At 44.9% G+C, this 57,671-nt stretch carries 50 protein-coding genes and 1 tRNA gene (1 of these 51 running past the window's edge); 24 read left to right on the plus strand and 27 right to left on the minus strand.

Annotation, left to right across the window (positions count from 1 at the left end):
- Nucleotides 1-164: 164 nt before the first annotated feature.
- The 4 genes from ACT3ID_RS15645 to ACT3ID_RS15660 all read right to left on the minus strand — a co-directional run bounded on the left by ACT3ID_RS15645 (nt 165) and on the right by ACT3ID_RS15660 (nt 4,855).
- On the minus strand, nt 165-2,189 hold the full coding sequence (locus tag ACT3ID_RS15645; protein WP_491542991.1) for a response regulator: 2,025 nt from the start codon (nt 2,187-2,189) through the stop codon (nt 165-167).
- Nucleotides 2,190-3,353, minus strand: coding sequence for an acyl-CoA dehydrogenase family protein (locus tag ACT3ID_RS15650; RefSeq protein ID WP_491542992.1), 1,164 nt, complete (start codon nt 3,351-3,353; stop codon nt 2,190-2,192). It abuts the gene before it with no gap.
- An 887-nt stretch (nt 3,354-4,240) separates the two neighbouring features.
- On the minus strand, nt 4,241-4,474 hold the full coding sequence (locus tag ACT3ID_RS15655; RefSeq protein ID WP_491542993.1) for a hypothetical protein: 234 nt from the start codon (nt 4,472-4,474) through the stop codon (nt 4,241-4,243).
- Nucleotides 4,475-4,636: 162 nt separating this feature from the next.
- Complete coding sequence (locus tag ACT3ID_RS15660; protein WP_491542994.1) at nt 4,637-4,855, minus strand: cold-shock protein; 219 nt, start codon at nt 4,853-4,855, stop codon at nt 4,637-4,639.
- Nucleotides 4,856-5,458: 603 nt separating this feature from the next.
- Here ACT3ID_RS15660 and ACT3ID_RS15665 point away from each other — a divergent pair.
- From ACT3ID_RS15665 to gap, 11 genes are all read left to right on the plus strand, one after another.
- Nucleotides 5,459-9,397, plus strand: coding sequence for a T9SS type A sorting domain-containing protein (locus ACT3ID_RS15665; protein WP_491542995.1), 3,939 nt, complete (start codon nt 5,459-5,461; stop codon nt 9,395-9,397).
- A gap of 8 nt (nt 9,398-9,405) precedes the next feature.
- Nucleotides 9,406-10,122 carry an InlB B-repeat-containing protein gene (locus tag ACT3ID_RS15670; RefSeq protein WP_491542996.1) on the plus strand — a complete coding sequence of 239 codons (717 nt, stop codon included), beginning with the start codon at nt 9,406-9,408 and terminating at the stop codon, nt 10,120-10,122.
- Nucleotides 10,123-10,220: 98 nt separating this feature from the next.
- A complete protein-coding gene (locus ACT3ID_RS15675; RefSeq protein ID WP_491542997.1) occupies nt 10,221-10,736 on the plus strand; it encodes a hypothetical protein in 516 nt (171 codons plus the stop codon).
- 568 nt (nt 10,737-11,304) lie between these two features.
- Nucleotides 11,305-11,892 carry a porin family protein gene (locus ACT3ID_RS15680; protein ID WP_491542998.1) on the plus strand — a complete coding sequence of 196 codons (588 nt, stop codon included), beginning with the start codon at nt 11,305-11,307 and terminating at the stop codon, nt 11,890-11,892.
- Nucleotides 11,893-12,073: 181 nt separating this feature from the next.
- Entirely contained in the window at nt 12,074-14,323 is a 2,250-nt protein-coding gene (locus ACT3ID_RS15685) for a RelA/SpoT family protein (RefSeq protein ID WP_491542999.1), read from the plus strand.
- A gap of 134 nt (nt 14,324-14,457) precedes the next feature.
- Nucleotides 14,458-14,790, plus strand: a complete 333-nt coding sequence (locus tag ACT3ID_RS15690) for an HU family DNA-binding protein (protein WP_491543000.1) — start codon at nt 14,458-14,460, stop codon at nt 14,788-14,790.
- Nucleotides 14,791-14,792: 2 nt separating this feature from the next.
- Nucleotides 14,793-15,248 (plus strand): Holliday junction resolvase RuvX, encoded by a 456-nt coding sequence (gene ruvX / locus ACT3ID_RS15695; RefSeq protein WP_491543001.1) that lies wholly within the window; start codon nt 14,793-14,795, stop codon nt 15,246-15,248.
- Complete coding sequence (gene def / locus ACT3ID_RS15700) at nt 15,220-15,792, plus strand: peptide deformylase (protein ID WP_491543002.1); 573 nt, start codon at nt 15,220-15,222, stop codon at nt 15,790-15,792. The genes ruvX and def overlap by 29 nt, the downstream gene beginning before the upstream one ends.
- 9 nt (nt 15,793-15,801) lie before the next feature.
- A complete protein-coding gene (gene fmt, locus ACT3ID_RS15705) occupies nt 15,802-16,716 on the plus strand; it encodes a methionyl-tRNA formyltransferase (protein ID WP_491543003.1) in 915 nt (304 codons plus the stop codon).
- 66 nt (nt 16,717-16,782) lie between these two features.
- Nucleotides 16,783-17,466: an ankyrin repeat domain-containing protein gene (locus tag ACT3ID_RS15710; protein ID WP_491543004.1), complete on the plus strand. Its 684-nt coding sequence runs from the start codon at nt 16,783-16,785 to the stop codon at nt 17,464-17,466.
- Between the two features lie 107 nt (nt 17,467-17,573).
- Nucleotides 17,574-18,578 (plus strand): type I glyceraldehyde-3-phosphate dehydrogenase, encoded by a 1,005-nt coding sequence (gap, locus tag ACT3ID_RS15715; protein ID WP_491543005.1) that lies wholly within the window; start codon nt 17,574-17,576, stop codon nt 18,576-18,578.
- A 65-nt stretch (nt 18,579-18,643) separates the two neighbouring features.
- On the opposite strand, the gene ACT3ID_RS15720 is transcribed toward gap, so the two are convergent.
- On the minus strand, nt 18,644-19,864 hold the full coding sequence (locus tag ACT3ID_RS15720) for a cation:proton antiporter (RefSeq protein ID WP_491543006.1): 1,221 nt from the start codon (nt 19,862-19,864) through the stop codon (nt 18,644-18,646).
- Between the two features lie 163 nt (nt 19,865-20,027).
- Here ACT3ID_RS15720 and ACT3ID_RS15725 point away from each other — a divergent pair.
- Together ACT3ID_RS15725 and msrB are read left to right on the plus strand one after the other, a co-directional pair.
- Nucleotides 20,028-20,101: transfer RNA gene (locus ACT3ID_RS15725), tRNA-Pro, on the plus strand.
- Nucleotides 20,102-20,154: 53 nt separating this feature from the next.
- On the plus strand, nt 20,155-20,604 hold the full coding sequence (msrB, locus tag ACT3ID_RS15730; RefSeq protein ID WP_491543007.1) for a peptide-methionine (R)-S-oxide reductase MsrB: 450 nt from the start codon (nt 20,155-20,157) through the stop codon (nt 20,602-20,604).
- Between the two features lie 706 nt (nt 20,605-21,310).
- Here the strand turns inward: msrB and moeB are convergent.
- From moeB to ACT3ID_RS15750, 4 genes are all read right to left on the minus strand, one after another.
- Complete coding sequence (gene moeB, locus ACT3ID_RS15735; protein WP_491543008.1) at nt 21,311-22,495, minus strand: molybdopterin-synthase adenylyltransferase MoeB; 1,185 nt, start codon at nt 22,493-22,495, stop codon at nt 21,311-21,313.
- Nucleotides 22,496-22,584: 89 nt separating this feature from the next.
- Nucleotides 22,585-22,863 (minus strand): MoaD/ThiS family protein, encoded by a 279-nt coding sequence (locus tag ACT3ID_RS15740; RefSeq protein WP_491543009.1) that lies wholly within the window; start codon nt 22,861-22,863, stop codon nt 22,585-22,587.
- Nucleotides 22,851-23,318, minus strand: coding sequence for a M67 family metallopeptidase (locus tag ACT3ID_RS15745; protein WP_491543010.1), 468 nt, complete (start codon nt 23,316-23,318; stop codon nt 22,851-22,853). Before ACT3ID_RS15745 ends, ACT3ID_RS15740 begins: the two co-directional genes overlap by 13 nt.
- Before the next feature lie 9 nt (nt 23,319-23,327).
- Nucleotides 23,328-24,275 carry a PLP-dependent cysteine synthase family protein gene (locus tag ACT3ID_RS15750; RefSeq protein ID WP_491543011.1) on the minus strand — a complete coding sequence of 316 codons (948 nt, stop codon included), beginning with the start codon at nt 24,273-24,275 and terminating at the stop codon, nt 23,328-23,330.
- A gap of 741 nt (nt 24,276-25,016) precedes the next feature.
- Here ACT3ID_RS15750 and ACT3ID_RS15755 point away from each other — a divergent pair.
- The 7 genes from ACT3ID_RS15755 (at nt 25,017) to ACT3ID_RS15785 (ending at nt 31,854) form a co-directional block, all read left to right on the plus strand.
- Nucleotides 25,017-25,859: a sulfurtransferase gene (locus ACT3ID_RS15755; protein ID WP_491543012.1), complete on the plus strand. Its 843-nt coding sequence runs from the start codon at nt 25,017-25,019 to the stop codon at nt 25,857-25,859.
- A gap of 26 nt (nt 25,860-25,885) precedes the next feature.
- Nucleotides 25,886-27,568, plus strand: a complete 1,683-nt coding sequence (locus ACT3ID_RS15760; protein WP_491543013.1) for an NADPH-dependent assimilatory sulfite reductase hemoprotein subunit — start codon at nt 25,886-25,888, stop codon at nt 27,566-27,568.
- A 36-nt stretch (nt 27,569-27,604) separates the two neighbouring features.
- Nucleotides 27,605-28,396: a uroporphyrinogen-III C-methyltransferase gene (gene cobA / locus ACT3ID_RS15765; protein WP_491543119.1), complete on the plus strand. Its 792-nt coding sequence runs from the start codon at nt 27,605-27,607 to the stop codon at nt 28,394-28,396.
- A 3-nt stretch (nt 28,397-28,399) separates the two neighbouring features.
- Complete coding sequence (locus tag ACT3ID_RS15770) at nt 28,400-29,179, plus strand: phosphoadenylyl-sulfate reductase (protein WP_491543014.1); 780 nt, start codon at nt 28,400-28,402, stop codon at nt 29,177-29,179.
- On the plus strand, nt 29,176-29,865 hold the full coding sequence (locus ACT3ID_RS15775) for a precorrin-2 dehydrogenase/sirohydrochlorin ferrochelatase family protein (protein ID WP_491543015.1): 690 nt from the start codon (nt 29,176-29,178) through the stop codon (nt 29,863-29,865). The genes ACT3ID_RS15770 and ACT3ID_RS15775 overlap by 4 nt, the downstream gene beginning before the upstream one ends.
- 72 nt (nt 29,866-29,937) lie before the next feature.
- Entirely contained in the window at nt 29,938-30,276 is a 339-nt protein-coding gene (locus ACT3ID_RS15780) for a ferredoxin family protein (RefSeq protein ID WP_491543016.1), read from the plus strand.
- Between the two features lie 273 nt (nt 30,277-30,549).
- Nucleotides 30,550-31,854 (plus strand): hypothetical protein, encoded by a 1,305-nt coding sequence (locus tag ACT3ID_RS15785; RefSeq protein WP_491543017.1) that lies wholly within the window; start codon nt 30,550-30,552, stop codon nt 31,852-31,854.
- A 222-nt stretch (nt 31,855-32,076) separates the two neighbouring features.
- Here the strand turns inward: ACT3ID_RS15785 and leuB are convergent, their stop codons facing one another.
- The 9 genes from leuB to ACT3ID_RS15830 form a co-directional block, all read right to left on the minus strand.
- Complete coding sequence (leuB, locus tag ACT3ID_RS15790; RefSeq protein WP_491543018.1) at nt 32,077-33,186, minus strand: 3-isopropylmalate dehydrogenase; 1,110 nt, start codon at nt 33,184-33,186, stop codon at nt 32,077-32,079.
- The gene (locus ACT3ID_RS15795) at nt 33,173-33,751 is read right to left on the minus strand and encodes a LeuD/DmdB family oxidoreductase small subunit (protein ID WP_491543019.1); all 579 of its coding nucleotides are present in this window, start codon (nt 33,749-33,751) and stop codon (nt 33,173-33,175) included. Before ACT3ID_RS15795 ends, leuB begins: the two co-directional genes overlap by 14 nt.
- 206 nt (nt 33,752-33,957) lie before the next feature.
- Nucleotides 33,958-35,271: a 3-isopropylmalate dehydratase large subunit gene (locus ACT3ID_RS15800; protein ID WP_491543020.1), complete on the minus strand. Its 1,314-nt coding sequence runs from the start codon at nt 35,269-35,271 to the stop codon at nt 33,958-33,960.
- Between the two features lie 155 nt (nt 35,272-35,426).
- Nucleotides 35,427-36,611 carry a 2-isopropylmalate synthase gene (locus tag ACT3ID_RS15805; RefSeq protein ID WP_491543021.1) on the minus strand — a complete coding sequence of 395 codons (1,185 nt, stop codon included), beginning with the start codon at nt 36,609-36,611 and terminating at the stop codon, nt 35,427-35,429.
- Nucleotides 36,612-36,745: 134 nt separating this feature from the next.
- Nucleotides 36,746-38,338 (minus strand): citramalate synthase, encoded by a 1,593-nt coding sequence (cimA, locus tag ACT3ID_RS15810; protein ID WP_491543022.1) that lies wholly within the window; start codon nt 38,336-38,338, stop codon nt 36,746-36,748.
- Entirely contained in the window at nt 38,338-39,363 is a 1,026-nt protein-coding gene (gene ilvC, locus ACT3ID_RS15815; RefSeq protein WP_491543023.1) for a ketol-acid reductoisomerase, read from the minus strand. Before ilvC ends, cimA begins: the two co-directional genes overlap by 1 nt.
- Nucleotides 39,364-39,465: 102 nt before the next feature.
- A complete protein-coding gene (gene ilvN / locus ACT3ID_RS15820) occupies nt 39,466-39,990 on the minus strand; it encodes an acetolactate synthase small subunit (RefSeq protein ID WP_491543024.1) in 525 nt (174 codons plus the stop codon).
- Entirely contained in the window at nt 39,987-41,732 is a 1,746-nt protein-coding gene (ilvB, locus tag ACT3ID_RS15825; protein WP_491543025.1) for a biosynthetic-type acetolactate synthase large subunit, read from the minus strand. The genes ilvN and ilvB overlap by 4 nt, the downstream gene beginning before the upstream one ends.
- 88 nt (nt 41,733-41,820) lie before the next feature.
- A complete protein-coding gene (locus ACT3ID_RS15830; protein ID WP_491543026.1) occupies nt 41,821-42,072 on the minus strand; it encodes a hypothetical protein in 252 nt (83 codons plus the stop codon).
- 202 nt (nt 42,073-42,274) lie between these two features.
- Here ACT3ID_RS15830 and ilvD point away from each other — a divergent pair, with 202 nt between their 5' ends.
- The gene (ilvD, locus tag ACT3ID_RS15835) at nt 42,275-43,954 is read left to right on the plus strand and encodes a dihydroxy-acid dehydratase (RefSeq protein ID WP_491543027.1); all 1,680 of its coding nucleotides are present in this window, start codon (nt 42,275-42,277) and stop codon (nt 43,952-43,954) included.
- A 387-nt stretch (nt 43,955-44,341) separates the two neighbouring features.
- On the opposite strand, the gene ACT3ID_RS15840 is transcribed toward ilvD, so the two are convergent.
- Entirely contained in the window at nt 44,342-45,511 is a 1,170-nt protein-coding gene (locus tag ACT3ID_RS15840) for a trans-sulfuration enzyme family protein (protein WP_491543028.1), read from the minus strand.
- A 3-nt stretch (nt 45,512-45,514) separates the two neighbouring features.
- The gene (locus tag ACT3ID_RS15845) at nt 45,515-45,931 is read right to left on the minus strand and encodes an OsmC family protein (RefSeq protein ID WP_491543029.1); all 417 of its coding nucleotides are present in this window, start codon (nt 45,929-45,931) and stop codon (nt 45,515-45,517) included.
- A 216-nt stretch (nt 45,932-46,147) separates the two neighbouring features.
- Between ACT3ID_RS15845 and ACT3ID_RS15850 the strand changes: the two genes are divergently transcribed.
- Nucleotides 46,148-47,155 carry an acetamidase/formamidase family protein gene (locus tag ACT3ID_RS15850; RefSeq protein WP_491543030.1) on the plus strand — a complete coding sequence of 336 codons (1,008 nt, stop codon included), beginning with the start codon at nt 46,148-46,150 and terminating at the stop codon, nt 47,153-47,155.
- 370 nt (nt 47,156-47,525) lie between these two features.
- Here the strand turns inward: ACT3ID_RS15850 and hisIE are convergent, their stop codons facing one another.
- Nucleotides 47,526-48,140 (minus strand): bifunctional phosphoribosyl-AMP cyclohydrolase/phosphoribosyl-ATP diphosphatase HisIE, encoded by a 615-nt coding sequence (gene hisIE / locus ACT3ID_RS15855; protein ID WP_491543031.1) that lies wholly within the window; start codon nt 48,138-48,140, stop codon nt 47,526-47,528.
- A 72-nt stretch (nt 48,141-48,212) separates the two neighbouring features.
- Nucleotides 48,213-48,974: an imidazole glycerol phosphate synthase subunit HisF gene (hisF, locus tag ACT3ID_RS15860; RefSeq protein WP_491543032.1), complete on the minus strand. Its 762-nt coding sequence runs from the start codon at nt 48,972-48,974 to the stop codon at nt 48,213-48,215.
- 543 nt (nt 48,975-49,517) lie between these two features.
- Between hisF and ACT3ID_RS15865 the strand changes: the two genes are divergently transcribed.
- A complete protein-coding gene (locus ACT3ID_RS15865; protein ID WP_491543033.1) occupies nt 49,518-50,270 on the plus strand; it encodes a TrkA C-terminal domain-containing protein in 753 nt (250 codons plus the stop codon).
- 177 nt (nt 50,271-50,447) lie between these two features.
- Here the strand turns inward: ACT3ID_RS15865 and hisA are convergent, their stop codons facing one another.
- Nucleotides 50,448-51,164: a 1-(5-phosphoribosyl)-5-[(5-phosphoribosylamino)methylideneamino]imidazole-4-carboxamide isomerase gene (gene hisA, locus ACT3ID_RS15870; RefSeq protein WP_491543034.1), complete on the minus strand. Its 717-nt coding sequence runs from the start codon at nt 51,162-51,164 to the stop codon at nt 50,448-50,450.
- A 202-nt stretch (nt 51,165-51,366) separates the two neighbouring features.
- Between hisA and ACT3ID_RS15875 the strand changes: the two genes are divergently transcribed.
- Nucleotides 51,367-52,965, plus strand: a complete 1,599-nt coding sequence (locus ACT3ID_RS15875; RefSeq protein WP_491543035.1) for a calcineurin-like phosphoesterase C-terminal domain-containing protein — start codon at nt 51,367-51,369, stop codon at nt 52,963-52,965.
- 75 nt (nt 52,966-53,040) lie between these two features.
- Here ACT3ID_RS15875 and ACT3ID_RS15880 read toward each other — a convergent pair whose 3' ends face one another.
- The 4 genes from ACT3ID_RS15880 to ACT3ID_RS15895 form a co-directional block, all read right to left on the minus strand.
- Nucleotides 53,041-54,369, minus strand: coding sequence for a hypothetical protein (locus ACT3ID_RS15880; protein ID WP_491543036.1), 1,329 nt, complete (start codon nt 54,367-54,369; stop codon nt 53,041-53,043).
- A gap of 2 nt (nt 54,370-54,371) precedes the next feature.
- On the minus strand, nt 54,372-55,055 hold the full coding sequence (locus tag ACT3ID_RS15885) for an ABC transporter ATP-binding protein (protein WP_491543037.1): 684 nt from the start codon (nt 55,053-55,055) through the stop codon (nt 54,372-54,374).
- A 248-nt stretch (nt 55,056-55,303) separates the two neighbouring features.
- Nucleotides 55,304-56,527, minus strand: a complete 1,224-nt coding sequence (locus ACT3ID_RS15890) for an ABC transporter permease (protein ID WP_491543038.1) — start codon at nt 56,525-56,527, stop codon at nt 55,304-55,306.
- Between the two features lies 1 nt (nt 56,528).
- On the minus strand, nt 56,529-57,671 hold the 3' portion of the coding sequence (locus ACT3ID_RS15895; protein WP_491543039.1) for an ABC transporter permease. Its footprint extends 81 nt past the window's final position; 1,143 of the gene's 1,224 nt are visible here — the last part of the coding sequence; its start codon lies off the right edge, out of view; the stop codon is at nt 56,529-56,531.

Genomic DNA, 57,671 nt, shown 5'->3' on the forward strand with positions numbered 1-57,671 from the left:
TTAATTACTCTAATATGTGCTATATGGAATAGCGGCGAATCTTACGATCCGAATCACACCTCCCGGTTTGACCGGGACAAAAAAGCCGCTTGACACTTGAAAAAGTCATAGCATTCCTTTCCCCCGAATCCTCGGGACAGGCAAAGGCCGGGCATAGGGTAGGCCTATTCGTCCATCGCCTTGGCTTCACTCCGGATAGTAGCAGCCAGCGTTTTAAACGCTTCATTTTTCGACAAATAAGCCGTAGCCCCCGCATCACGCATGCTATCTATCACCTCTTGCTGATCGTGCAATGACAATCCAATAACACGAACCTCAGACATAAAAGATAAAATCTCTTTCGTGGCCTCAATACCATCAATCCCGGGTAAATTAATATCCATAACGATGATGTCCGGGGATGTTTGCTTTGCTAACTCTATAGCTTCCCTGCCATCACCTGCCTCAGCGACAACCTTTAAATCACTTTCTTCATCCAGAATCTTTTTAAGTCCCCGCAGCACCATCTTGTGATCGTCAACGAGCATCACATTGATTCTTTTGTCAGATACCTCCTCTCTTGTATCTGTATCTGCTAAGGCTGCATAGGTACTATCTTTCTCCTCATCATCTTTAAGAGGAGCAACAAGCACAACCCTCGTGCCGCTATCAGGCTCTGATTCGATTTCAACGGTGCCGCCAAGAAGATCCAGCCGTTCGCGAATATTAAAGAGTCCGAATCCGCTGGCTTTATTGGGATCATATATATTTTGTTCAGGGTCAAAGCCTTTGCCCTTATCCTCTATAACAATAGTTATCTGGTGATCGGTGCGTGACATTTCAAGCCATGCTTTTTCGACCTTTGCATGGCGAATGATATTAAAAAGGACCTCTCTTACACACTGGAGCAGGGTAATACGAACCTCTTCACTGGCTCTTTTCGGTTTACCATCGTCCTCTATTATTACATCGAGATTATGTTTTTTCATCTTTCTAGCCACCCACTCAATAGTAGCCGTCACATCTTCTTTATCAAGAGAGGGAGGTGGTTTCAAATCCGTCATCAAATCACGGGCATAGCTTAAAGCATCATTTATTCCCTGTTCAATTTCTTTTACTTCTTCTGAAAGAGATTTTGGTAAATTTCTTTGTTGCAGTGATTCTACTTTCATCTTGTTGACTGCAAGCATCTGCCCCAGATTATCGTGAATTTCAGCAGCTAACTTGTGGCGCACCTTTTCTTCGGCTTTGCTTAACTGAGAGGCCAGCGATCGCAACTGTTCCTGATAGGATAACAGAGAACGGGTGCGCTCTTCGACGCGTTCTTCGAGAGTTTTGTTTATTTCTTGCAGATTCAGTTGGGCTTGTTTCCGTTCTGTTACATCCTTGATTGCCAGAATGAATGCCTTATCTGTCTTCTCGGAAAAGGTAAATGAGGCAGCCGTAAAGCTTAGATATTGTTTGGTGTTATTGAATTCTCTTTTCAATTCCAGGAAATCCGCGGGATCTGTCTTTCTTGTAGCAAGACTCTTCTTCAAAAGACCTTCTAACTTTGCTGCTTCTCCCCCCCTGAAAAATTGTGTTAGCGGCATTCCCAATACTTGAGCTTCGCTTTTTCTAAAGATGGATGCCGCTTCTTTATTCCATCCCAGCAGCTTACCCTCTGTGTCTACGATGGCTATGCCGATGGGGGCGATATCCATCAGCTTATTAATAAATCGTTGACTTAGTGCCGACTTTGTGGAAGAGAGATCAAACGAGATCTTTGGATTCGACTCTGTAACAATATCACGGTATTTGGCAGCTTGCCTGCTGTTGGTTAGGATTTTATTCAGCTCTTCCTTTAACTGTGGCTTGTTTGTTTCATCAAGGCAATAAACATCAACTCCAATAAAAGGAGAAAATTTTATCGCTTTTTTGAGAGAGTCATAATCACCGGATTTGGCAAGAACAATGATAGTGGCATTTTCATTGAAAGCATGCAGCCGCTGAGCACTCTGCACAGGATCCTGAACATCACTGCCGATCACAAAGGCAATAATTCGTCCTTCTTGCTCTTTTTTAGTTAAATTCCTGGAACTTTCTACAGATTTCAGGCGGAGATCTCCTTCTTTGACTGACTCAGACAGCAGGTACTTCAGGTTTTGAGATTTGACCTGAATAAGACAAACAAGCTCTTTTTTTGTAGAAGTTTTCTCTTGCACCATCATTTAGTCCCCCAGAAGTGGAATATCCAGAATTTCTCTTCCGGCCCAGGTTCGTAATAAATCGGTTGGCGGTGCCATCACGTGAGAAGCTCTTGCATCCCTCAAAAGTCTGCCGATTTTGCCCCCCTTTGCATAAGCTTTGCCTCCCATCAAAGTCATAACCTCATTAACCACCTCCACAACACATTCAGAAACATCAGCCTTGGAACTCATAAGAGACAGAAGCGCTTCGGAGGCGCCGGCATCACCTTTGGCAGCTGCGGAATAAGTAAGTTGACGGACACTTTCTACTTTTCCCCAGAGTTCACCCAGCCGATGTTGTACTACTGTTTGATGAGCTAATGATTTCCCACTGTGTGTATGTATTCGTTGTTTCAGGTGATTGGCAGCTTCGTCAAGAGCTGCCTGGGCAATGCCTATATAGGTTCCTGCCATCGCTATTAAAAAATAGGGTACAATCACTTCAAAAACGTACCAGAGCTGGTCCCCCTCTTCTCCCAGCAAATCTTCTTCAGGGATATAAAGATCATTGATTTCCAGCGTTCTGGAGGCATTACCTTTCATTCCGAGACCTTCCCAGTGATCCGTCCATTTAATGTCTTCAGCATCATTAGGAATAACCACACATGAAAATTGACCAACCGGTGTATCGGGATCAGGGGAGACAGCCGAGGCCACATAAGAATCGGCATACCCGCCGTTGGTAACAAATGATTTGGTGCCGTTTAAAATGTATCCGTCATTTTTTTCTGTAAGTTCGGCCTGCGGAATATAAAAATTTGATCCTGTCCCCGGTTCACTCAATGAAAGGGTAGTAAGGTGTTCACCTTTTGTAATGGGAACCAAATATTTTTCCTGCTGTACCGGTGTGGCTTTTGCAGCTAAGACAGCAGAACCTACAAGATGCATCCCGAAACAAAGCGCTGTTGAAGCACATTGTTGGCCAAGGGCTTCACAAACTCTTACAACTTCTTCAAGCCCTTTACCGTGTCCGCCGAATTCCGATGGGACTACCAGTCCGCCCAGTCCTGCTTCTTGTAGTGCTCTGATCGATTTTTCCGGCCATTTTTCTTCTTTGTCAACTTCCTCGGCTCGTGGAGCAAGCTCTTCAAGGGCAATAATTTCTGCTCGTCCTATAAGATCTTCTGAGGCAATTGTACCTTTCATTTTAAAAGACTTTTAGTATTCTGAAATGGAATAATTTCTAACAGGGTAAAAAAGTGATTGTTTCAATCATGTTTTTATTAACGGGATATCAGCTAACGCGAGAGAGTATTATAAATTTTCTAATAGAATTTGTATTCGATATCAGTTTGAGTCACGGACTCCAAACCCCTGTTTTTGTTTAAGATAGTTTTTCCCGACCCTAAATAAAACAGTGAAACAGATGACCTGCAAATATTCCCTTGAAATTTGGAGTTATTCGGAAGCCTTTTGGATTCTACGCATATCCACTAAAGGAGACCTGTCCGACCCCCGGCGTGATCCTTCTATTCCGCTACGCTTCACCAAGCGAGCAGAGGGGGACGAACTCAGCTGTCTTCAGACAGCTTTGGTTTTTCTTCATAGCCTGGTCCTTTCAAGGCCGGACACCTTGGAAGGCTACATCAAAAAGCTTTCTAAGAATGTCATTTCGATCCGACGGTCAATCCCGCTCTCTTCACTCAGGAGACATTGTTTTCGAACAACGTTGGTGTCATGGTGAGCGAAGGGAGTGAAACGACCGCAGTCGAATCCATCCCCCTGAAATAGATCGCAGCGTGTGAGGGATAAGCCTTTTTGATTCTACGCGAGTCGATTAAAGGGGACCTGTAAGACTCCGGCGTGATCCTTCTATTCCGCTATGCTTCACAAGCGGGGGGATATAAACTCAGCTGTCTTCAGACAGCTTCGGTTTTTTCCTTCATAACCCGGTCCTTTCAAGGCCGGGCAGAAATGCTAAGTATCAATAAATATAAAACGTTCTATTAAATGGTCGGGAAAGATTCACGACCTACATAAAATCCTAAAGACGCACCGCGTCTGAGATATTTATATTGGATACTGCTTATTTATTAACATGAGACTTCGGCACTTGCCGATTTTCCATTTGCATTAAGCCATACCTCTGTATCAGTATCAAAAGCAGCAGCAAGATGGTTGGCTCTGAGTATTGTAAAAGGAAGTCGTCCTTCCAAAAGCCCCCTTATCTCGGAAAGTGGCATGCCCGAAATTTCGGAAAACTTTTGAGGAGAAAGATTGTGTTGATGTAGTTTTTTCTTGAGTAGTCTGCGGGGTGTTTGATGCATCTGTCGTTTGTTTTTGCTCTCTGATAACTTTAAGTAGTATTTCTGTAGATAATAGTAAAAGTATTTATCCTTTCTACCGCCTTGGCTGAAAAAGTTCCATCAGACAATAAAAAAGCCCGCTTAAAAAAGCGGGCTTTAATATACCAAAATCTTGGCTAAAAGTTACTTATAATCAAGGCTGCGTACGTCAACAGCACTTAAGCCTTTATCAGTTTCTTCGACGTCGAATTCTACATTCTCTCCGTCTTCCAGACCTTGATTATAGTCTAAATTTTCTACGTTGTTACGGTGGACGAATACATCTTTGCTTCCGTCCTCAGGCTCGATAAATCCGTATCCTTTTTCAACATCGAACCATTTAACTTTACCTTGTTGTGACATGTGTACTAGTATTGTTTTATACACCTCAACTTATCCGTCCATCGCGACGAGTGTGGTTAACTACGCCTTTTTGTAGGACTTCCTTCTTGAGGTGGGAATTAAAATTATATTATAAGATACGACTAACTTAATGGAATGTCCATTACCTTTTTTGTTTTTGTAGTTATTTGCTTTGGCAGATTTTATGCTTTATCAACTAGAAGACTGAACCATAAGGTGAAAGTATAAATTTGAATTAATCATGCTACCGCATCAAATTATCTGAAATTGACAGACTGGCTTTTATTTAATATCTAATAAAAAGATTTTCGAATTTTATTCAGCAAGGGAATGGGATGGATTTTAACTTTCTGAAAAATGAGTAGTCGGTTAAGTTTATAAATAATATTACGATAATTGTTGTGGATGCTGGTGGCTCTTGTACTTCTATAGTGATCGGAGCTTTGAGGGGGTATTTCTCTATCAGTTTAGTTAGATAGGCAAGGCATATCGCCGTCATCCCAGGTGTCACAATAAAAAAGCCGTGTTCTTGCATCAAGTTTATAATAGAAGGGGAACGGCTCATTACAAAATTAGGGGTATCAAGTGATAAATTACTCGGGTATGAAAATACGTATTTGGCTATCGGGTCTGGCGGCAATGTTAATTTTCGTGGCTGTCGGCATGTTTTTTTGGCCCACCGAGCGAAATGGGACGCCCAGTAATGTACTGGAAGAGTTTGAGGCCGACCCTGTTCAAACAAAAATCGAGCGCGGCAAATACTTTTTCCAACTGCTCCGCGATCCTGCGACCAATAGCATTCCCGACAATATTCGATCACGGGAATTGAAGCACGCCGAACAAGTGCGGGGCGGAGGAGGATTGTTACGGAAAGGCCAGGCCGCCCAGCAAGAACCGGATATTTCCTGGCAATCTGCCGGTCCCACAGATCTCGGGGGACGGACCAGAGCGCTGGGTATCGATCAGCGTAATTCTGATATCATCTTAGCTGGTGGCGTTTCTGGTGGTATGTGGAAAAGTACCGACGGCGGAACTACCTGGCAAATGAAAACGGATCCCAATCAGAATATGAGCGTTACCAGCCTGGCACAGGATCCGACCAATCCCGATACTTGGTACTATGCTACAGGTGAATATCCGTTAGGTAATTCTGCATCGGACCGAGGTAATACTGCCGGTTATTATGGAACGGGAATCTACAAATCGACTGATAATGGAGAAACATGGTCTCTGCTATCTTCAACCGAAGATACCGATACAAGCTGGAATAGCCAGTTCGATTATATATCACGTATCATTGTTCATCCACTGAATGGTAATGTATATTTTGCATCGAATGGTGTGGGCATCTATCGGTCTACGGATGGCGGGAATAACTTCGAAAGGATTTTTGGAGGTCCTTTGGGCGGTCATCGTTATGTCGATATAGTTGTTGATAAAAATGGTAATCTGCTTGCAGCACTTTCCGAAAATGATGCTGGAAGTACACCAGATAACACTCCCGGAATTTACCAGTCAACGGATAATGGTGACAGCTGGACTGATGTAACACCTTCTGATTTCCCATCTGTTCATGACCGTACTGTTTTGGCTATTGCTCCCTCGGCCCCCGATACCGCCTATGTATTTTCATATGAAGGCACCGGATCAGGGTCTGATGAGGATGTAAGCTTTTTTATGTTGGATTTCGCCAATGATACCAGTGAAGACCGCTCTGATAATCTTCCGGATTTTGGTGGATCGGTAGGATTTGTAAACACGCAGTCGAATTATAACATGGTTGTATCGGTGAAGCCGGATGATCCCGATTTTGTGATGCTTGGAGGGACTAACCTTTTCCGTTCCCGTGATGGATTTGCGACTGCTCCGGCAGATACTGATAACGACGGGCTGTCGGATGACAGTGAAAAAGATGAATATTGGATTGGCGGATATGCCAAGGCAAATAATGTATCGCAGTATCCTCAGCAGCATCCCGACCAGCACGTTATAGTTTATAATCCTGACAATCCGGATGAGGTGTGGAGCGGGCATGACGGGGGATTAAGTTTGACAAATGATATTACGGCCTCGGCTGTTACCTGGCAGGGTAAAGACGAGGGCTATGTTACGGGGCAGTTTTATACGGTAGCTATTCCTGCTGATAAAGATGATGATCGGTTCTTGGGAGGCACTCAGGATAATGGCACGCCGTTTTTCCGATTTAGCAGCGACAATGGACAGCTAACTGATATGCTGGATGTTTCTTCCGGTGATGGGGCCTATGCTTTTTGGGGAACAGATTATGTTTATGTTTCCACCCAAAATGGAAAGGTAACTCGAATAGGCATTGAATCGGACGGCGATTTAACTTCACCCTATGATGGTTCAACGAATACGGATTGGAGTGATATTTATCCATCCAATGCCCAAAATCAGCTTTTTATTCATCCTTATGCCATTGATCCGAACGATGAAGGAATTATGTATTACCCGGGCGGCAGTACCATGTGGCGCAATACTAAAGTTGATGAGCTGCCCAGTGGCATTTCAGGAGGAGCAACGACAGACTGGGAGAGTCTTGAAGCTTTTTCAGCCTCGGGATATACCGTATCAGCACTTCAGGTAACAAAGTCACAGCCGACAGACAGGCTGTATTATGCGGCTTATAACAGCTCCGGAGTACCCAAAATATATTCTGTAGAAAATGCCTCCTCGAGCTGGGATCCGGTTGAAATTTCTATTTCCGGTGCATCAGCCGGTGCATATGTCCACGATATAGCCATAAATCCTAATAATGGAGATGAAGTGATAGCAGTAATGTCCAATTATAGTATCGTTGGGTTGTACCACTCAACAGACGGCGGGAGTAATTGGACGGCTATCGAAGGAAACCTTGAAGGAGATTCTCAAAATCCGGGTCCTTCGCTCAGAAGTGCCGCTATTCTACCCACCTCTTCAAAACCTATTTATTTTGTCGGTACCAGTACAGGTGTCTATTCCGCTGCTTCGCTTTCGGGAGGTAGTACTTCCTGGACACGAGAGTCTGACGACGGTTCATCTGGAAGCATTGGATATTCGATTGCTGAATATATAACATCACGTCCCTCTGATGGAACTATTGCCGTGGGAAGTCACGGCCGCGGCATTTTTATGGGATCGGTCGGATCTGCAGAAAAGGATCCCAATGATACTACGCCACCTGCGAGTCCGAGTGGACTCATAACGGAGTCTGCTGATAGTGATATACAGATAGCGTGGGATGCTAATACTGAAAGTGATCTTGATAAATATCGTATATATCGCGGGAATGATGTTGACGAGCTGGCTCTCCACGACAGCACCACATCTTCTTCAACAAGTTTTCAGGATACAGATACCGAATTCAAAACGTATTTTTATCGGATTACGGCCGTAGATGTAAATGGAAATGAGAGTGATTCTTCCAATGCAACAGCTGTTGTACGCAATTACCTGACAGTTGATGATCAATGGAGATTAGTTGGGACGCCGCTTACCGAATCTGATGCTGCCGGGGTGCCGGGGAATGCTGACGTATTTAGTTTTAACGGGGCTTACCAGGTGGCCAACAGTTTTGATACAAAGAATGGATTCTGGGTAAAAAAAGCTGAAAAAGATAGTATAAAGTACAATGGCGCTGCTTTTACAGAGGCAAGTATTACTCTTGAATCGGGGTGGAACCTGATAGGAGGTATCGCGGATACGATCTCTGCTACAAATATCAGTGATCCGGATGATGTTCTCAGCAGCTCTCCCATCTATGAGTATAACGGTGGTTCTTACGATGAAGCCGATCAAATCAAGCCGCTGACCGGTTATTGGATTCATGCGGATCAAGCTGGAGATATTAGGTTGGCAGTTAAGGGAGGATCATCTTCGTCATCGAAAGAACGGCTGGCCGAAGCCCGGCAATCTATGGACAAGCTCGAGTTTAGACAAGGCAAGGCTGCACAACTATTTTATGTGACAGGTGGTTCAGCGGAAGGGGATGAGCGCAATATGTTCAGAATGCCTCCCCAGTCGCCGTCTCCGATACTTGATATCAGGAGTACTGACGGTTTTCGACTAGCTTCTGGTGAAAAAACAGAACTTAAATTGACGGCGGAACGCTATCCGGTCAATGTGAAACTGTCAGAGCATGCTACCTCAGACTATGCTCTGAAGGGTGTTTCAAACCAGGATACAGTGGTATATAAACTATCGCCGGGAAAAGAAAAATCAATCCAGCATCCGCATGATAAGTGGTTTATCGTTAGTGCCTCATCGGATCAATTAATAACTGAACATGACCTCCTGCCCAATTATCCCAATCCTTTTAATCCAACTACAAATATCGTTTACAAGATAGCGTCGCAAACACATGTCTCTCTTTCGGTATATGATGTTCTCGGTCGCCGTGTACGCACATTGGTTGATGAGGTTCAGGAACCGGGGCGGTATGCTAAAACGTTTGATGCGCGAAATTTATCCAGTGGCACATATTTTATCAGAATTCAAGCGCAGGATTTCAGTCGTGTCCAACAGATGACTTTAATAAAATAATTTGTTCCATGAAGATTTTGCTTCGACTTATATCTGCTTTATGCATAAGCTTTTTGCTGTTATCGTGTTCGATTCTAGGCGGGGATGATACCCCGGAGTATTTATTTAAGGCAGAGGTTAAGCCGGCTGATGGTGGAACTGTTTCACCGGATTCGATCAGGATTGAAGAAAATGAAGAAGTATCGGCAGAAGCTATACCTGCGGAAGGGTACCTTTTTGAGAATTGGACTGGGGATATATCCTCAGATGAAAAAAAGCTTAGTTTCGAAATTACAGAAGATACTGATGTGACAGCTAATTTTCGGGAGATAAGCTCTCGTTACGAAGTGGAAATGACCGTTGCGGATGATACAGACTCAATGGTTTTAAAATTTGGGCAAAACACTAGCTCGTCGGATGAATTCGATGAAAACAATGATAAAGAATCTCCGCCCCCTCCGCCTGAAGGTTCACTTCATAGTTATTTTAAAAAGTCAGGCAGCGATCTTGTTTATGATTACCGCAGTGATAAGGACCTAAACCCGGTTTGGGATATGCGATATCAGATGGGCAGTGGCAGCACATTAAAGCTCTCATGGAATATTAACATAACTTCAGTAGAAGGGGATTTGACGCTGAGTCATGGAGAAACTTCAACCACCGTAGATATGACTAGCGAATCCAGCGTCGATATATCCGTTTCTGATTCTGGCAGCGTGACTATTGAATATGAAGTTGGAAATTAAAACTTAGCTAATCTCATCTTAATTTATAATTTTAGTTCCCGAAAACAGTTGACAAGGTATAAGAATAATCTGGTTTTTAATTTATAGTAAATGGGAATATGGTGAACCAGAAAAGAGTATCAATATTTGTAGGTCTGTTGTTGATAGCAGCCGGGATTATATATTATTTTTCTGAAGATTCTTCTGAATCTTTGGATGAAGAGGGAAATTATACGGCAGCCCATGTCGACAGCCTTGCTGACGATAACCGACCCTCTATCACAGCCCGCCGTGATACTGTGCTGGAACCTGTTGGAGAAGGCTTGCCGCCCGGAACGGCCTTGATTCGAACCACGGTTCTTTCTGTTGAAGATGATCAGGGAGAAATACAGGAAATTACTGTACAAGTTGAGGAAGTGTTTGGATATGGTTCTGCCACACCGCCCATTACTACAGATACCAAATTCTCATTCGAAGTCTCTCACTACTTGGAGCGAAATCCTGATATTACTGATAAGATAAAAGTTGACGGTCAAATACAAATACTGGTTAGTCATCAAGAGGGGATGCAAACAGCGAATTCTGATAAAAAACAGCGCTGGTCATTTGTAGAGTTCAGATCAGAGAAAGAATGATGTAGCAATGAAAAGCAACTAGTGTTATCTCGATGCCGTTCACCTGAATCCAATCTTTGCCTCTGGGGAAAAGCCATTGGTATAACCTATTAAGATTTTGTCATCGTGAGGGATCCCGTCGGCAGTCGGGAGAGGGAATTTTAGATTGTCATCCCGAATCCCGGTTGTGGGATGAGGGATCTCAAATCTATTAAAGAAACAAGCTTTGTGCCTGATCAAAAGCCCTATCAACGGTTGAGATCCCTCGTCTCTTCGATCCTCGGGATACGACAAATTCATTAGAGCTATTTCCTGTACAGGTTGCTTACCTCTATTTATTTTTCTCTCGTTCCGAAGCTCCTGCTTCGGAACATCCCTGAAGAAGCTCTGCTTCTAACAGATAGTTACATTCCCCATCTCATCCTGTTCTACTCCCACTGTCCGCTGTCACACTGCTCACTGTCAATTAGATCCAGTGAGACTTTTTTTGATATAAATTTTATCTGGGTTATCATTCAGCAGAGACGATTATAATAAAATTTATCACAAAATATTTTTAAAGTATAAGCAGGTAAAAGAGGTGAATAATATGAAGTTAAACAAAATTATACTCGCTATTGCTGCATTTGCAATGTTATTGGCTGCGGCTCCCCAGGAAAGTTTATCTCAAACAAGCATTGGTGCATCATACGAAATACGTGATGAAGATCCCCAAAACGGTTATGGTGTTCGAATTGAACGCCAGCTACTCGGAAAAGCGCCGGTGGTAAATTTGGGTTTGCGGGCACATTTCAGCTATTTTAGTGACGAAAATAATATTAGTTATGATCAAAATGGCACATCATATTCATACTCGCAGGATATCACTACATATGATTATGGGTTGGCTGCTGTTGGCGGCGTTTCTGTAGGAGTCATTGATCCATATATCGGATTAGGACTGGGAGCAAGTACACTGGATATATCCAGAGATGATCTGAATTCTGCTCCTTTTGATGAAGAAGCCGATGACAGCTCTATTTACTGGAATGGCTTTGTCGGGGCAAAGGTAAGTGCCCTGCCTATTCAACCTTTTGTAGAATATCGTTTAGAAGACGTGGCAGATTATGAAGACGAACTCAACGACGTGAGAAACAGCAACGGTCGTTTAATCTTCGGAGTTTCTCTTTCTTTCTAAAAACGTACTAATTTGTACTGGGCGGACGTTAAAAACGTCCGCCTTTTTTATTTGACACATAAAAGGCCCCGGAGTTAAGATTGGTAAATAAACAAACATTCCTTTATTTGAATGATAGGCGGTATTGCGTTTGTTATATTTTAGATAACAACCCGTGGAGTACATAACGCTCTAATAAATCATGGCAGATACAAAAACGACATATAATATAGATTTAGACGATTATGTTTTAGATTCGCCCCAGCAGGAGGATCTGGAGCAGCTGTTAAAGGTATGTCGCGAAAGTCTTGAGGATGTTGATGAAGAGATGATTTCTCGGGCCTTTAAGCTCTGCTATGCATCTCACAAAGGTATTGAGCGGGCTTCGGGCGAACCTTATTACTATCATCCGGTGGCGGTAGCCAAAATTGTAGCATCGGAAATAAATATTGATGATGTTTCTGTAGTAGCATCACTATTACACGATACGGTTGAAGATACCGAAGTAACACTCGATGATATCAAAGACAAGTTTGGAGACACGGTAGCCCATCTGATCGATGGCGTAACTAAGATTTCGGGTGTCTTCAAAAGTCGCAATACCAAGCAGGCCGAGACCTTCATGAAGATGCTGCTGTCGATGGCAGAAGATATCCGGGTGGTGCTCATCAAGTTTGCCGATCGCCTCCACAATATGCGTACGATACAGCATCTTCCGCGCGAAAAACAGATGCAGAAAGCTACCGAAACAATGGAGCTTTATGCGCCGCTGGCGCACCGGTTCGGACTCTTTAACATAAAGAGTGAGCTCGAGGATCTTTGTTTTAAGGTCATTGATCCAAATTCGTATAAGTTTATTGCCCGAAAATTGCGCGAGAAAAAAGAGGCCCGCGAGGCTTTTATTGAAGAATTTATGGAGCCGATCGAGGACGAGCTGGATAAACAGGGCTTCACCTTTGAGATGAAGGGACGTCCCAAGCATATCTATTCTATCTTCCGCAAAATGCAGCGGCAGCAAAAACCCTTCGAAGAAATTTATGATCTGTTTGCAATTCGCATCATTCTTGAAGAACCACATACCAAAGAAGATTGCTGGCGTGTTTACTCAATAATAACCGATTGGTACACACCCATTCCCAAGCGTTTTCGGGATTTTATTTCGGTGCCCAAGGCTAACGGTTATCAGTCGCTGCATACGACAGTGATTACCAAACAGGGCCGCAAGGTAGAGGTACAGATCCGTACGCGGCATATGGATGATATCGCTGAAAAGGGAGTTGCAGCGCACTGGAAGTACAAAGAAGGAAAGAATGGCGGTTCCGAAACCCTTGAGAAATTTGTCCATTGGGTACGTGATATTTTGGACAATCCGCGTCCGGATGCGGCCACAGAATTTGTAAAAGATTTTCAGCTGAATCTGTATCAGGATGAAATTTACGTTTTTACCCCGGACGGCGAATTACGCACCCTACCACAAGGGGCAACACCTATCGACTTTGCCTTTGATATCCACAGCGAAATCGGAGAACGAGCTATTGCAGCCAAAGTCAACGGAAAGATGGCGCCGCTGCGTCAGAAGCTGGATATAGGAGATCAGGTTGAAATTATAACAGGTAATAAAATTAATCTGAATCCCGACTGGATCGATGATGTCGTAACGCACAAGGCAAAATCGAGAATCCGGCAGTATATTAAACAAAAAGAGCGACAAACAGCCGATGAGGGACGCGAAATCTGGGAAAAAAGAGCAAAACGCGGCAATGTTGAGATTTCTGAACAAGATCTGATGCGTGTAGCTCAAAAGCTCAAATTCGACTCTACACAGGATCTGTTCTACGACATTGGAAAGGGCTCATTTGACGTCAACGAACTCTATAACGCGGTTAAGCAATTTACAAGCAAGGGACGTATTGATGATCAGGAAGAGGAGCAACAGGTCGATCCCGTTTCGGAAGAAGAGATCCAGAAAACATATATCAATGCCGCGCGTTCAGTTAGTGATGAAAAGGCGCTGATAATAAATGGCGAAATAACCAATGTAAAATATAGTTATGCTAACTGTTGCAATCCTATACCGGGTGATGACGTGATCGGTTTTATCAGTAGAACGGGAGATGTTAAAATTCACCGTTCTAACTGCAAAAATATCCATCATCTTATCCAAACCGACGGTGAACGAATTGTCGATGTATCTTGGGCAAAAAATATAGATTCCAAATTCCTGGGAGCCGTTAAAATTATTGGTGAAGATCGGGTGGGAATGATTAATGATATTACTGATGTCTTGTCCAAATCCCTTGAAACAAATATGAAAAGCATAAATGTAAATAGTGATAGCGGTATGTTTGAAGGAATACTGACCGTTTATGTTGATGACATTAATCATCTGGATCGGATTATAAAGAAACTCCAAAAAGTAGAGGGGGTAAAGAGCGTCTTTCGTTATGAGTAAGTCCTTGTTTCTAATAAAATTCCAAAGTGATAAGTTTTTAACTCTCATAGAAAAGTAATATCATTTATTACATAAAAATAGGGCTTTAATTTACCCCAGCCCATTTTGAGGGTTAATAAATATCACAACAGACTATGATTACTTATACGAAAAGAGACATTGTCCGCCGTGTTGCGGAAGAGATGGATAAGCCGATGGTGAGAACAGAACCATGGGTGGAAGCCGTACTGGTAGCATTACGAGAGACGATGATGGACGCCGATCCTACGTGTCGGATCGAATTGCGTGATTTTGGTGTTTTTGAGGTGAAGAAAACGAAGGCGAAGCCGAAGGCACGCAATCCCCGTACAAACGAGGAAATTTACGTGCCTCCGCACCGGAAGACACATTTTAAACCAAGTAAGTTACTTAAACAATTTTTAAAACAGCCTCTCGATGAAGAGGAACTAGAAGAAATGGAAGACTAACAGTGGCACAATATGGAAGACTTGTCGGTATCGATGTTGGAACTAAATGGATAGGACTGGCACGTACCGATTTATTACGAACGGTAGCAAATCCCATCGGAACATATCATATCGAAGACGTATTCGATAAGCTTCAAAAACTTGTCGATGAAGAACGGATCGAAAAATTTGTGGTCGGCTGGCCGCTTACCCCCGGTGGTTATGAGGGAAAAGCAATTAAAATGGTAGAAGAATTTATTACCGAGCTTGAAACTTATTTTCCCGATATTGAAATCGCCAAAGTTGATGAACGTTATACTACAAAAGAGGCCATACGCGCTATGGTTGAGGCGGGAGTGCCGAAGATGAAGCGCCGGAAGTCCGAGCGTATAAATCAGGCTGCTGCTGCAATTATCCTACAAAAATACATAGAAAACCTACAGTCGAATAATGTCCGTGTTACCGATCGTTACGTATGACGACGATGTGCTTCGTAAGAAAGCGAAGCCCGTCAAAGAAAATTCCGAAAAAATCCAGACGCTTATCGACGATATGTTCGATACGATGTATAACTCTGATGGAGTGGGTCTCGCCGCTCCTCAGGTGGGGAGATTGCTTCGGATCTTTGTGGCTGATGCTGATCCTATGGCCAAAGAAGAGGAGAACCAATCAAAAGTCGGCGCCAGGGCCTTTATTAATCCGGAAATTACTTTTCAGGGAGATGAAGAAGTCGAAATGGATGAGGGATGCCTGAGCATACCCGGTGTTAATGCCACTGTTACACGTCCACGAACCATTGTTGTCAAATATCTGAGTCGTGATTTTGAAGAGCAGGAACTGGAAGTAGACGGCTGGTGGGCGCGTGTCATTCAGCATGAAAAGGATCACTTAGACGGTATTTTATTTTTAGATCATCTTTCCTTTTTTAAACGAAAGCTGCTTAGTTCGAAGTTAAAAGAGATTGCAGAAGGAGAGGCAGAGATCGACTATCCTGTGGTATCAAAAAAAGCCCATACCAAATAGCGACTGACTATGCGCATTGTTTTTATGGGATCTCCTGACTTTGCAATTCCGAGCCTGGAAAAACTGCACGACTCATCCCACGAAATAGTGTCGGTTGTAAGCAATGTGGATAAACGGCGCGGAAGAGGTTCTTCTCCTTCGCCCACACCGGTAAAAAAGAAAGCTCTGGAACTGGGTCTGCCTGTCATAACAGTTGAGGAACTGGATGATCCTGCGTTCTACAATAAGCTGCAGACTTTGAATGCCGATCTTTTTGTAATTGTGGCTTTTCGTATATTGCCAGCCAATCTTCTCGAACTGCCAAAAAAAGGAGCTATAAATTTACATGCTTCGCTGCTGCCAAAATACCGTGGTGCTGCTCCAATCCATTGGGCCATTATGAATGGTGAAGAGAAAACCGGCTGTACAATTTTCTTTTTAGAGGAAGAAGTGGATACTGGCAAAATTATAAAACAGCAGGAAACGGAAATCGGTCCTGACGAAACGACTGGTGATCTTTACAAGCGACTAAAGAATATGGGTAGTGACTTATTGGTCGAAGCAGTAAATGAAATTGATCAGGATAGTTATAAAGTGCGATCTCAAAATCACGAAAAAGCTACACCGGCTCCTAAATTATTTACTGAAGATTGCAAAGTTGATTTTAATCGCCCGGCTCCCGAAGTACATAATAAGATCCGGGGATTAAGTCCGTTTCCCACCGCATGGGCCAAGCTCGACGGGCTTAAATTTAATATGTATCGCTCTGAAGTTGGACCGGATAAAGAGCTTTCTGTAGGACAAATGGAAATGATTGGGGACGAGTTACATGTTGGCTGTAAATCGGGAACATTAACACTAAAAGAAGTTCAATTACAGGGAAAACGACGCATGAGCGGAAAAGATTTTATGAATGGATACAGCGGAACAGGTATGCTTCATTAAGATTACAAAAGCCGTGCATTAAATCGTATTATAAACAAATTCCTATTGGATTAAAGGAGGCTTTTTATGGAACAATCACCACTATTAAGGGCTGCAAAAGAAGGAGATATAACCAGGCTTAAAAAACTGGTTCAAGAGGGCGAAGAGGTAAATCAAACCACCAAAAATGGAGCTACCCCTCTTATCATTGCTGCGGAAAATGATAATGAGGAGATGGTCACCTTCTTGTTGGATTATGGTGCTGATCCCAATAAAACTACTTCGATGGGGGGTACAGCTTTGAGTCGTGCTGCCGAAAACGGAAATTTGTCTATTATAAAACAATTGCTCGAGCATAATGCCCAAACGGATGATCTATCACTTATTGCAGCTGCCCGCGAAGGGAAGCTGGATGCTGTAAAGCTTCTTGTGGAGCAAGGCGTCAACGTTGATGTTCAACAACGCTGGGGACAAACGCCGTTGATGCTTGCAGCACGCGAAGGACATTCTATGGTCGTAAAGTATTTGTTGGCTAACGGTGCTGATGTTAAAATCCGGGATAAAAATGAAGAGTCAGCGCTAACGATGGCAGAGGATAATGAGAATAATCAAATTGCAGCAATGCTTCGCAGAGCGGGTGCCAAAGCTCCGGCAACCAAGGATCCTGACTTGGATTTGGATGAGGAAAGCGAAGAAGACCTGATTGATCAGCCGGATTTTGAGGAGCTGGATGAGGAGTTTTTAGATGAAGATGAGGGGAATGATGATTAACACGTCTAAGTTATTAAGTGTTTACATAAGTTAGTGTGAACTGTTATTTTAACCTGAAAGTTTTCTCAATAATTAAACTCAAACAGAGCAATCAAGGATAAATATTTATGGCAAAGATTAACGTAGGTATTAACGGTTTTGGACGTATCGGAAGGCTGGTTGCCCGTTCGGTACTAGCATACCACCAGGATGAAATAAATATTGTTGGTGTTAACGACCTGACGGATACAGAGACGCTGGCGTATCTGTTTAAGCGAGATTCTGTACATGGTACTTATAATGGAGAAGTAAGTGCCAGCGAAGATTCTATTACAATTGACGGTATGGAGATTGGTGTTTCATCCGAGCGTGATCCTGCAAACTTAAAATGGGATGAGCGCGGAGCTGATGTTATTGTTGAATCGACAGGATTATTCCGTACCAAAGATGATGCTGCCAAACACCTGGAAGCCGGCGCTGACAAGGTAATCATTTCTGCTCCTGCCAAAGGTGGTAAAGATGTAAAAACTATTGTGTTGGGCGTAAATGGTGACGAAATTGACGGCAGTGCTCAGATCTATTCGAATGCCAGCTGCACGACCAACTGTCTGGCTCCGATGGTGAAAGTACTGGATGATGCTTTCGGTGTTGAAAAAGGCTTTATGACAACAACCCATGCTTATACCGGCAGCCAAAATATTTTAGATGGCCCACATAAAGATCTGCGGCGCGGTAGAACAGCTGCACAAAACCTGGTACCTACTACTACCGGTGCAGCACAGGCCGTTGGATTGGTACTGCCTGAACTCGACGGGAAACTGGACGGCAGCGCGATACGTGTGCCAGTAGCTGATGGATCATTAACAGACCTGACAGCAATTGTAGAGCAGGATGTATCTGTAGATGAAGTTCATGAGGCTTTTCGTAATGCGGCTAATGGTCCTATGAAAGGCGTCTTGCAATATTCAGAAGAGGAGCTGGTATCGACTGATATCCTTGGTAATCCCCACTCTTGTATCTATGACAGTGGTTTTACCAAAACTGATGGTAAACTCGTAAAGATACTTGCCTGGTATGATAACGAAGCAGGCTATTCTGCCCGTACTGCCGATCTGATTACTAAGATCGCGTAGTTAATTTAAACTTTTGCCCGCCGGTTTTAGGCGGGCTTTTTTAAATGTGATCCCCTTACGAATAGTTACCTGTTAAAAAGCGGTCTCAAAAAGTAGAGAAATATCCCGTGCACCAGTACTGAAACAAGCACCAGAAATCCTGTAGTAGCCCAAAGCTGTTCGTTATTTCCGAAATTTGCTTCTTGCAGGCCGAAAGCAAGATAAAAGAATGATCCTACGCCCTTCATCCCCATAAAGGAGACAACCCATTTTTCTTTTCGACTCATATCGGCATTGAAAAGAGCTAAACGCCCAAAAATCGGACGAATTATAAAGATAAAGGCTAGTACCAACAGAACAGCTTGCCAGTATAAAAAGTCGAACATATATGTGACGGAATAGCCTCCCAGGAGAAAGAGTATAATAGCCAGTAAAACTTTTTCTATCTGTTCAATGAAATCGTGCATCTCCTTATGAAAATCATGCTCTCTCTCGAAATGCTGCAGGGTAAGTGCGGCTGCAAAAACTGCAATAAATCCGTAAGCATGAATAGCTTCTGCCAAACTGTAAACTAAAAAAGTGCAGGCGATAGCAAGAAATTCTCTGCGAACTAACGGAAGTCCATATTTTTCGGGTAGCGTAAACAGCAGGTAGGCAAGAACTCTGCCGAGTATAAATCCAAAAACACCACCAACGCTGATTCGATAGAGAACATCAAAAAGTACCCAGTCTGTCATCCATTCGCTTTCAGCAAAACCGTAAGAGGCAACAAGTATGGCTAACCAGGTGAAGGGGAAGGCCATTCCATCATTAAGCCCTGCCTCGGCAGTAAGGGAAAAAGTTACGGGATGCTCTTCGCTTTCGGTTTCTTCAAAACCAACTTGAACTTTATCAGCTATAACGGGATCAGTTGGAGCAAAGACAGCACCCATAAGTAAGGCAGAGGCAGGTAGGAGTCCGGCTAACAACCAACCTGTAAAAGCCACTGTTAGAATACAGCCTATCATTGTAATCAAAATCATAAAGAAAGGGACTTTGTAATTTGAAAGGGTAAAAGGTTTATTAATTTTAAGACCGGTACCCATTAAGCTTAAGATGACGGCTAGTTCGGTAAGATGGAGAATAAGATTATTTTGAGCATTGGGGTCAGGATCGGGCAAATTGAAAGGTAAACTATAAAGTAAAGCGCCCAGCACGACCATAATCATGGGAAAACTGATAACCTTGTCTTCCAGCTCGATGGTAAGCCAGGCTATTAAAAAACCGATAAGTCCCAGGAGGAATAAGATCAGATTATAACTCTCCATGATGCAACTCTTGGTGAATGTTTTATCATTTGGATGATAAGTGAGAGTGGATTTATTTAACTCAATCGTGCTGCTTGCTGTTCCATGATCATAGATTTAGGTATTGAAATGAATCTACTGTTGTAATTAGGTAAGAAAGTTTCGATTTTTGGTACTCGAAATTCGGGACGTAGCGCAGCCAGGTAGCGCACCACGTTCGGGACGTGGGGGTCGCTGGTTCAAATCCAGTCGTCCCGACTTCAGGGTCAGACATTGTCTGACCTTTACTTTTTAAATAAGATCTCAGAACGATGATTGATTGGAAACAGGTAAATAAATATGCTGCAAACGGTAACCCGGAACCTCCGCGGAGGGTGGAGAAATCGGATGAGGAGTGGAAGAAAGAGCTTACTGATGAACAATTTTATGTAACCCGAAAACATGGTACCGAACAGCCCGGGACGGGCGAATATTGCGAATCTCACCAGCCGGGGTTATATGCCTGTGTCTGTTGCGGAACTGAGTTATTTGATTCGAGCGAAAAGTTTGAATCCGGATCAGGATGGCCTAGCTTTACCGAGCCTGTTGAAGATAATGTGATTCGTTATGAGGAAGATAACAGCTTGGGCATGCATCGTGTTGAGGTGTTATGCAATGTATGTGATGCTCATTTGGGTCACGTTTTTCCGGATGGTCCCGAGCCTACGGTACTGCGATATTGCGTAAATTCAGCATCTCTGCAACTGATTGAAGATAGGTGAAAAGAACACGGATTAAGCGAATCAAATCGCGGATTGCCGCGGATAAGCATGATTTTCTTACCACGAAAACACCAAAACACGAAAGTAGTAGCCACGGATTTGCTCTCTGCCATATCTTTCTTCAGTCGCTCAGCGGCTGAAGACTAAAATAACGCTCTGCGTTCTGTCACCTATTTTAATTAGAGAAAATCGTTTTACGGCGTAACATACCTGTCCCGACGCGGAGCCCAACTACGCTAAAACTACGAAGGGCAGACATCGGAACGAGATAATTGATATTTTGTGTAAACTTTCCCGACCATTCTATAAGTAGGGTTGTACCTTTTATCCATCGGATGGCAAATCCAGCCACCCGATGGAGAAGCATGCTTACTGGGGGTTTGTGAGCCGGTAGGTATCCTTTTGTTCGGGGGTACGACCCTCTCACAACCTAACTTTCTTTTGACGTCATTCCGACTAAGCTCCGAAGCATTCGGAGCGCATGGAGGAATCTATCGTGGCAGTGAAAGGATTTTTGCCAATTTAGATTTCTCTCCCGACTGCTGTCGGGAAGGAACGGGATCCAGAGGGGTTGAGCGTGAGGCAGCGAAGATGTAAATCTGACTTCTTCTGTAGTCATTGCGGTCCCGATGAGTAGCAGTTCTGTATTACGAGCTCGGGAATTAATTCCCGCATTAATAAATTGTCTCACTACTCATTCCTATCCTTAATATTGCGGAACCGACTCATCAATCTCCTCCGACCAGGCAAGGATGCCGCCCTTCAGGTTGTACAGATTATCGAATCCATACTTTTCCTGAAGCTCTTTAATAGCATCAGCACTGCGTTTTCCGCTTCGGCAGTGTACCACCACCTTTTTGTTACGGCTTATTTTATCCGCATTATCGGCTACGGTCTTCAGCGGGATGAGCTCTCCACCAATCTCGGCTATCTCCACTTCATGCGGCTCACGCACGTCAATAAGCTGCACATCTTCACCGCGGTCCAGCCACGATTTATACTCCCGAACTGTTACTTCTGGTACATCTGATTCTTCCTGCTCTTCTTCACCATTGACAGAAGGTACGCCGCAGAAAGCTTCATAATCGATAAGTTCAGTAATTTCGGGATTTTCGCCTGTTAATGGATTATCTTTATTCTTTTTCACCTTCACTTTTCGCGTGCTGAAATCCTGGGCATCAAACAGAAACAGTTCACCCGCAAGAGGGTCTCCAATCCCCGTAATGATCTTGATCACTTCACTGGCCTGCAGGCAGCCAATGATTCCCGGAAGAACACCCAAGACCCCGGCTTCGGCACAACTCGGCACCAAACCCGGAGGCGGAGGCTCGGGGAAGAGATCGCGATAGTTAGGTCCGCGCTCTCCTTTTTCATTCACATAGTTGAATACCGAAAGCTGTCCCTCGAACTGAAATATTGAGCCATGCACATTGGGCTTATTCAGCATCACGCAGGCATCATTAATCAAATAGCGCGTGGGAAAGTTATCGGTACCGTCTGCCACCACATCATATTCTTCAAGGATTTCCAGTGCATTATCGCTGGTCAGTCGCGTTTCGTGCACTTGAATATTAATATGTGGATTAATCTCCTGCAGACGTTCTTTTGCCACTTCAACTTTCGGACGTCCCACATCAGATGCGCCGAAAAGAACCTGCCGGTGCAGGTTACTGGCCTCTACTTTGTCGAAATCAACGATGCCGATAGTGCCGACACCGGCAGCAGCCAGGTACTGCAGCATCGGAGCACCGAGTCCGCCAGTACCGACAGCCACTACTTTGGCAGCTTTCAATTTCTTCTGTCCTTCCATACCAAATTCCGGAATCGAAAGATGGCGGCTGTAATGTCCAAGCTCATCCCCGGAAAATTCAATGTCCTTCCAATTAATCATAGTGATCTATTTTATTCTGTTTTTGAATTTTGAACCGCCGAACAAGGAATGATGAATTTCGAAATTCAAAATTCTTGGTTCGATATTCATTATTCACATCCGCCAGCGATTGCAGGCACGATACTTACTTCGGTATCATCACTGAGTTCAATCCCGCCATTCTCATTGGGATCTACTTCTTCATCACCGATATACAGTTTGATATACGAACGGATGTTTCCGTCCTCATCCAGCAGATTTTCCTTTACCTCGGGATATTCATCAATGAATTGATGCAGGGCTCCCGAGAGATTTTCCTCGTCAGTCTCAAACGTTCGGTTTTGATTAGTGTATTTCCTTAGAGGTGTAGGAATAATTAATTTTGCCATGGTTCTGTAGGTTTATCTTTTGATTGCTTAGTTGAAAATTCTTTGATTTCTGTTAGTTCTTCTTCAAAACGACGTTCCTCGTTGAGCCGCCATGAACGGGCATTAACGGCTTCGCCATCATCAACAGAAATGATGATGTATGAAAACCAGGGCAGAGCCACCTCCCGGTCATGTTCTGATGGTTCGGCCGGGTGATCGGGATGCGAATGATATACGCCCAGCAGATCCAGGTCGTGCTCAATAGCATATTTCTCTGCCTTTTGATAATCCAGCGGATCGATTTGAAAACGGTCGCTCTGGTCACCCTCTTTAGCATTTTCTACTGCTTGAGCTATTCGCACCTGTCGCTCATCACCTTCCAGGCCGTAGAAAAATCCACAACACTCATTGGGATAGTCGGCCTCAGCATGTTGCTTCATTTTTACTAGTGCTTCTTTATCGATAGTTAGTTTCATCTCACACTCCTAAATAATTTCATTAATTATTTCTCCGTACTTACTTCCGTCATCGGGAAAAACTGTTACGATAACACCTTCCTCAATTTCCCTGGAAAGTTGCAGGGCTCCGGCCAGGTTGGCAGCGGAAGAGGGACTTATAATCAGGCCCTCTTTACGGGCTGTTTGTTTTACAATTTCATGAGCATCTTCGGTATTGACTGTTCGTATCTCATCCGGGATCGAGTCATCATAGATAGCCGGCTTATGTGCTGTTTCGAGATGTTTCCAACCTTCCAGTCCATGCATGGCGATATCGGGCTGCAAGCCGATAAGCCTGATATCGGGGTTATATTCTTTTAAAAATTTGCCGGTTCCCGTAAAGGTGCCGGTAGTTCCCAGTCCCGCTATAAAGTGGGTTATCTGATGATTTGTTTGATCAAAAATTTCAGGGCCTGTAGTGTCGTAGTGTGCTCTCCAGTTACTGGGATTACTGTACTGGTCGGCATAAAAATATTTGTCAGGATTGTTGTCGTGAATCTTTTTAGCAATCTCCTGGGCCTCATCTGTACCGCCTCCCGCTGGGGTTAGTCGAATATCAACATTTAGAGCTTTAAGAATCTGTTTCCGCTCATCTGAGGCATTCTCCGGAAGGCACAGTGTGACCGGAATATCCAGGGCAGCTCCGATATGTGCATAAGCGATACCGGTATTTCCGCTGCTGGCATCCAATAAAAACTTATCTTCATGAAGAATGCCGGATTTAACGGCATCATGAATAATACGATATGCCGGTCGTGCCTTCACACTTGTTCCGAACTGTTGCCACTCAACTTTTGCAAAAATTTTAACCCGCTCGTTGGTGTTAAGTTTATTGATCGGGAAGAGCGGAGTTCGACCGATAAAAGAGCCCAGCTTGGCGCTTTTTTCGATCAGTGAGCTTTCATTATTAAGGATTGTTTGCGGGGTTTTCATCATTCAGTTGCTTCAATTTTTTAGAGGAAGAAATAATGAGATGGCCGAGCAGAAACTCAGAACCAGGATTCGTTATCGGCAAAAAATAGATGTGAAAATTATAAGCCGATAACTAACAGCAACAGCAGCAACAACACGCACAACAACAGTGCTTGGAAGAGAAGTGAATTGATATGTTTGGTGTTGTTGACAAAGCTTAGTTGGTTCTTTTTTATGGCACTGGATGGTGCCATTTAATTTCAGATTAAAAGTAAGGATTTTTTTAATAAATCCAATTAATAGATGTGTCAACGGGTTATTAGCAGTTGTATTGTAACGGATAATTTCTCGTTTTCGTTTCCATAGTGATACATCTTTTTAGTTAAATTCACGGCAAAATTCCTTTTTGATAATTAGGTATTGACTTAAAGAAAATTTGTTTTTAACGTTTAAGCGCTGAAGACAAAATGTAATCAGCAAAAACAAAAATTGTATTGATGACTTCTCAAAATCAGGTCCACAACTTTTCTGCGATGTGCACAAACATAGTTATGTGTATGTGTTGTTGTATGGATGCCGCGAAAGGTAGTGGAACTGATATGTCAAAATAATTTTCTAAGGAATTGACAAAAAGCCCACTACCTGTCGCAGGTGGTGGGCTTTTCTGTTTTGTGCTGGAAATATACCTGCCTACCTGCGTCAGAAGGGCTTTGTGAGTTTTCCGAAATAAATCACAAAATCCAAAAACACAAAGCAATAAACATTATGTCTGACGTATTAACCAATGAAAAAGTACTTGTTACAACTGATTGGGCAACCAATCATCTCAACGATGAAGGTGTCCAATTTGTAGAAGTTGATGTAGATACCGAATCCTATGATTCCGGTCATATCCCGGGTGCAGTAGGATGGAACTGGAAAACACAACTGCAGGATCAGTTGCGGCGTACGATTGCTTCAAAAGATGACTTCGAGCAATTGCTACGGCAATCCGGTATCGATAATGATACCACCATCGTACTCTACGGTGATAATAACAACTGGTTCGCCGCCTGGGCCTACTGGCTGTTAAAGTATTATGGGCACGAAGATGCTCGTATTCTGGATGGCGGCCGTAAAAAATGGGAAGCCGAAAATCGTAAGTTGACTACCGATCAGCCGAATCTTGACGCTGGTGACTACACCATTGAGAATATAAATGAAGAGTACCGCGCCTTTCGTGATGATGTAGCTGAACTTGTTGAAAGCGGCGATTACGGTCTGGTGGACGTCCGTTCGCCGGAAGAGTTCAGCGGTGAAAAACTGGGTCCTGAAGGATTGAATGAAGGTGCACAGCGCGGTGGTCATATTCCCGGCGCTTCAAATATTCCGTGGTCGAAAGCGGTGAACGAGGATGGTACCTTCAAAACAAAAGAAGAACTGAAAGAGATCTACGAGAGCGAGCAAATTACTCCCGACAAGGAAATTATCGCTTATTGCCGTATTGGCGAACGATCAGCTCACTCATGGTTTGTGCTCAATGAGCTGCTGGAGTATCCGACTGTTCGCAATTATGACGGTTCATGGACCGAGTGGGGCAACCTGATCAATGCACCCATCGAGCGATAATTTCAATTTTTAAAATCTAATCCTTTATGGGATCTCGACGAAAAAAAAGCAAAAGTAAGATTGAGGTCATAAAGGAGAACAGCGATTACTTGCGCAGGCCTCTTGCCGAAGAAGTGGGAAATGACTCCTCCCACTTCGGCAAGGAGGCCATACAAGTGCTAAAGTTTCATGGCACTTACCAGCAAGATGATCGTGATCTCCGAGAGGGACGCGACCGGCATTACATTTTCATGATACGCGGGCGGCTACCGGGCGGAAAAATGACCGCGGATCAGTATCTGGCTCTGGATGAAATAGCTGATAAATACGCTGATGAAACCCTGCGGGTAACGACTCGTCAGGCGTTTCAGCTGCACGGCGTGATCAAAGATGAGCTGAAGGAGACGCTGCAAAAGATTAATGAGTCGTTGATCACCACACTCGGAGCCTGCGGTGATATTGTCAGAAATGTTATGGCTACGCCGGCTCCCGATATCGACGGTCGGCAAGCTCAAGTTCAGACGTTTGCCGATGAGCTTTCCGATACTCTGTTGCCTGCCACCAAGGCCTATCACGAGGTATGGCTCAATGGTGACAAGGTGTATTCGGGAAAGGAAGAAGTTACAGACAGAGAGCCACTGTACGGTCACAGTTATTTGCCCCGCAAGTTTAAAGTTGGAATAGCATTGCCCAGAGATAACAGCATCGACGTTTATACACAGGATATTGGGCTGGTAGCGCTATTCGATGATGACAATAAAATCGAAGGTTTTAATATTATTGTCGGCGGAGGAATGGGAATGAATCACCGGAAGGAAGAAACCTTTCCGAGGTTAGGTGATGATCTGGGATATGTCCCAAAAGAAAAGGTTGTTGAGGTTGTCAAAGGCATTATCGGCATCCAGCGGGATCACGGCAACCGTAAAAACCGCAGGCAGGCTCGTATGAAATATCTGATTCACAACTGGGGATTGGAAAAGTTTGAGAAAGAACTAATCAAAAGGATCGGGTTTGAGCTGGAGCCGTTTCGCGAGCTGCCTGAGTTTGATCTGGACCTCTATTTGGGATGGAACCAACAATCCGACGGCAACTGGTTTTTGGGCGTCTCTGTTGAAAATGGACGCATCAAGGATGAGGGAGAGCTGCAGCTGAAAACAGCGCTCCGTAAAGTAGTGCGGAAGTATGAACCGGGCGTACGTTTGACACCCAATCACAACGTATTGCTCACTGATGTAGAAGAGGAGAATAGAGAGGAGATTTCTAAACTCTTGCATGACCACGGCGTTTTGTTAAGGGATGAGCTTTCCAACCTCATCAAGTATTCGATGGCATGTCCGGCACTGCCAACCTGTGGACTTGCTATTACCGAGTCTGAACGTGCCCTTCCCGATATTATACGGCAACTGGATAGTGTTCTGCACGAGCTTGGACTCGAAAATGAAAAACTCTCCGTGCGAATGACAGGCTGCCCCAACGGCTGCTCAAGACCTTATGTGGCGGATATCGGTTTTGTTGGCCGGTCACTTGATAAGTACTCAATTTTTGTTGGTGGAGATCCGTCGGGTACACGCCTGAATAAAAAATATAAAGATATGGTAGAGCGCGGTGATCTTGTCGAAGAGGTCCGACCACTGCTTGAGCACTTCAAAAGTAGTCGTGTGAACGGTGAGTCGTTCAGTGACTTTTGGAACCGCGTAGGTTTGGAAGAATTGGATGAAATTTCTCCTTAACCCTGATGAACTATTATGGATAGCCAAGATTATTTTATTAGTGGCAAAGTTTACCTTGTCGGAGCTGGTCCCGGAGATCCGGAGCTGATTACGGTCAAAGGAGCAAGAGTTTTGGAAAGGGCTGATATCACCGTTTACGATCGTCTGGCAAATCCCGAGCTTTTATCATTTACCTCGGATCAGTCCGAACATTTATATGTGGGGAAGCGTCCCGACAAACCATCGGTTTCGCAGTCCCAGATCAATCATATCCTGATTACAAAGGCCCGTGAAGGAAAGATAGTCGCCCGTCTTAAAGGGGGAGATCCCTTTGTGTTCGGCAGAGGGGGAGAAGAATGTGAAGCGTTGCGTTCTGAAAATATACCCTTTGAAATAGTTCCGGGTATTAGCAGTGCACTGGCAGCTCCAGCGTTTGCGGGTATTCCTGTAACATATCGTAGAGTGGCGCGATCGTTTACCGTTGTCACTGGGCATACCCTTAAAAATACAGATAACTTCACCAACTGGGAGCATCTGGTATATGCAGATACGCTGATCGTACTTATGGGAATACGAACGCTCCCTCAAATTGCAGAGATACTGATAAAGTATGGACGTAATGCCGATACGCCGGTTAGCGTGATTGAACAAGCAACGTATCAGTCACAGAAAACAGTGATCGGAACGCTGGAGACCATTGCCGGGAAAATAGGATCGTTGTCTCCGCCCGGTACTATTGTGATCGGTGAGCTGGCTGGCAAAGCTAATCAGCTGGCTTGGTTTAAACCGGAAGACGAGCTGGAGAATACTGTCTTTAACGCTGAACGTCGAACTCAATTCGCCGGGTAAATTATGTCAACTGTCCAAAAAACTACTAAAGAGGATATTATTCCTAATAAAACACTCTCTGATGGATTGCTTAAAGATCTTAATAAGCAATTTGAATCGGCGGGACCTGATCAGGTACTGATATGGGGATATCATATGTTTGGGCCCGACATGGTACTTGGTACCGGTTTTGGACCATCGGGGATGTTCCTGATTTATCGGCTCTGGGAGCTGGGAATTGAGATACCCATTTTCTACCTGGATACGCACCTGTTATTTGATGAAACATATGAATTGCGGGACCAAGTTGAAGAGCGATTCGATATTCATATAACCAGGGTAAGTACAGAGCTTTCGCTTGATGAGCAGGCCGAAAAGTACGGCGACAAACCCTGGGAAAGGAATCCCAACCGCTGTTGCTATCTTAGAAAAGTACTGCCTCTTCGAAATTATCTTTCGGATAAGAAAGCTTGGATTACAGGTGTTCGCCGAAGTCAATCCGAGACACGTCGCCAAACTCAGTTTGTAGAATGGGACCCGGAAAATGACGTCATCAAAATTAATCCTCTGGCTAACTGGACCGGGGAAAAAGTGTGGAACTATATCCATTCGAAAGGTCTGCCTTATAATCCCCTGCATGACGAAGGGTATCCCAGTATTGGCTGCATTCCTTGCACTGATCCCGTAGATAGCGAAACTGAAGACGAGCGGGCAGGCCGCTGGACTGGATCCGAGAAAACGGAATGCGGAATTCACCTTTCTGCCCAGGCAAACAGATCACAAAAAAACAATTCTAAGGAATGATGAGTAGCAGTATGGAAATGTTTCCTATCTATTTGCGTCGTTTGGATGAACACAAAACGGTGCTAATCGGTGGCAATCATGAGGCTGAAGGTAAGGCGGCCCAACTTTTGGAGCGTAATGCCAGGCTTACTGTTGTGAGTCCTCAATTGACCGAAAATATGCAGCGATGGGCAGCGCAAAATCGTTTCGAATGGATCTCCCGCAATTATCAACAGGGGGATCTGGAGGGAGCCTTCATGGCAATTGTCGCTGACTTCGAAGGTGATATTAATAAGAAAGTATATCAGGAAGGTAAGGAAAGAGATATTCTCGTAAACGTGATGGATGATATCCCGCATGCTAATTTTGCATTCGGTTCCATAGTCAGGCGCGGTCCTTTGACAATCTCGATTTCAACCAGTGGGGCAGCCCCGGCTTTGTCGGTGAGACTTCGGCAGCGTTTTGAGAAAGAATTTGGGCCGGAATACGGTCATTTTCTCGAATTTATGCAGAAGTTGAGAAAACCGATGAAACAATATCATCATAAATTTGAAACTAGAAAGAGACTGTGGTACGAGATCATTGATTCCGAAATCTTAACCCTCTTTCGGGAGGGTAGAACTGAAGATGCATATGACCGAACGGCAGAGATTATGGGTGAGGAACCGGTTGCTGAAGCTCTGAACCATATGGGCATAGAAAAATAAAATGTAAGGCCAGTTGATGAGTCAAATTTCAACCTTCTAACATCCAACATCTAACTTCTAACATCCAACAAAATGGCATACGTAGTTACTGAACCATGCATTAATTGTAAGTATACAAATTGTGCTGCCGTTTGCCCGGTTGACGCTTTTCGTGAAGGTCCGAATTTCTTAGCTATCGATCCTTTTGAATGTATCGATTGTGATGCCTGTGTGCCGGAGTGTCCGGTAGAAGCTATTTATCCCGATGATGAAGTGCCTTTGGAATGGGAGCATTATATCGATTTAAACGATCGCCTTTCAGAGGAGTGGATGGATCATCATATCAATGATACATCTGATCCCCTGCCTGATGCGGATGAATGGGCAGAGGAAGAAGATAAAGAAGAACTCTTAGTAGAATCATGGAACTAGTTGTTGCTGTGCCATGGTGATAACTATCCTGTCGGGTGACCAAAAGTGATAGTGTTGCCCGGCAGACATCTTATTGGTAGTAGAGGACTTTGCAAAGCCACATATGTCATGCTGAACCCTGTCCTGAACTCGATTCAGGCTCTCTTCAGCATCTGTAAGCAATCGCTCTTTTGAAGCTTTTAGTGGAACTTTTGCATCAGACCCTGAAATAAATTCAGGGTGACACTGGTTTTGCAAAGCCCTCTAATAATAGAATTTTAAAATACGGTAGTTATGCAAACATCTTCTGTCGATACATACCACCATAAGCTTTGTGAAGTTATCCGCAAAAAAGCGGTGGGGCCCAAGGGAAGCAGGTCGTTAAAGGAAAAGGACCTCGATATTATTATGCCGGCCCTGGCATCTGAAGATGTTAGTCTCGTAAGTAAAGCAGTTTTATTAGCCTCTGTTATAATTCTCGAACAGAATAAGACAGAGCAAAGGTTACTGGCAGGGTGGGAATCTGGGAAATATTTTTTGCCGGAAGAGTTAACGACTCTCTTTTTTGAAGAAAACGGATCGGAATTTCAGAATCTTCTGGCGAAGATATTGAATGGTAAAGATCTGAATGCGCAGGAAGCTCATTCTGCTATAGAGTATTTGTGGAGCAGCGACATCCCTGATTATGAAAAGGGTGTTTTTTTGATCGGAGAACGCCTGAAGCGGGAAAGTTTTGAAGAAAACAGTGCATTTCTCCAAGCTATGCGGCAAGCTATTGATATCCATCAGGTAGATGTGCCTTTATTAATTGATCTTGCCGATCCCTATGATGGCTTTCGCCGTTATCCTATATATACACCGTTTGTTGCCGCTTTGTTAGCTGCAATGGGGAATCCTGTCTATTGTCACGGGGTAGAGGAGGTAGCTCCAAAAAATGGAGATACAATACATAAGGTGCTTAAGCTGGCCGGTAAGCATCCACTCAAAGGTGCTGCCTCTGTTACGGACGAGATCGAAAATGATGCAGTAGGCTGGGGATATCTGGATCAGTCGGTCTACTTTCCGGAAATGTATGGGTTAGTAAATCTTCGTGATAAAATAGTGAAGCGTACATTTCCGGCCACGCTTGAAAAACTTTTGCAACCACTACAATCCCAGCAAAAGAATTATATGGTTACGGGATATGTCCACTCACATTACAAGCAGGAACTAGCCAGATTGCTGAATGATCGACAGTCGCTGAATGGTGTATTTATAGTTAAGGGTATGGAAGGTTCAACGCAAAGTGACTTCCGTAAAAGGTCGGAAAATATAGTAGTTCAGAATGGCAGTAATCATATAAGCAGGATAGAAGATAATTCTATTACCTATCCTGAAGAGGAGTGGAAACACTGTAATTCGCTAGCGGAATATACCCTGGAAACCGGCATTGCGGCTTTAAAAGGAAAAAATAATATCGCTCGTAAAATATTGATCAATCAAGCTGCTCAAATTTTGGGAAGTTTGAACATTCAGGAACCAAGTAAAGCGAAATCAAAAGCTCAACAGGTGTTGGATTCCGGTCGGGCGTATCGTCACTGGCAAAATGGATCAGAATAGACTCATCTGGTTACGATGCTCTGCGTCGTAACCATTTTTCAGCACTTGTTGTTAAGCAATGAAATTAAAAACGTCGCGACGAGAAAGAACCACAGAGGATTACCCAGAGAGCATGTACTCTGATCACCTCTGTGTTTCCTCTGCTTACTCTGCGGTGAAACAAAGATGATTGAATTCAAGGCTTTGTCTCACTAATGTTAGCTATTTAATTAATGACAAAGCTTAAAGTAGATTCCCCGGCTGTAAATCTGGGTTCAGATGCTTTAATACCGCACTTCCCATGTCAGAAGTGTCGGCCAAATATTCTTTTTCAGGATCAGAAGAGATATCGGCAGTGCGGAATCCGTCATTGAGTGTGGCTTCAATCGCCTTCTCGATCTCCCGTGCAGCATCAGGCATATCAAGTGAGTAGCGGCACATCATCGCTGCCGAAGCAATCGTTGCCAGCGGATTGGCTTTGTTTTGTCCCGCAATATCAGGTGCCGAACCGTGTACGGGTTCGTACATTGCATAATTCTCACCAATACTGGCTGAGGGCAGCATACCAATCGAGCCGGTAATCATGGAGGCTTCATCGCTCAGAATATCTCCAAACATATTACCGGTTAGAATAACGTCAAACTGATTGGGATATCGGACAAGCTGCATGGCGCAGTTATCTACCAGCATATGATCCAGCTTGATTTCCGGCCACTGCTTGGCGGCTTCAGTAACCGTGCGACGCCAAAGCCGGGAAGAATCCAGGACATTCGCCTTATCAACCGAGGTTACTTTTCTATTGCGGACAGTAGCGGTTTCAAATGCTGTGTGTGCCACCCGCTCAATTTCTTCCGTGGTATATGCTTTGGTATCCACGGCGCGTTCTCCGGATTCGGTTTGTTCAATAAGCCGCGGACGTCCGAAGTAAATACCGCCTGTGAGTTCACGGACAATCATTATATCCACATTCTCGACAATTTCCCGTTTTAAAGGAGAGGAATTGAGCAGCGATTTGTAAGTTTTAATGGGGCGCAAGTTAGCATATAGATCCAGCTCTTTTCGAAGTCCCAACAGCGCAGCCTCAGGTCGCTTGTCTTTGGGCTGGTCGTCCCACTTGGGTCCGCCGACAGCTCCTAAAAGCACAGCATCGCTGTTTTTGCAGGCTTCGAGTGTTTCTTGAGTTAGCGGACGTCCAAACTTGTCAATGCTCGCACCACCGACTGGAAAACTCCGGGTATTTAATTTATAACCGTGTCGTTTGCAGACCGTTTCTAAAATATTGACGGCTTCTCTGGTTACTTCAGGTCCGATGCCGTCGCCGGGTAATACAGTAATTTTTTTAGTTTTTGACATCGATCATTCCCTCCTTTCGTGCAAAATCAAAGATTCCACCGGCATTTACGATATCTGCTACGCTTCCAAGCGGACGAATTTCGTACTCTTCGTCCTGTGTCAGGTTTCGAACAGTTCTATCCTCTGGATTGATTTCCAGCTCGTCACCGGTCTCAACTTTTTCACTCAGATTTTCCAGACTTTCATAGGGTACAACAAAACCACCGTCTACCGAATTACGGTAAAAAATACGGGCGAACGTGGGGGCGATGATTGCCTCGATACCGGCAATATCCAAGGAGGCGGGAGCATGTTCACGAGATGATCCGCACCCGAAATTCGGTCCGCCCACAATGATATCAAATTCGCTTTCAAATTTATCATCCTCAACGAGAGGAATATTTCCTTGCGGCAGTCCGGATTGCTCATCGGGAACGCCCGATAATGCATGACGTCCATAAAATTTTCGTTCATCGGGATCATCGAGACTGTAGACCAAGTGCTCGGCCGGAATAATCTGATCGGTATCAATATTCTTACCGAGCACAAAAGCCTTTCCTGTTATTTTTTGCTGCTGTTTAGACATATTGTGGTATTTAAAAGTGATTTAGTTTGTAGTAATTAACCTTTTAATTCTTGATGTAGGTCGGGCATCCTGCTCGACCATTTAAGAACTGTCTTGTTTCGCTCAACCATTAGCTCCAGTATAATTGACTTGAATTTTGCAAAGCCTGTAAAAAGTATGTTTAAAGTAAATTATGAGGGACGGGCAAGATGTCCGTCCTACCTGAATCAAATAACTGTTTGCTGAATGAATACCCTCGGATCAGTGATCTTTCCAGTGATGGCCGAAGCCGCTACCGTATAGGGTGAAGCCAGATAAACTTGTGACTGCTTTGATCCCATCCGGCCCGGGTAATTACGATTCGTCGTAGAAATACAGACCTCATCATTATTAAGGCGTCCGAACGTATCCGAAGGACCACCGAGACAGGCTGCACATGAAGCTTGTCCGATTTTACATCCTGCATCTCTGAAAATATCGATGAGCGGACGTCCGTTTAACGTTTCTGTTTCGAGTCCGTCGGCAATCTCCGTTGTAGCCGGAACCACATACGTGTCGATTTTGAGATCATTGCCCGCAATAATTTCTGCAGCGGCTTTGAAATCAGAAAGCTTACCGCCGGTACACGAACCGATGTAAGCACGATCGAGATCAGTACCTTCCAATTCAATAGCCGTCGCTTTGTTATCTGGACTGTGCGGCTTGGCCACCATGGGTACCATATCCTCCAGGTTGTATTGGTAGGTGCTGTGATAATTAGCGTCACGATCGCTGTAAACGGGTTCAAAATCTTTATCCGTACGCTTTCGGACATATGCTTCTGTTTTAGCATCAGGTTCCACAACCCCATTTTTGCCGCCGGCTTCAATCACCATATTGGTGAGCGTCATACGGTCTTCCATGGTCATGCAGCTAATGCCGGGTCCGCCGAACTCCATCGTGCGATACGTGGCCCCGTCTACGCCGATATCTCCGATAATCTGCAGGATGATATCCTTGGCCATCAGATAGGGCGGCATCGAAGTGCCGTTAAATTCAAAACGCATCGTTTCGGGGACTTTAACCCAGAGTTGTCCTGTTCCCATGATAAAGGCCGCGTCGGTATTGCCGATTCCAGTGGCAAATTGCCCGAATGCACCCGCCGTGCAGGTATGGGAATCGGTGCCAAACAGTACTTCGCCGGGACGCGTAAATCCTTCTTCGGGCAGGGCAATATGGCAGACGCCTTTGTAATCCTCCGATCCTACATCATAGAAATAGGGCAGATCCTGATCGGCGGCAAAAGCGCGGAGTATATCCACATTACGATTGGCATATTTGTCTTCAGTGAAGATATAGTGGTCGGGGATAATAACAAGCTTTTCCTTATCCCAGACCCGTGCATCTTCCCCGAACTGATCCCGGAAAATTGAGATCGAGGGCGGACCGCAGACGTCGTGGGTCATAAGCACATCCACATCCACCCAGACACTTTCACCGGGTTCGACGGAGGCAGATCCGCTGTGTTTAGCTAAAATTTTCTCTGTAAGAGTCATTCCCATAATGCTGATTGTTTAGATATTTAGTAGTTAAATGATTTTAAAAATGTGTTTTCAGTTGTGAGGGAGTTGTACTCCCGAAATTTAGCGGGAGCAGAGTTCCCTTGTAACTTGTGTGGGTTGAATAGCTGATAGCTGAAGGCTGACTGCTTCTAACTTCATCCGGTCATCGCGCTATCCCCCGAAACTTTTTGCTGTGGCAGTATCTGACTGATAAGATTCAGCAGCTCATTTTCACTGACCTTTTTCTTTTCATCCGCCAGATCTGTGAACTTCATATACACTTGATTGAGCTCATCCTTTGCAAGAGAGTACCCCATCTTCTGGAGCTTCTTATTCAATGCAAAGCGTCCTGAGTGTTTGCCCAGAACAATTTTATTACTTTCGAGTCCCACCGATTTGGGCGTCATGATTTCATACGTCAGCGGATTATTCAACACTCCGTGCTGGTGAATGCCTGCTTCATGAGCAAAAGCATTATCACCGACGACAGCTTTATTTGGCTGTACCTGGTGTCCCGTAATTTCGGAGAGCAGTTTGCTGCTTGGTACCAGCTGTTCAGTGACTACATTGGTACTCCGATTATTATTACGAGTGGCAATCGCCATCACAATCTCTTCAAGTGAAGCATTTCCTGCTCGTTCACCAATTCCGTTGATTGTGCATTCGATCTGCTCGGCTCCGTTGCGCATAGCCATGAGAGAGTTTGCCACGCCCACTCCCAGATCATTATGGCAGTGAACACTAAGGATAGCCCGATCGATATTCGGCACATTTTCTTTAATGCCTTTGATCAGCTGCCCAAACTCCCACGGCATGGCATAGCCGACAGTATCAGGCACGTTAATCACTTCCGCACCGGCATCAATGACTGCCTCAAAGACCTGGTACAGAAATTCAGGGTCGCTCCGGGATGCGTCCTCGGCCGAGAATTCCACTTCATCGCAAAATTTCCTGGCGTGTTCAACGGCATTAACCGCTGATTCAAGCACTTCATCGCGATTTTTTTTCAGCTTGTGTTTCATATGAATGTCTGAAGTGGCAATAAACGTGTGGATCCGTGGTTTGGCAGCGGGTTCAACTGAAGCTGCTGCACGATCGATATCTTTCTTTCTGGTGCGGCACAAAGCCGCCACTGTACTGTCGGTAATTTGTTCGCTGATCTTTTTGACAGTGTTAAAATCACCTTCCGAGGCGATCGGAAATCCCGCTTCAATTACATCGACCTGCAGACGTTCGAGCTGTAATGCGAGCCGCAGCTTTTCATCCTGATTCATGCTGAATCCGGGAGACTGTTCGCCATCTCGAAGAGTGGTATCAAAGATTTTAATTTGATTTTCCATGGGTAATCATTCCTGGTGGATTTTTGATAAGAGTTTGTACAATAATTCGTCGATGATTTTCGAGTTGATAGCGGTGATTTAGTGCAGTCAAAAGACTGCCTAGCAATAGTGATAGGTCTGATAGAAAGATCATGTCAAATAGCTTTTTTGTTATGAAGATTTTGGTGTTTTTTGGCTAAATAATAGCTGAAACTGTCTGAGAGTGCTTCCCAGCTGGCATCAATAATATTGCGTGAGACACCAACGGTGGTCCACGACTGATCCTTTTCGGCCGAATCGATCAGCACCCGGACCTGCGCATCAGTCCCATCTTTCTGATTCAGGACACGCACTTTATAATCCTGCAGGTGCATATCGACAATGCCGGGATAGAACCGGTGAAGAGCTTTGCGAAGTGCTTTATCCAGGGCGTGAACGGGACCACTGCCTTCGGCCGCACAATGTTCCATCTGTCCGTTCACCGTAAGGCGAATCGTAGCTTCGGTACGGGAACTGCCGTCTACATTCTTTTCCACGATAATGCGGCAGCCTTCCAGTGTAAAGAAATCCTCCCATTCGCCCATCAGTTTCTGAACGACGAGCTCAAAGGACGCTTCAGCAGCCTCAAACTGATAGCCTTTATTTTCGAGCGTTTTAAGTTCGCGAACAATCCCCGGAAGTTCTTCACTCTGCGTATCCAGGTCAATTCCCAGCTGCTCTGATTTGTATCGGATGTTGCTCTTTCCCGAAAGATCAGATACAAGTACGCGGCGGTGATTCCCTACTTTTTTAGGGATGATATGCTCGTAAGTGGATTCATTTTTCATAACCGCACTCACATGGATGCCTCCTTTGTGAGCAAAGGCACTTTGCCCCACATACGGCTGACGGTTATTCGGATTGAGATTAGCCACTTCACTGACGAAATGCGAAAGTGATGAAAGCTCTTTCAGCTTTTCATCGGAAACACACCGGTAATTCTGCTTAAGCTGCAGGTTGGGTATCACCGAACAGAGATTGGCATTGCCGCACCGTTCGCCGTAGCCGTTAATAGTGCCCTGCACATGTTCACATCCTGCTTCGACGGCTGCCAAAGAATTTGCCACCCCCATTTCGCAATCGTTGTGAGCATGAATACCGAGCGGGATATTCACATGTTTTTTTACTTCGCGAACAATTTTAGAGATCTCCGAAGAAAGCGTTCCGCCGTTGGTATCACAAAGTACAATGATATCGGCTCCGGCGGTTGCCGCAGCTCTGACAGACTCGATAGCATAATTTGGATTCGCCTTATATCCATCGAAGAAATGTTCGGCATCGTAAATAACTTCTTTCCCTTGTTCTTTGAGATATGCCACCGATTCATGAATAATCCGTAAATTTTCGTCGGCATTGGTTTGCAGAGCCTCATCCACATGCAGCATCCAGCTTTTCCCAAAAATGGCAACGGTTGGTGTTCCTGCATCAACGAGCATTTGAATATTATTGTCATCGGCCGGACTGCTGTTGGTCCGGCACGTGCTTCCAAAAGCTACAATGCGCGCGTGTTTGAACGATTTTTCCCGGGCCAGCTCAAAAAATTTCATATCTTTGGGATTGGAGCCCGGCCACCCGCCTTCGATATAGTCGATGCCGAAAGCATCGAGACGCTGGGCGATGCGCAGTTTATCTTCGGCAGAAAAAGCTACTTTTTCGCCCTGCGTGCCATCCCGCAAAGTGGTATCGAATATGTGGATTTTCTTATCCATTATTCTGCTGCTTCTTCTACTTCGCTTTCCTCTTCCAGGATTCCTTCCATCATCGATCGCAGTTGTTTACCTACCTTCTCAATCTGATGATCACCCAATTCATCCCGTAATTGCTTCAGCTTGGGGATTCCATCTTTATTCTCCTGGATCCATTCGTCGGCAAACGAGCCGTTTTGTACGCGTTCGAGCACGGACTTCATCCGGTCTTTATTTACTTCGTCAATGACTTCAGCACCGCGGGTAAGTCCGCCATATTCTGCGGTATCACTTACCGAATAATACATGCGTTCGATGCCGCCTTCGTACATCAGATCAACAATTAGCTTCAGCTCGTGGAGGCATTCGAAATAAGCAATTTCTGGTTGATATCCCGCTTCCGTAAGCACTTCAAATCCTTGTTTTACCAGTTCAGAAACACCACCGCAAAGAATCGCCTGTTCACCGAAAAGATCGGTTTCAGTTTCTTCCTTAAAGGTGGTTTCAATAACCCCGGCACGGGTTCCGCCAATTGCTTTGGCATAGGCCAGGGCAGTGTCTTTGGCCGTTCCGGTGTAATCTTGATCAACGGCTACAAGGCAGGGTACCCCCGACCCTTTTTGATAGACTCTTCGGACGAGGTGTCCCGGACTTTTGGGCGCAATCATGAATACATCCACATTGGAGTCCGGCTGAATCTGATCAAAGTGAATATTGAATCCGTGTGCAAAAGCGAGCACATCGCCTTCTGTCAAATTCGGCTTGATCTTACTTTTATATACATCCGCCTGGTACTGATCGGGGATAAGTACCATCACAATATCTCCCCGTTTGGCGGCTTCGGCTGTGTTTACTACGTCCAGTCCCTCACTTTCAGCTTCGGCGCGTGAAGAACTTCCTTCCCGAAGTCCGACCACGACTTCCACACCGCTGTCTTTGAGATTCAGCGCATGAGCATGTCCCTGGCTGCCGTAACCGATAATAGCCACGGTTTTATCATTTAGAAATTTCAGATCTGCATCGTCGTTATAATACGTTTTAGCTTCCATTGTTAGATGTAATTATTTATTAGGTTTAAATTCTGCTTGTTAATTTTTCTTTTCTCTGTGCACCTCTAGGTGTCCTCTGCGAACTCTGCGGTTAAATTGGATTTATACATTTCCGTCAAATTCTCGTTTTAATGCAACACTACCGGTGCGGGCCAATTCCATAATGCCAAAGGGGCGAATCATACCGATAAAAGCATCTACTTTGTCACGATTCCCGGTAATTTCGATAGCCAGGCTGTCGGGGCTGATGTCTATGACTTTGGCGCGAAACACCTCCGTGATCTGCATGATTTCGGATCGGTCGGAGCTTCTTGCCTTTACTTTTACCAGGGCCAGCTCCCGTTCGACAAAACTTTGATGGGTCAGATCACTGACCGTCACAACATCTATGATCTTGTGAAGCTGTTTCGTAATCTGCTCGATAATTTGCTGATCTCCGTGCGTAGTGATCGTAATTCGGGCCCGCCCCGATTCTTTTCCCGATCCAAAGCTGATGCTGTCTATCTCGAATCCTTTGCTGCTGAATATCCCGATGATGCGAGACAGCGCATTCAAATTATAGCTTACTACAACCGAGAGAGTATGCTTGTCAGATTGTGTTTTCGTGCCGTTCATTTTTGTTGTCATTGTTCGTCACCTAATACCATTTCATTTAATGCGGCTCCGGATGGAACCATGGGATAGCAGTTCTCGTGTTCCTCAACCTGGAAATCCATCACAACCGGTCGGTCATTGATCGCCATCGCTTTTTCGAGCACTTCATCCATCTCTGCAGGATTCGTTGCCCGAAAAGCGGCTGCACCATAACTTTCGGCAAGTTTTACAAAATCAGGATTTCCTTTTTTGAGGATTGAATGGCTGTATCGCTTGTTATAAAAAAGCTCTTGCCACTGGCGGACCATCCCCATGCACTGGTTGTTCATTATTGCGATTTTAACCGGTACCTCGTATTCCACAGCGGTGGCCAATTCGTAGGCCGTCATCTGAAAGCCGCCGTCACCCGTAATACAAACCACTGGTCTGTCAGGACATCCGAAAGCGGCTCCCATAGCAGCGGGGAATCCATATCCCATTGTACCGAGTCCTCCGGATGACAGAAATGAGCGCGGATGATTGAAGGTATAATGCTGGGCTGCCCACATCTGATGTTGTCCCACATCTGTAACAACAATAGCCTCTCCGTTCGTAACATCGGAAATAGCCTCTACCATCCTTTGTGGCTTAATTGTGTCCTCGGATTGCGGTACTTTCAGAGGATGTTTTTTCTGCCAGTTGTTAATCGTTTGCCACCAGTCATCGGTATCAGGTGTCTCCATTCGCTTGTCGATCTCTGGCAAAACCTGTTTGACATCACCGACAATGGGGACCTCCACTTCTACATTTTTACCGATATTTGACGGGTCTATATCGATATGAATCTTTTTTGAATGGGGAGAAAATCCCTCCAATTTACCCGTCACGCGATCATCAAATCGAGCGCCTACGGCAAAGAGAACATCACATTCGGTGGTGGCCATATTTGCGTAATAAGTTCCATGCATTCCAAGCATACCCAGTGATTGGGGCTTACTTTCAGGAAAGCCGCCCAATCCCAAAAGGGTAGTAGTCACGGGGATATTGTGGCGCTCAGCCAGTTTCGTGAGTTCATTCCAGGCTTCTCCCAACACAACACCGCCGCCTGCATAAATAAGCGGCTTTTCAGCCTCACTCAACAGCTTGGCAGCCTTTTTAACTTGCGAAGTATGTCCTTCTTTAGTGGGATTATAGCTGGGGATTGAGACTTTTCGAAGTCCACTGTAATGAGCTTCTGATTGTTGCATATCCTTGGGAAGGTCTACCAAAACCGGACCCGGACGACCGCTGGTAGCTACATGAAAAGCTTCACGCGTTACCTGTTCCAGATTCTTTACATCTTTAACCAGGTAGTTATGCTTTGTGATGGGACGTGATATTCCCACGATATCGGCTTCCTGAAAGGCATCGTTGCCAATCATATCCGTCGGAACTTGCCCGGTAAATACAACCAGGGGAATAGAATCCATGGCAGCTGTGGCGATACCGGTGATGGTGTTTGTTCCGCCGGGTCCAGATGTAACGAGTACTACTCCGGGCTTCCCCGTTGCACGAGCATATCCGTCGGCTGCATGAGTACCTGCTTGCTCATGACGAATTAATACATGATTTAGATCGTGTTCATCAAACAGCTCATCATAAAGCGGCAGTACAGCCCCTCCGGGATATCCGAAAATAGTATCAACATTAAGGTCTTTGAGGGTTTCGATGAGAATACCCGCTCCGTTCAACACAGGTTGTGTCGGTGATCGTTGTTGATCTTGGTCGTTGAGTTTATGGGCCTTTGCATGTTCCATGTGACTTGACAGATATAGTTTTCCCGCCAGAGGTCAGAAAGAAGTAAAAAGTGTTTGGAACTTGAGTTCTAACCTCTGGCTGTTATGGTTAGCGAATAATTAGAATTAGGTTAATAATGCCAGAAATTAGAATAGGTAGAATAATTAGCAGGCTTAGTATACCTATGATAGTGTCAAAGCCAATTATTTCTACCGAAGGAGAGTTGAAGACAGCCACAGAAGTAAGAAGCGAAAGAAGAGAAAACACAAACAGAAGCAGCATACCATCTACATTATCCAGGCCAGAAGAAGCTTCTGCCTGTAACGCAATGTTTTTGGTATGTAAGGTTTGTGAATTCAAGTAATGACTGTTTCTTCAAATATGAATTACCATAATAGATAATGGATTTTCTTATGTCAAAAATAATTTTGATTTATTTTGAGTAGTAATTATCTGCTTGTAAAGTTTGTGGATCCTTGTAGTTTTTATAGCTCCAAACGGCAGCTAAGTCGACTGGATAAACATTTAATTTTCAGGTTTACAATCTTTGAAATCGCCTTATATGGATCAGAAACTCAATAAATACAGTTCTCGCTTAACAGAAGAGGAGTCACAGGTCGGTTCACAAGCTATGCTCTATGGGGCCGGACTTACCGATGAAGATATGCACAAAGCACAGGTCGGTATCGCCAGCACGGGATGGGAAGGAAATCCGTGTAACATGCATCTGAATGATTTGGCTGTGCATGTGCGCGACAGCGTTTGGGATTCTGACCTGGTCGGATTTATCTATCACAGTATCGGGGTGAGCGATGGCATTTCAATGGGTACGCAGGGAATGAAGTATTCGCTGCAGTCGCGTGAAGTCATTGCAGATTCTATCGAGACGGTGATGCGTGCCCAGTGGTACGATGCCAATATTTCGATTGTAGGATGTGATAAAAATATGCCCGGATCGGTGATGGCTATGGCACGGTTCAATCGTCCGTCAATTATGATCTACGGCGGGACCATTCGCCCGGGCAAGCTCAACGGACAGGATCTGGACGTGGTTTCTGCTTTTGAATCGTACGGACAGTATTTATCGGATGAAATTTCAAAAGGAGAAATGAAAGAGGTGCTTCGCCATGCTTGTCCCGGTGCCGGAGCCTGCGGTGGAATGTACACGGCAAATACGATGGCGTCGGCGATCGAGACGTTGGGAATGAGTCTGCCGTTCAGTTCTTCTATTCCAGCCACACACGATCAGAAAGTTGAAGAATGCCGTCGGGCCGGAAAAGCTATTCGCCATCTGTTAGAAAAGGATATCAAACCGCGGGATGTTATCACACGAAAAGCCCTGGAAAATGCGGTGACGATTACGGTGGCGCTGGGCGGATCAACAAACGCCGTGATGCACTTGCTGGCGATAGCCCGTTCGGCCGAGGTGCCGTTTTCGATTGATGATTTCCAGGAGATCAGCAACAATACGCCGTACCTGGCCGATCTCAAACCCAGCGGGAAATATGTGATGGAGGATCTTTATAATGTAGGCGGTGTTCCGGCGGTGCAGAAATTACTCTTAGAGGAAGGATATCTGCACGATGATTGTCTGACGGTCACCGGCAATACGCTGGCCGAAAATGTTGCTGACGTGCCGGGACTTTTTGAGGAGCAAAATATTATTGCTCCGGTCGATAATCCCATCAAAGAAAACGGGCACCTGCAGATTTTATACGGTAATCTGGCTCCCGAGGGGGCAGTAGCGAAAATCACGGGAAAAGAGGGTACGCGATTTACCGGTAGAGCACGGGTTTATAATTCCGAGGAAGAAAGCCTGGAGGCAATCCAAAACGGAGAAGTTCAATCTGGAGATGTAGTGGTGATTCGTTACGAAGGTCCTAAGGGCGGACCGGGAATGCGTGAGATGCTGTCGATTACAGCCGCTATTATGGGAGCGGGACTCGGTAAAGAGGTGGCGCTGATTACCGACGGGCGTTTTTCTGGTGGATCCCATGGATTCGTAATCGGACACGTGACACCAGAGGCGCAGGTCGGCGGACCTATTGCCTTGATTAAAGACGGGGATGAAATTACTATCGATGCCGATGAACGAATAATGAAGGTACATCTTTCGGATGAAGAGCTGGAAGAGCGCCGTCAGAGTTGGGAGGCACCTCCGCTGTCCGTTACGAGCGGCTCACTCTATAAATATGCAAAATTGGTTTCCTCAGCCTCGGAAGGATGTGTGACGGATAGGTGATAACTCAGGAAATACCAAGAATTCAGAATCCTTGGAGGTTGGTCTAATAAACTGCTCTTTCAAGCGTCCACGCTTGAAAGAACCGGATGTCTTAGCAATGGAGTTATGTGTAAGGGTATCACCAGCGCGGTAATTCCTTCGTTGCTATGACGCTCGTTTTTTAACTCTATTGTGTCATTTCTCCACTGACTAAAGTCGCTGTCGAGATGACAGATAATTTTATTTTTTGACTATTACCTATTATCTAGCAGCAACTACGTCGTACGACTGACTTTGTCGTCCGAAGAATAGTAAGGAGATTTTATGTAGTTTCAAGCGTGGACGCTTGAAACTACGAGGACTCCAGTAGCTCGAAATTTATTTCGAGTGAGCGAGATAAATCTCGCTCTACATCTCCAGCGCCTGATCAACATCTTCTTGAATATCTTCAATAGCCTCAAGTCCCACCGCGATACGAACCAGACCTTGCGTGATATTAACAGCTTCGCGTTCTTCCTCTGTTAACTTGGAATGCGTAGTCGATGCCGGGTGCGTGGCGATAGTTCGGGTATCCCCCAGATTCGCTGACAGTGACAGTATCTCCAGTTTATCAAGAAATTGGGTGGCGGCTTCATATCCACCCTTAAGATTAAAAGCCACCACGCCTCCGCCTTTTTTCATCTGTTTCTTGGCCAACTCGTACTGCGGGTGACTTTCGAGAAACGGATACTTAACCCACTCCACGTTCTTTTGCTCTTCGAGGAATTTAGCCAGCTTCAGGGCATTGTCGCAGTGACGGTCCATGCGTGCAGGCAGTGTTTCCAGGCTTTTCGAAAACATCCATGCGTTGAATGGCGAGAGAGCCGGACCCGAGTGACGTGTAAAGAAGCTTATTTCATCGATATAGCGCTGTTTACCTACAATCACACCACCGATTCCGCGTCCCTGTCCGTCGATAAATTTTGTCGCCGAATGCAGTACGATATCAGCGCCGTATTCCATTGGTTTTTGTAGATAGGGCGTGGCAAAGCAGTTGTCAACGATAAGGATCAGGTTGTGTTCATCGGCCAGTTCTCCTGCCCACTCCAGATCGATGAGATCCAATCCCGGGTTCGAGGGAGTCTCTAAAAAAAGTACACGTGTATTATTCTCGATAAGCGACTCCCAGTTTTCCGGCTTATCGATATCCCCATAAGAAAAACTGATACCCCACTTGGGTAATATGCCGTTTAATACTTGATGGGATGATCCGAAAAGCGAGCGGCAGGCCAGGATATGATCTCCCTGCTCCAATAGTCCCGCCAGGCTCGAAAAGATTGCCGACATGCCCGAAGCAGTTGCAATGCCTGCCTCAGCACTTTCCAATCGCGACATTTTTTCTTCAAACTCATGCGTATTGGGATTGGAGTAGCGGCTGTACACATTACCATCAATCTCTTTTGCAAACAATGCACGGGCGTGTTCAGCCGAATCGAAGACAAAGCTCGAAGTCATGAACAGCGGCGTGGAATGTTCACGTTCTTCAGTGCGATCCGTTTGTGTACGTATGGCTTCGGTTTCTGGGTTGGATGTGCTCACGATTTAGTTGTTTTTGATTTCGTAACTATGAGTGATTTCGCTGGCTTGTTCCAGCGTCTTGGATACCGAACAGTATTTGTCCAGGGACAAATTAATTGCTCGTTCTACTTTAGACTCCTCAAGTTCACCAGTGAAAATAAATTTTATGTGAATAGTTTTGAATTCAGAATATTCTTCTTTGGATTGACGGTCGCCTTCTACTTCTACGGTTAAATCCTGAAGATCCTGGCGTTGTTTTTCTAAAATGCCAATGATGTCAATGGCACTGCATCCCCCCACTCCTGCAAGCAGCAACTGCATGGGACTAAAGCCGCCTTCGAGTCCGCCGATGCTGGTTGAGCCATCCATGCGGATCAAGCCGCCTTCTTCATTTTCGGCTTCCATATGCATATCCTTCAAATGGTCGATCGTAATTTTCATACTAACAGTACTCGTTTAGATTATGAATAAATGATACCAAAGCTAAGAAAAGGATGCCGCTCGGGAAAATTGATTTTTAATTCCTGAGGGGCAAATCTTGTATTGTTGATGAGTTCTTTTAATTTGAAGACGATTGATGTTTTACTGTTGCTGTGAAATGGTCGTAAAGGAACACCTTTAAAGTAAAATAATTTTCAAATAAATAATGGGGTTGTGATGAAACGGATAATGCTGGTGGTGCTCGGGGTGTTAGTTGTATTGGTATCAGGTTGTGATCAGAATATGCAGAATGGCGAAATATCAACAGTTCCGGAAGCGGAATACACGCTATCTGCCGATCAGACGCATAGCAGCTGGAGTAGTGCTATCGAGCCGTTGATCAGTGTTGAGTCGGGAGCGGTGATCGAAGTAAGCACTGAAGAGGCTTCGGACCAGCAGCTTACGCCGGAATCGACGGTAGAGGATCTGGAGAATTTGAGTTTTGATCCGATTCATCCGCTGACAGGTCCGGTTTATGTGGAAGGCGCCGAGCCGGGCGATATGCTGAAAGTTACGCTGCATGAAATTGAAATGGGCAGCTGGGGATGGACTGCAATCATACCCGGATTCGGATTCTTGGCAGATGAGTTCGACGAGCCCTATCTGAAAACGTTTGAATTTGACGAAGGGGATAACACAGCTGCTTTCAATGACAGCATCAATATTCCGTTAGAACCATTTCCCGGTGTGATGGGCGTTGCGCCGGAGACTGACTCCATGCTTTCGACCATTCCTCCCAGGGAAAACGGCGGAAATATGGATGATCCCAATATGACTGAGGGAACCACGGTTTATTTCCCGGTTTTTGTGGAGGGTGCATTGTTTTCTATCGGTGATACACATGCTGCACAGGGACACGGCGAGGTGTGCGGTACCGCTATCGAAGCGCCGATGCGCATCGTTTACGAAGTGGAGGTCATTAAAGGTGATCGCGAAATCCAGGAGCCGCAATACGAAACGGATGAGTACTATGCGGTGACCGGCTTCGGCGAAACAATTGATGAAGCGTCAAAGAAAGCTACCCGATATATGATCGATTATTTAGTTGAGGTACACGGTATGGATCGTAATGATGCTTACGCGCTCTGCTCGCTGGCCGGTGATCTGAAAATTGCAGAAGTGGTGGATGTGCCACATATGCTGGTAACGATGCATATGTCGAAAGATGTACTGGGGATCGAATAGTCACTTATCGGATGACTGGTGTTGTCATCGATGAGTTTTGAGATACTCCCCAAACAGCACGAGCGGACGCTCGAACTATTGGAGTTAACATCACTTAATTCCCGCGCCAGGTATATCAGCAACAGGATTATTTACTATTTAACCTGAGTTCGTAATAAGAGCGAATTATTTAACACCTCCCGCCCGAATTTCTCAAAACCGAAATTCAGGCACCCTCCTCAAGGAGGGATGTTTTTTCATCTCCCCTGGAGGGGAGTGTCGTCCCGATGCTCGGGACGACGAGGGGTGTCAACAACTACCGGAAGACCTGGAGAATACTCTGTAGATATTTTCGTGCCCTATTTCTTGTATCGAATTCACTTTATTTATGTTATTCCTGATGCCGCTTCTTAAGATTTTGAATCACATCATCGAGCGGCACCTCTTTTTCCGCCAGCAACACCAGCAGGTGATAGATTAAATCAGATACTTCATCCACCAGCCGGTGATCTTTATTCTTAGCTTCAATAATTGTTTCCACGGCTTCTTCACCTACCTTTTGGGCAATTTTGTCAATCCCGTCCTGAAAAAGGGAGGTGGTATAAGAACTTTCCGGCATCTCTTTTTTGCGGCTGATAATCAGCTCTTCCAGATCGTTGAGAAAGTTTAGGTTTTGTTGTGGTTGAAAATCCTTTTTAAAGAAGCAGGAGTTGTTTCCCGTATGGCAGGTTGGGCCATGAGGATTGGCTAAAATTAGCAGAGTATCGTTGTCGCAATCCTGCTGTATGTCAACCAAGTCGAGAAAATTGCCCGACGTTTCGCCCTTAGTCCATAGCCGTTCTTTACTGCGGCTGTAAAAAGTGACACGTTCTTTTTCCAAGGTCATTTGCAAAGCATCCCGGTCCATATAGCCGAGCATCAATACCTGAAAATTATTCGCATCCTGAACAATGGCGGGGATAAACCCGCCGCCCTTTTCAAAATCTAAAGATTCAAAGTCAATCATAGTGTGAGTCAAAATATTGCGTAGTGCGTATTTTGGTTTGCCAATCTCCAGTAATACGCAATACGAATTATATTATCTGGTTTTACGCACGGAAATGTGGGCTTGATCAAGCTCTTCTTTTAGTTCCCGAATTCCAATTTCCTGAAAGTGAAAGATGCTGGCGGCCAGCACGGCATCGGCACTGCCTTTTTTGATGGCTTCAACACAATGATGGGCAGTACCCGCTCCGCCGCTGGCAATAACGGGAATTGTGACAACTTCGTTGACTCTTTGCAGAAGCTCCAGGTCAAAGCCCTCTTTGGTGCCATCTTGATCCATGCTAGTCAGAAGAATTTCACCCGCCCCGCGCTTTTCAACTTCTTGGATCCAGTCCAGAGCATTCCATTCTGTTTTTTGGGATCCGCCTGAAATATAGACTGTCCAGTGATCGCCGGTGCGTTTGGCATCCACGGCGGCAACAATGCACTGCGAGCCAAACTGCCGCGCTGCTTCATCAATCAGATCGGGGTTGCGGACGATCGCACTGTTTAGCGATACTTTATCGGCGCCGGCATGCAGGAGTTCGGCAATTTGTTCCGTGCTGGCTATACCACCGCCAACGGTAAAAGGAATATCTATTTCCAGCGCAATTTTTTTGACCAGATCAACCAGTGTTTTCCGTTTTTCTTTAGTGGCAGTAATGTCTAGAAAAACAAGTTCGTCGGCCCCTTCGTCAGAGTAGCGCCGCGCCAGTTCCACCGGATCACCGGCATCACGCAGTCCCTCAAAATTTACGCCTTTTACTGTTCGTCCGTCTTTTATATCGAGGCAGGGAATAATTCTTTTTGCAAGCATCAATAAATGGTAGCCGTTAAAATTACTTAGACCGAATATAAATTTCGGCAGAAAGGAATCATAATACAAATATTTTGGTAAATTGATTATGAAGGTTAACTCCAACAAATACGGTTGTTATGGCTAAACCAAGTGAATGTCCGAAATGTGGTGCAACAGCAGTCGATCCTTGTAAGAAGGATCCTCCCAAGATCGATTGCGTACGGGAAGATTAAGAAACAGAATCAATAAAATTATTAATTGGGCTGTGACGTAAGTCACAGCCTTTTTTATTTGAAGGTGGCTTGCAAAACCACTTATGTCATGCTGAACTTGTTTCAGCATCTGTAAGCAATTGCTCTTTAGAAGCTTTAAATGCAACTTTTGCAACAGACCCTGATCCCCCAGCCGGCGGACAGGGTGACACTCCGGTTTTGCAAAGCCCTCTTGGATATGGTGTAACCTTAAAAAGAAAAATAGAGCCATAAATCCTGAACGGAACTATTCTTTAATGATGGCAGTCATAACTATCTGACGAGTAAGTTTAGTAGAACTTCTGATGTTATGGTCGCTTTATTCATACTCTTGTCCACAATTGCAGTTTCTATTTTTATAAATCGTATTGCTGCTAAGGCTCTGATTTTAACTGGTTTATCGGAGGATGTGGCTGTATTTCAGGCTCGATCTATTGTGACAGGCACGGGATTCACTACTCATGAAGCAGAAAGCATTGTCAATCATCCGGTACGTCGCCGTCTTGTTATGCCGCTTATGGTTCTTCAAAATGCCGGACTCGTAACTGTTATCTCGACATTTGTATTGTCCTTTGTTGATACCGGCACCACAATGATTGCACTTCAACGAGGATTGATTCTGATTGGTGGAATTGGATTATTAATTTATCTGTCTCAGAATGAATGGGTGGAGCATCAGTTGGAAAAGCTCATCGATTGGCTTCTGGAAAGATATACTAATTTAAAGATAGTGGATATTCATACATTGTTGAATCTCCATGAAGGTTTTACGGTCAGCCAATTTACTGTTGAGGAAGATACATGGCTTTCGGATAAGACATTGGAAGAGCTAAGACTGCAAGATGAAGGGATTCTGGTATTGTGTATCGAAAGAGAGGATGGAGCAGTTTCTTGTACACCTACTGGAGATGAGGAACTTTCTCCGGGAGATGAGCTAACAGTATTTGCTAAAGAGGACGGCCTGAGCGAACTGAAAAATCGTCTTAATGATGAGGAGGGTGAAAAAGCGCACGAGGATGCCAAGAGAAAGCACAGGCGTGCAATGAGTTCTCTGCAGAATTAGTATCCACTCAATTAATATGAGGGAGAATAAGATACCTCTGCAGATCTAGTAACTGTGCAGATTTAAATAAGGTGAATTAGATCTATTTTACCCACGGATGAATCCGTGGGCTACCAATTTTATAAAAGCTCACTTTAAGTGAGCTTCTTTTTTTGTTCTTAGCCTGATGATTCATCTTCAGGCGTGGTATTTGAGCATCTGATCAAGGGAGAGGTTACCTTCATAATAAGCACGTCCCACTACTACTCCATATTGATTACGTTGCGCCAGTGCTTTCAAATCTTTGACGCCCGAAACTCCACCGGAAGCAATAAAATTTAGCTTCGGAAAACGATCAGATAATTGATGATATAATTCGATATTCGGTCCCTCCAGCGTGCCATCGCGGGAGATGTCGGTGCTAAGAACAGTCGAAAGTCCACGGTCGATCATCGGCTGCAAAAAATCATCCAGAGATTTATCCAGCGTTTCAAGCCAGCCGCTGTAGGCAACTTTGCCATCTTTAAGATCCATACCCAAGATAGCACGATCACCAAAATCATCGAGCACGTTTAACCATTCACCGGGATTTTTAACAGTCATCGAGCTGCAGATAACATTCGATATTCCACTTTCGAGCAGCATTGATGCATCTTTATAGCTGCGAACGCCGCCGCCGGTCTGTACCGATAGTCCTGTTGTTTCGATCATGCTTTTAATCACATCGAGGTTAACAAACTTGCCTTCTTTTGCTCCATTCAGATCGATTACGTGAATATGATCAAATCCCGCTTCTTTAAAGGTCCGTGCTTCTGCAACAGGATCATCATTATAGACTGTTGCTTCGCTGTAGTCGCCTTTATGTAGTCGGACGACTTGGCCGTCCAGTAGATCAATTGCCGGTATTACGCGCATAGAATTTTAAATAATTTACTTATAGTAGAAATACTTTAACAAGGTATTTTGAAGAATCAGCGGATATCTACTGTATTTGTTTAATCCGCGTTCTATTCACGCTGAAAGTAAGTTTATGATACGTTAATCTCCATTTTAAACTAAGGTGAAAAATTATTTGTACGTTTCGCCTCTGAAATTTCAATCAATCCACATAATCTTTATGCGACAACATACTCTTTTTCTCTTATTAGGCTTCTGTTTCTTGTTCACCGTCCAAAGCCATGGTCAGCAAACAGCCTCTGGTACAGTATATCTGGATAACAATGAGAATGGCCAGTTGGATTCTGAAGATAAACGACTGTCCAATATCCCTGTTTCAAATGGTCAGGAGGTGGTTACGACCGATAAAAAGGGAGAGTATTCTATAAAGATTGATGAAAATGATGCCATAGTTTTTGTTATAAAACCGGCTGGATATACCTTACCTCAAAACGAGCTGAATCAGCCCCAATTCTACTACATCCACAAGCCGAACGGTTCACCGGATTTGAAATATGAAGGTGTGGAGCCAACGGGAGAGCTCCCAGATGCAATTAACTTTCCGCTGTTGAGAGCCGAGCAAAAGAGTGAATATAGCGTGCTGTTGTTTGGGGATCCACAGCCGTATACTGAGGAGGAGGTAGAATATTTTGATCAGGACATTGTTTCTGAGCTGCACAATGCCGAGGCATATGAATTTGGAATCACGCTGGGTGACATCGTGGGCGACGACTTAGACCTGTTTAAACCCTACAGTGAATCGGTAGCTAAAATTGGAGTACCATGGTTTAATGTTTTCGGAAATCACGATATGAATTTTGATGCAGAATATGATAAACATGCTGATGAAACATTCGAGGCGATATTCGGTCCGCCGACCTACTCATTTAATCATGGCAATGCTCATTTCATTATTTTGGATGATGTAGTGTATCCGCGAGAGGATGGCGAACCGGGATATATCGGCGGATTTACAGACAAACAGCTTCAATTTATTGAAAACGATCTGAAGCATGTTCCCGAAGATCATCTTGTGGTACTGGCATTTCATATCCCACTTTTTATGCCTGAAGGATGGGGAAGAACGTTTCGTGTGGAGGATCGTAATCGACTTTTTGACCTGCTGAAGGATTATCCGAATACGCTGTCGCTGTCAGCTCATACGCATACGCAGCAGATCCGATTTTTTGATAATGAGCAGAATTGGAAGCGGGTAACCCCCCATATGCATTACAATGTGGGAACTACAAGCGGCGACTGGTGGTCTGGAGTGCCGGACAAACGGGAAATACCTCCCACAACGATGCGCGATGGTACACCAAACGGCTATGCCACACTCAATATAGACGGCAATGATTTTACTATTGATTATAAAGCTGCTGATTATCCCGAAGATTATCGGATGAGTACCTGGGGACCGAAGGTCGTTCCGCAGAACGCCTGGCACGGCGCCGAGTTGTGCGTGAATTATTTTTTGGGGAATGAATATACCGAGGTTGATTATCGGGTTAGAGGTGAGGATGAAACCTGGCGTTCCATGAACAAGATTGAAGAGCAGGATCCGCATATAGCAAAATTGCGCCACAAGTGGGATACGGCCGATGAAGTACTGGAGGGTAAGCGTCCGTCAAATCCGGTTCCATCAACGCACCTGTGGAAAACCGGAGTGCCCAATAACCTACCGCTGGGCGAGCACACCATCGAAATTCGCGTTACCGATATGTTCGGCCGCACATTTACCGATGAATTTTCCTATAAAGTAGTTGAGCCTGATGAATAGAACACAGATGACAAGGATGGTACTGATACAAAAACATCTGTGGGTATTCGCTTGATTCGCGTAATCCGGGTTCTATTAATATGACCACTTGAGACGAAAAAAGAACAAGTTTGGCGTCGCCACCGAATCCCGAAAAACAGCTCCCTTTAAAAGCTGAGACAGCAACAGCAGATCTACATTTTCGGTAACTGAAAAGGTGACTTGCGGAATAGCAATAAAAATTGATCGGTCGAAGCTGCCCATAAACCCTAAATTACCGCTTACAAGCGGATGAATCTGATACGAACTGTTGAGGAAAAATCCCGAATTGGCGATAAACAGATTGTCGGCCGATGGCGGCTGAACGAGTGTATTCAGCGGATTTTCGCGTGGGTTATATCCGCCGTTGTAGAGCAATTCACTTTGTACATACATCCCATTCGAAAACATATAATCAAATCCGGTAGTGGCGGTAAAATGTCCGCTTTGATCAAAGAAATCTTCTTCGGGATGGAAATATGAGATCTCTCCCTTAAATCCGGCATCATTGATATAACCGGCCCATCCACCGCCGATAACGGCATGTTTGCGATAGTGCCCACCGATAAACTGCAGGTCGTAACCGCCGCTGCTTACCCGCACCATACCTCCGATGACTGATCGGTCAAAAGAGTCTGCTATTTGATAGCTGAGTTCAGCACTTGATGCGTAGCTCCAGTTGTATTGGGCGGTGAGGCCATCCACGCCTGGACGTTCTTCGTAGTCAAAATCAAGATAGGCGTAGTTGTTGAACAGATCATTGGGACTCCAAACCAGCGTGCGGCTCCAGTTGATTCGCTGCCGTCCCGCGTGCACTTCCCACGGTCCATTGATGTAACTGGCGTGAATCCGGTCGATGTTGGAGTGCATTAGCGAATGGTCGGAATCAAACCATACCCACGACAGATCAAAATAGTTGGGATCCTCTTCGTAGAATTGTCGGAGGCTGGGCGTATTGTTAACAGAATACCCATTCAGCAAGCGGGTTCGCAGGTCAGCGCGAAACTCAATGTTATCTGTAAGATTCCATTCGCTCTCAATACGGTGGTGCAGAATATTATCATAGTGGATGGTGGAAAAATTGTTGTCAACAGAAATTTGTCCCAGCTCTTTAACATATCCGCTGATGTCGACATCTTGCGCAAATGAGATTTGAAACCCAAGTAATAGGGCGAAGCTGGTTAGGAAAAATTGCTTTAAGTTGTTACACAGAGAGCCACAGAGGAGACGCAGAGAATCACAAAGAAATTCTCTATTGAACTTTGTGCCTTCTTCGTGAAACTCTTTGGGATAGTTTTTTGAACCGCAGAATATCGAACAAGGATTTAAGAATGACGAATTATTACCTCTACATTCTGCATTCTCTATTCGATATTTAATATTCATATTTATCTGACTTCATCCTTGTCGATTTTTCCGTCTACAAGCGTAACCACCCTTCGCGCCCGGTCAATTACCCGCTGGTCGTGCGTCGAAAACACAAACGTCATCTCTTCTTTTTCGTTGAGCTCGGCCATCATATCCAGCAGTTCGCCCGAAGAAACGGAATCGAGGTTGGCAGTTGGTTCGTCGGCTAATACAAAGTCGGGTTTGGAGGCCAGGGCTCGTGCCACCGCCACCCGCTGTTGCTGTCCGCCGGAAAGCTCGTTGGGACGCTTGTCTAACTTATCAGCCAATCCTACTTCCTCCAGCAGTTGACGGCTTTTAGCGTTGTATTCTTTGGCGGATTTTCCCTGCATCTGCATCACAAAGGAGACATTCTCGATGGAGGTGAGTACCGGAATCAGGTTGTAGGCCTGAAACACAAATCCGATATGATGCAGCCGGAAGTTGATCAGTTCGCTGTCGGATAACGTGTCGAGATCGGTCCCCTGTACGATAACGCGACCATCGGTCGGCTCGTCCAGTCCGCCGATGATATTCAGCAGCGTCGTTTTTCCCGATCCCGAGGGACCAACAATCGCGGTGAATTCACCCTTTTCAATCTCGAGATCCACACCACGAAGCGCATGCACCGGCACTTTGTCCGGGTTATAGGTTTTTGTTACTCCTTCAGTTGTTATGACAGCCATGGGTTTCGGGTTTATTTACTGATTGTGTCATCCTGAATTTATTTCAGGATCCATTGCAAAAAAAGGAGTATCAGCATCTAGCGCTCCATTGCTTACAGATGCTGAAACAAGTTCAGCATGACACTCATGAGACTTTTTTACCATGTGAAGTTACTTCATAGTTATCAGTTTATTGAGTTGCAGGTTGAATGTTACATGTTAAAGGTTTTCAACCTGAAACCTGCAACTTGCAACCTGAAACATGATCATCAGTTAAGTTTTCGAATTGCTTCTACGGGATTAAGCTGCAGTGTTTTCCATGCGGGATAGAGGGCCGAGAGTAGCGCTGCTGCCGCAATCAAGAGCATAATGTTTAAATAATATTCGCCGGATAATGTCGGGTACACCATTGTGCCAATCCCATAGGCACTGAGTCCCTCGGCAAAAGCAGTAAGATTAATCCCGATATCACCAAAATAGCTGATGGTAGCCCAGCCCAGTAGCAGTCCGGCCGGAGAGCCTACTATCGTCAGAAATACCGTCTCCCACATTACCATACTGAATGTTCGTGCCTTATTCATGCCTATGGCTCGAAGCATCCCCAGCTCACGAGTTCGCTCCATAACTGCCATCAGCATTGTATTGATGATGCTGAAAATCAGTCCGATAATAATGATAATCATGACGATATAGAGCGTCAGATCCATCATATCGAACATATAGCGTAGATCGGGTGCCAAATCCCGCCACGTTTTTATTTCCAGGTCGGGAAACTCACTGCGAAGTTGTGCGGCATAGGTCTCAGATTCCGCCATATTTTCGGTATATATGCGGATGTTATGAACAGCGCCATCAGTACCGAGCAATCGATTCAAATCATCATCCAGAACAAAAACGTTATTTTCATTAAAACTGCTGCTAAAAGTTTCAAAAATTCCTCCTACGCGAAATGCACCGCCGGTTATTTCCCCATTCATATCCTGAAAATTTAGAACCATCCTGTTTTTCAGCTCTACTCCAAGCCGTTCAGCTAGTTTATTTCCAATCAGAATGTTGTTGCGATCACCCGACTGTAGCATTTCACCCTCGGTGACATATTGGCGAATAGCGTGGGTAGAATCATTCTGAGGGTTAATTCCGTTGATGGTAACTCCAAAGCTGCTGCGCGTGCTTTGTGCCAGCCCTGTTGCCACGCTTTTGGCCGTGATGTCAGTTATGTAAGGCTGAGTATCGAGGTGTTCGATCACCTGATTGGCATTATCCACAGTATATTCCGGATCATAGAGGTCCTCGAACTGCGGATGCATAATTTGAATATGTCCGATCGAAAGCTCTATCTGGTTATTCAGTGCATCTTGCATCATCCCGTTGAAAAATCCCGCTGAAAATATACCCGCCCATGTGCCCAGTAGTACAGCAACGATGACCACTCCGCTGCGGGTTGGATTTCGCCACACATTTTTCCATCCCAGTTTGATGATATTGCTTAGCATATCACGACCTCATTGCTTTAACGGGATTTAAACGACTGGCACGAATCAGGGGAATGATACTGAATGCGAGGGTAATCAGGAATACGATTACAGCTTGCATGTAAAAAAGCTCGGGATCCAGTGAAAAGGGCAGGTAGGGTTCCAGTCCGTACGATTCCATAACTTCGACCATACCTCCCGTAAACTCAATGGGATTAATGTTAAAATACCAGGCGACAGGAATCGACAGCACGATGCCCACGGCAGATCCCAGCAGTGCGATTAGGAATATTTCAAAAGCCAGCATCACAAAGATAGCCAGTCGCGATGTACCGATAGATAGCATAACTCCGAACTCATAGGTACGCTCGGTAATCATCATCAAAACGGTTCCAAGGATGCCAAAACCGACTACGATGTATAAAATCATGAGAATAATGATACCGCCACCTCGGTCGGCCTGAATCGCCTGCTGCAGCTCGGGCATCATCTGCTGCCAGCTCATCACTTCATAGGTTTTGGAGGGGAGGGCGGACTGCAAATCCCGAACCGTTTGATCCACGTTTGCGGGATCGTCGAGAATAAGTGAGAGGGCCGTCAGGCGATCGGGGGCAGCCAGAAAATGCTGGGCGGTTGCCAGCGGCATCATCACCATGCTTCGATTCATCTCCGGATTGGGAAACGAGACCGTGCCTTTAATTTCGTACAGCCCCGTTGCACTCTGTCCGCGGAAACCCTGTCCGATCAGCACCAGGCTATCGCCTAATTGTACATTTAGTCGCTGCATCATTTCTGTGCCGACAAGCACCGCCTGCTCATTATCATGCTCAAAATACGAGCCCGACTGCAACCTCTGCCGCGGATCACTCAACGCCTGTTCTTTTTTCGGATCGATGCCTATGACCATGGCGGGACGACTTTGCTCTTCTCCCGCGGCCAGTGCAAATGACTGGAGCCGGGGAACAACGTCAACAACAGAGGAGGCCTGTTCTGCTTTTTGCACGAGTGTATCCGACGTTTCAAATGTATTTTCGAGCGTCTGATCATCCCAGTAACCCTGCTGATGAATCTGAACATAGCCGGTGAAGCTGCCCACCGTACTTTCGACCATCACGTTGTATTGCCCCTCCTGCATCGATCGCATCACTGACGCCAATAGTACCGC

The organism is Fodinibius sp. GM108 (assembly GCF_058386985.1).

Coding starts and splice junctions, on each gene's coding strand:
- ACT3ID_RS15710 (WP_491543004.1), top strand. CDS start 16,783: ATGGAACAATCACCACTATTAAGGGCTGCAAAAGAAGGAGATATAACC.
- ACT3ID_RS15795 (WP_491543019.1), bottom strand. CDS start 33,751: ATGTCTAAACAGCAGCAAAAAATAACAGGAAAGGCTTTTGTGCTCGGT.
- ACT3ID_RS15660 (WP_491542994.1), bottom strand. CDS start 4,855: ATGTCACAACAAGGTAAAGTTAAATGGTTCGATGTTGAAAAAGGATAC.
- ACT3ID_RS15760 (WP_491543013.1), top strand. CDS start 25,886: ATGGGATCTCGACGAAAAAAAAGCAAAAGTAAGATTGAGGTCATAAAG.
- ACT3ID_RS15775 (WP_491543015.1), top strand. CDS start 29,176: ATGATGAGTAGCAGTATGGAAATGTTTCCTATCTATTTGCGTCGTTTG.
- ilvD (WP_491543027.1), top strand. CDS start 42,275: ATGGATCAGAAACTCAATAAATACAGTTCTCGCTTAACAGAAGAGGAG.
- ACT3ID_RS15675 (WP_491542997.1), top strand. CDS start 10,221: ATGGTGAACCAGAAAAGAGTATCAATATTTGTAGGTCTGTTGTTGATA.
- ACT3ID_RS15750 (WP_491543011.1), bottom strand. CDS start 24,275: ATGATGAAAACCCCGCAAACAATCCTTAATAATGAAAGCTCACTGATC.
- hisA (WP_491543034.1), bottom strand. CDS start 51,164: ATGCGCGTAATACCGGCAATTGATCTACTGGACGGCCAAGTCGTCCGA.
- ACT3ID_RS15665 (WP_491542995.1), top strand. CDS start 5,459: ATGAAAATACGTATTTGGCTATCGGGTCTGGCGGCAATGTTAATTTTC.
- ACT3ID_RS15800 (WP_491543020.1), bottom strand. CDS start 35,271: ATGGGAATGACTCTTACAGAGAAAATTTTAGCTAAACACAGCGGATCT.
- ACT3ID_RS15865 (WP_491543033.1), top strand. CDS start 49,518: ATGGTCGCTTTATTCATACTCTTGTCCACAATTGCAGTTTCTATTTTT.
- gap (WP_491543005.1), top strand. CDS start 17,574: ATGGCAAAGATTAACGTAGGTATTAACGGTTTTGGACGTATCGGAAGG.
- ACT3ID_RS15690 (WP_491543000.1), top strand. CDS start 14,458: ATGATTACTTATACGAAAAGAGACATTGTCCGCCGTGTTGCGGAAGAG.
- def (WP_491543002.1), top strand. CDS start 15,220: ATGTCCGTGTTACCGATCGTTACGTATGACGACGATGTGCTTCGTAAG.
- ACT3ID_RS15655 (WP_491542993.1), bottom strand. CDS start 4,474: ATGCATCAAACACCCCGCAGACTACTCAAGAAAAAACTACATCAACAC.
- hisIE (WP_491543031.1), bottom strand. CDS start 48,140: ATGATTGACTTTGAATCTTTAGATTTTGAAAAGGGCGGCGGGTTTATC.
- ACT3ID_RS15680 (WP_491542998.1), top strand. CDS start 11,305: ATGAAGTTAAACAAAATTATACTCGCTATTGCTGCATTTGCAATGTTA.
- ACT3ID_RS15770 (WP_491543014.1), top strand. CDS start 28,400: ATGTCAACTGTCCAAAAAACTACTAAAGAGGATATTATTCCTAATAAA.
- ilvC (WP_491543023.1), bottom strand. CDS start 39,363: ATGGAAGCTAAAACGTATTATAACGACGATGCAGATCTGAAATTTCTA.
- ACT3ID_RS15685 (WP_491542999.1), top strand. CDS start 12,074: ATGGCAGATACAAAAACGACATATAATATAGATTTAGACGATTATGTT.
- hisF (WP_491543032.1), bottom strand. CDS start 48,974: ATGCTTGCAAAAAGAATTATTCCCTGCCTCGATATAAAAGACGGACGA.
- ACT3ID_RS15740 (WP_491543009.1), bottom strand. CDS start 22,863: ATGGCAAAATTAATTATTCCTACACCTCTAAGGAAATACACTAATCAA.
- ACT3ID_RS15875 (WP_491543035.1), top strand. CDS start 51,367: ATGCGACAACATACTCTTTTTCTCTTATTAGGCTTCTGTTTCTTGTTC.
- ACT3ID_RS15845 (WP_491543029.1), bottom strand. CDS start 45,931: ATGAAAATTACGATCGACCATTTGAAGGATATGCATATGGAAGCCGAA.
- ACT3ID_RS15745 (WP_491543010.1), bottom strand. CDS start 23,318: ATGAAACTAACTATCGATAAAGAAGCACTAGTAAAAATGAAGCAACAT.
- ACT3ID_RS15805 (WP_491543021.1), bottom strand. CDS start 36,611: ATGGAAAATCAAATTAAAATCTTTGATACCACTCTTCGAGATGGCGAA.
- ACT3ID_RS15885 (WP_491543037.1), bottom strand. CDS start 55,055: ATGGCTGTCATAACAACTGAAGGAGTAACAAAAACCTATAACCCGGAC.
- ACT3ID_RS15890 (WP_491543038.1), bottom strand. CDS start 56,527: ATGCTAAGCAATATCATCAAACTGGGATGGAAAAATGTGTGGCGAAAT.
- ACT3ID_RS15670 (WP_491542996.1), top strand. CDS start 9,406: ATGAAGATTTTGCTTCGACTTATATCTGCTTTATGCATAAGCTTTTTG.
- ilvN (WP_491543024.1), bottom strand. CDS start 39,990: ATGACAACAAAAATGAACGGCACGAAAACACAATCTGACAAGCATACT.
- ACT3ID_RS15880 (WP_491543036.1), bottom strand. CDS start 54,369: ATGAATATTAAATATCGAATAGAGAATGCAGAATGTAGAGGTAATAAT.
- ACT3ID_RS15645 (WP_491542991.1), bottom strand. CDS start 2,189: ATGATGGTGCAAGAGAAAACTTCTACAAAAAAAGAGCTTGTTTGTCTT.
- ilvB (WP_491543025.1), bottom strand. CDS start 41,732: ATGGAACATGCAAAGGCCCATAAACTCAACGACCAAGATCAACAACGA.
- moeB (WP_491543008.1), bottom strand. CDS start 22,495: ATGATTAATTGGAAGGACATTGAATTTTCCGGGGATGAGCTTGGACAT.
- ACT3ID_RS15785 (WP_491543017.1), top strand. CDS start 30,550: ATGCAAACATCTTCTGTCGATACATACCACCATAAGCTTTGTGAAGTT.
- fmt (WP_491543003.1), top strand. CDS start 15,802: ATGCGCATTGTTTTTATGGGATCTCCTGACTTTGCAATTCCGAGCCTG.
- ACT3ID_RS15650 (WP_491542992.1), bottom strand. CDS start 3,353: ATGAAAGGTACAATTGCCTCAGAAGATCTTATAGGACGAGCAGAAATT.
- ACT3ID_RS15755 (WP_491543012.1), top strand. CDS start 25,017: ATGTCTGACGTATTAACCAATGAAAAAGTACTTGTTACAACTGATTGG.
- msrB (WP_491543007.1), top strand. CDS start 20,155: ATGATTGATTGGAAACAGGTAAATAAATATGCTGCAAACGGTAACCCG.
- ACT3ID_RS15720 (WP_491543006.1), bottom strand. CDS start 19,864: ATGGAGAGTTATAATCTGATCTTATTCCTCCTGGGACTTATCGGTTTT.
- ACT3ID_RS15850 (WP_491543030.1), top strand. CDS start 46,148: ATGAAACGGATAATGCTGGTGGTGCTCGGGGTGTTAGTTGTATTGGTA.
- cimA (WP_491543022.1), bottom strand. CDS start 38,338: ATGGATAAGAAAATCCACATATTCGATACCACTTTGCGGGATGGCACG.
- leuB (WP_491543018.1), bottom strand. CDS start 33,186: ATGTCAAAAACTAAAAAAATTACTGTATTACCCGGCGACGGCATCGGA.
- ACT3ID_RS15780 (WP_491543016.1), top strand. CDS start 29,938: ATGGCATACGTAGTTACTGAACCATGCATTAATTGTAAGTATACAAAT.